A 56,533-nucleotide genomic window follows, 5' to 3' on the forward strand; every position below is an offset into this window, starting at 1 on the left:
TCCGGTTCAAGTACCTCGTGCTCGGCTTCATCCTGGGAGCCTCGATGTTCCCCGGCGTCGCCCTCATCACGCCGCTGTTCCAGCTCTTCACGAACATCGGCTGGATGGGCACCTACCAGGCCCTGATCATCCCGAACATCTCGTTCGTGCTGCCGCTGACCGTCTACACCATGACCTCCTTCTTCCGCGAAATGCCGTGGGAGCTGGAAGAATCGGCCCGGGTGGACGGCTGCACCCAGGGGCAGGCGTTCCGGCGGGTCATCATGCCGCTGGCCGCGCCGGCCATCTTCACCACGGCCATCCTGGCGTTCATCTCCTCCTGGAATGAATTCCTCATCGCCAGCCAGCTCTCCTCCGACGCCACCCAGCCGGTCACCGTGGCCATCGCCAGCTTCGCCGGCGCCCAGCCCAACCAGATCCCCTACACCGCGATCATGGCCGCGGGCACCATCGTGACCATCCCGCTGGTCATCCTGGTCCTGGTGTTCCAGCGCAAGATCGTCGCGGGCCTCACCGCCGGCGCCGTCAAATGACGGCCCCGGCCAGGGAAGACGGCGCCATGACCGGGCAGGTCAACAACAACGACAACGACAACCAGGGCCACGTGCCGGCTTCGCGCCGGAAGGTGCGTTCGGGCGAGGACTTCGACATCATCATCGGGTTCATCGGCTTCTGGGCTATGGTGCTGTTGATCATCACCGTGTGGATGGAAGTCACCGCCCAGGACGCCCTCGGCTGGGCCCTCGGGCTCCTGGCAGCACTGCTGGCCCTCTACGGCATGATCAGGCTGCGCCGCAGACTGCCTGGCCGCACCGCCACCCGGCGCCGCTAAGCAGCCGCGGGCCCCGGCCCTTCCACCCGCAAAAACCGAAGTGCCCCGGACAGAATCATCCGTACAGAATCACCTGTACAGAATTAGCTGCCCGGGGCACTTCTTGTTGAGGCAGTGCAGCGCCGCTGCGGCCGCCGGCGGAAATTACGAGGCGTCGGCCTCCTCGAACTCGACGGCGGCGAGGATCTCCTTGGTCCGGGGGTTCAGCATGAATGCCTCGTCGTCGTCCTCCAGCATGAGGAACTCGCCCTGGTCCGTGACGAAATGCCAGGCCAGGGTGGTCTCCCCGTTGTGCTCGTAGTTCGGGTCGCCCATGGTGATCCGCTGCAGGCTGTGCCCGGCGATGTCGCACAGTTCCCGGATGATCTGCTCGAACTCCGGCGCGTCCAGGAGGGCTTCCTCTGCGGCGGCCGCCTGGCGCTCGGCGAGGTCGGGGATCCGGGCCACGCGTCCGGCGATGTGGGCGTCGAGGTCGTCCTCGGCAAGGACCTGTAGGTCCTCCTGGCCGCGCAGCCAGGCGGCGTTCAGCGCCACGACGTCCTCGGCGGCGAGGACGGATTCGAACTCCCCGTCCATTTCTTCGATGCGGCGCACGGCTTCGGAGACGCTGTCCTCCGCGTCGGCGCCCTCTGCGTTGTCCCCGGTGGCCCACCCGCTCCCGCCGTCGAGGTACATGTCGACGTCGGTGTCGGTCAGGCCGCCGAAGGCTGCCACAGTGCGGTTGAAGAGGTCCAGGTGTGCGGCGGCGCCCATGCCGGCCAGGCCGTCCCGCACGTAGGGATCGATTTCCTCGCGTTCGGGCGCGGTGAAGACATACTGGGCGAAGCCTCCGGCCTGCGCCTGGGTCAGGTAGAAGTCCACGTAGTAGCTGCGCAACGCGGTCGGCGAGATCTCGTCCTCGTCCAGCAGCTCTTCGAACATGGCGTTGACTACGGCGACGTTCGTGTCGACAACGTCCTGGTCGCCGCCCCGGAGGCATTCTGTGGTCAGCACCGTCGGGTAATTGTGGGCGGCCTGGCTGGTGGTCTCACCGTTGGTCATGCGAAATCCTTACTGCTGGGACTGCTGATACTCCGGACCTCTCCACGGTAGGGCCGTCTTCGCGGCCGGCAGCCGAGCCCGAGTTGAACGTCAGGCGAAGTTTGAGGGGACGTTCGCCGGCGGCCGGCAAATTCCGGGGACCTGCGCGGGCTCGCTAAGATGGATCAGATGACCTCCTGCCGAAAGTAGCGCGCACATGCCATCCCATCCGGACGAGAGTGCGGCACTGGCAATCCAAACCCCCGCGATCAACGACCGCTCCCTCGCGGCCGGACTTGCCTACGCCATGGGGAGCCGCGTTTCCGCAATGTCCTTCGATCCCGCCACGGGGCTGCTGCTGGGCAAAGTGCGCGGCGGTTCCGAGGTGCCCTACTCCACGACGGCGAAGCTCGTCCGGAAGTCCGGCGGCTGGAGCTGCACCGTGGGCGTCTGCAGCTGTCCGGTGCGCAAGGACTGCAAGCACGTCGCGGCCCTGCTCTTCTCGGCCGAGGACAACCCGGCCATCCGGCTCCAGCTGCTGGCCCCGGCTGAATCGACCCGGCTCTCCCGGCAGAGCGCCGCGCCGGAGCTGGCCGACTGGGAACAGGCGCTCAGCCCGCTGATCGCCAGCCCCGGCATCCCACCGTCCGCCAACGGCACCCCGCTCGCGCTGCAGTTCGAGGTCGAGGAACCCGCCCCGCACTTCTCCTACACCGGCCGCCGGGACCCGCTCCGCAGTGTCCGCCAGCTCAAGGCGCGGCCCGTAATCATGGGAGCGAAGGGCAAGTGGATCCGCGGCGACGTCTCCTGGAGCACGCTGAGCTACCTGAACTACCGGCGCGAATGCAACGAGGCGCATGTGGAGTGGATGCAGGAGTTCCTCGCCGCACATGCCGGTGCCGCGAACCGCCAGTACGCCGGCACCGGGCTGTGGCTGGGCCTGAACACCTACGCCGGCAAGAACCTGTGGAGCCTGCTGTCCCAGGCGCAGAAAATCGGTCTGGCCCTGGTGCCCAGCCGCGGTACGGAGCCCGTGCGGCTCGTTCAGGAGCCGGCCGCCGTCGGGCTGAACCTGGCGCGGTTCGGTTCCGGGGACGACGGCGGACTCGAGCTCGCGCCGACCATTACGGTGGAAGGCAAGACGGTGGATCCGGCGTCGGTGGGGACCATCGGCCGCCCGGCGCACGGGATCTTCCTGGCGTCCGACGGCGATGCCCTTCCCGGAATCGCCCCTGCAGACCCGGCCATCACCCTGGCCCCGCTGGAAAGCGGCCTCAGCGAGGAACTGCTGGCCTTCGTCACGGGCGGGACCACGCTGCGGATCCCGGCCCGGGACGAAAGCCGCTTCCTGACCGGGTTCTATCCCAAGCTGAAGCAGACCGCACGGGTCACGGCCTCGGACGAGTCAGTGGAGCTGCCGGCGCTGGCCGTGCCCACCCTGTCCCTGCTGGCCAACTACGGCGCCGACCACCGGGTCCGGCTGCACTGGGAATGGCATTACACGTCCGGGACCCTTGTCACGGCGCAGCCATTGTGGCGGCATCCGGGCGATCACGGCTACCGGGACGACCCCGCCGAGGCCCGCATCCTGGAGGCGGTCGGGCAGCCCTGGGACGTGGTGCCGGCCCTGGGCGAATCCGCCACCGGGGGCTGGGGGACGCCGCGGCTGGCGGCCACGGCCGAACTGTCGGGGCTGGACACGCTCGCCTTCACCGAGGACGTGCTGCCGCGGCTCCGCGAACTCCCCGACGTCTCGGTGGACACCTCCGGCGAGATCGCGGACTACCGCGAAGCCGAGGAGGCCCCCGTGGTGGCGATCTCCACGACGGCAACGGACAGCCGGGACTGGTTCGACCTCGGCATTGTCATCACCTTGGAGGGCCAGCCGGTGTCCTTCGCGGCGCTGTTTTCCGCCCTTGCGTCCGGACAGACCCGCATGCTGCTGCCCAGCGGGGCGTACTTCTCCCTGGACCTGCCGGAACTGCACGAGCTGCGGGCCCTGATTGACGAGGCCCGGTCCCTGCAGGACAACCCGGGCGACAAGGACGCGCCGCTGCAGATCAGCCGGTTCCAGGCCGGGCTGTGGGACGAGCTCGCGCACCTAGGCATCGTCGACGAACAGGCCGCCGCGTGGCGCGAGTCCGTCGGCGGGCTGCTGGAAGGCGGTGTCCAGGGGCTCCCGCTGCCCGCGTCGCTCAACGCCGAGCTGCGCCCGTACCAGCTGGAGGGCTTCAACTGGCTGAGTTTCCTGTACCGGCACGGGCTCGGCGGCGTGCTGGCCGACGACATGGGCCTGGGCAAGACAGTCCAGGCGCTCGCCCTGATCTGCGCCGCCAAGGACGCTGCCGCGGGCGCTGCATCCGAGGCGGCCGGCACGGCATCCGACGCCGCTTCCGGCGGCGGCGCCGCCCCGTTCCTCGTCGTCGCGCCCACCAGTGTGGTGGGCAACTGGGAGGCCGAAACCGCCCGGTTCGCGCCGGGCCTGAGCGTGCGCGCCGTCGGCGAAACTTTCGCCAAGAGCGGATTGGACCCGGCCGGCGCGCTGGCCGGTGCGGACATCGTCATCACCTCCTATGCCCTGTTCCGGATCGACTACGAGGCCTACGCGTCCCGGACCTGGGCCGGCCTGGTGCTCGATGAGGCCCAGTTCGTCAAGAACCACCAGTCCAAGGCGTACCAGTGCGCCCGCAAACTTCCGGCCGCCTTCAAGCTCGCCATCACGGGCACCCCGCTGGAGAACAACCTCATGGAGTTCTGGGCTCTGACGTCGATTGTGGCCCCCGGGCTCTTCTCCAGCCCCAAACGGTTCGCCGAGTACTACCAGAAACCGGTGGAGAAGAACGGCGACAAAGCCCAGCTGGACAAGCTCCGGCGCCGGGTCCGGCCGCTGATGATGCGGCGCACCAAGGAACAGGTCATCCGGGACCTGCCGCCCAAGCAGGAACAGATCCTGGACGTGGTGCTGAATCCGCGGCACCAGAAGGTCTACCAGACGCACCTGCAGCGGGAGCGCCAGAAGATCCTGGGCCTCATCGACGATGTCAACAAGAACCGCTTCACCATCTTCCAGTCGCTGACCCTGCTCCGGCAGCTCAGCCTGGACCCCTCACTGATCGACCCTTCGCTCTCCGGCGTGCGCTCCAGCAAGCTCGATGTCCTGTTCGAGCAGCTCGCCGACCTCGTGGCCGAGGGCCACCGGGCCTTGATCTTCAGCCAGTTCACCGGCTTCCTGGGCAAGGTCCGCGAGCGGCTGGTCGAGGAGAACATCGAGTTCTGCTACCTCGACGGCAGCACCCGCAACCGGTCCGACGTCGTGAATGAATTCAAGAACGGCGCCGCGCCGGTGTTCCTCATCAGCCTCAAGGCCGGCGGCTTCGGCCTGAACCTGACGGAGGCCGACTACGTGTTCCTGCTGGACCCGTGGTGGAACCCGGCCTCCGAGGCCCAGGCCGTGGACCGGACCCACCGGATCGGCCAGGCCCGGAACGTCATGGTGTACCGACTGGTCGCCAAGGACACGATCGAGGAGAAGGTCATGGCGCTCAAGGCGAAGAAATCCCAGCTGTTCGCCGACGTCATGGAGGGCGACGCGCTCGCCGGCGGCGCCCTCACGGCGGAGGACCTCGCCGGGCTGTTCAACGACTAAGGGTGTCCCGGTTCAGCCGGCCGGGGTCCGGAGCCGGGCCAGGAGCGTGGCGGCGAGCAGCGCCGTCGTCATTTCCAGCGCGATGACCGCCAGCAGCGCCGCGGATCCCGACGGCGCCGCACCGGCCGCCGCGGTGCCGGCAGTGGCTGCACCGTGCGAGTGGCCCCCGGCGCCGGACCCGGTCCCGATCCCGAGGAGCAGGACGGCGTGCACCGCGGTCATGGCGAGCGCCGAGGCCATGACCTGGCGGAGCGAGCGGGCCCGGCCGCGGCGCCAGATGTGCACGGCGCACGGCAGGCACACGGCCACCATCGCCAGCATCAGCAGGTTCAGCCAGGTCCCGTGATGGTTCCCGGCGACGAGCCACAGGTGCGCGAGGCACGAGGCCGCCGTCACGGCCGCGCAGATCCGCGAATGCAGGACGGCGCCGACGGGACCGGCGGTGCGGTCCCGTCCCGCCAGGACGGTCACGGCGCCGGCTAGCTGTGGCAGTGGCCGCCGGCCGGCTGTGCACTCGCGGGCACATCCAGCACGGGGCTGCGGTCAAAGAAGCCCTCCGGCCGGAGCTTGAAGCCGGCCGTGTCCACGGGCATGATGGGCCAGTCCTCGGGCCGCGGGAAGTGCGTCAGGCCGAAGGTGTGCCAGAGAACGATGTCCTGGCCGTCCAGGTCACGGTCCTGGGCCACATACTCCGGCAGCCCCGCTCCCCCGGCGTGCTGGTTCACGAAATCGCCCGTGGGGTAGCGCTCGTCCTCGGCGAAGCGTGTCACCCAGAGGTCCTTGGTCGCAAACGCCGCGCGCCGGGCGATCGAGGACTCCGGGTCGGCCAGCAGGGTGGGCTGGCCCTCGGCGTGCAGCTTGTAGGCCACGGGCTCGCCAAGGCGGTTGCGTGACTCCGGGTTGGAGATGACCCAGGTCCGGCCGCTGCGGGCGTCGGCCTGCCGCGCGCCCTCGGATTCGCGGGCGATCAGCGTGCGTTTCCGGGAGAAGGCGTTGCCGCGCTCGTTGCCTTTGCCCATTGCCTGCCGGACCACGTCTTCTTCCTCGACCCGGTTGGTGAGGCCGTCGATCGCCATGTCCAGCCGGGCGCTGAACAGGTGCTGGTGGTAGGGGGCGCCCAGGCCCGGGGCGAGCTGGGAGATGTTGGCCGATCCGCCTTCCGGGTAGGCGGAGGTGAAGACGACGCCGGTGGCCTTGGCCTCGAACTCGATGGTGCCGTCGAGGTAGAGGTACCAGTAGAAGCCGTAGTCGTAGTTGCCGATCGTGGTGAAGAAGGAGATCACCAGGCGGCGGTTCCGGCGCGTGTAGTTGATGCCCGTCCAGAGGTCGCTGTGCTTGGCCAGGATGCCCCAGTCTTCCTCGTGCATGCAGATGCCGTTGCGGATTTCCCGGGGGTTGCCGAAGGCGTCGCTGATGACGGGGCTGAGGTAGGTGATCTCGCCGAGGCAGTCGCAGCCCAGTTCCAGGGAGTTGGCGTACTGGCCGACGAGGTATTCGCCGGTGTCGAAGTAGTTCTGCCAGGACCGGATCGGCGACGGATCCCCGTACGGGACCACCATTTCGGCGATCGACGCCCGGTTGATGACGGGCCGCTTGCGGTCGCCGTCCTGGAAGGCCAGGTTGTGCAGCACCACGCCTTCGCGGACGTCGAAGCCGACGTCGACGCTCCATTTTTCCCACTCGACGTGGTTGTTGCCGGTGACCGTGAAGCTGGGGCCCTCGGGCTGGGTGATGTGCAGGGGCTTCTGGCTGGTGCGCAGCGGGCCCGTGAGTTCGGGGTCCGTGTAGTTGCCGTGCTCCGCCGGGACGGGCACGGCGCCGAGGTCCAGGACCTGGGTGACTTCCTGGCTGACGACGTCGACATAAGCGACCAGGCCGTCCACCGGGTGCGCCCAGGCGCTGTCCTCGGGAAAGTCCTGCGCGAAGGCCAGCCCGCGGAGGATGCGGCGGCCCTTCTCCTCGGGGTACTCGAAGACGCCGGCGGACAGCGGCGCGACGCGCACCTTGCTGACGTCCAGGCCGCGGTCGGCCAGCGCTTTGAGCCACCGTTCGTCCGTGGCCAGGAGCTGCTCGACCACTTCGAACTCTTCCTCCAGGACGGGAAGCTCGCCGGTCACCGCGGTGTCGAGCTCGACGGCGGAAATCACCTCGCCGCTGGTCACCGAGACGGTCACGTCCGCGGGGCAGCCGCCCGAGACGTCGTGGACGAAAGTCCGGAACCGGCGGTCCCTGCTGCCTGCCGGAGCGTTCCTGGCCGGGTCCACGAGGCCCAGGTACGCGATGCGCTTGGTCTCGCCCAGCAGGCCCGCGGTGCGCAGGATGCCCTGGACCGCTGTAATTTCGGCGCCCGTGGCCAGGCTGTAGGGGCTGTTTGTGGTGAGGGTGTCAGATTGTGCAGGCATTGTTGCGGCCTTCGTTCGGGGACCTTGGCGGGTCGGAACTTTATTTTCTATAGTTGTAGAGAATACGGAAATGTAAGCTGTGCCACAAGAGTCCGACGCTAAGAGATTTTGGGGAGCTGCCCGGTGCCAAAGATTGTCGACCACGACCAGCGGCGGCTTGAACTCGTCGACGCCACGTGGCGGACCATCGCCCGGCTCGGCATCGAAAGTGCCACCATGCGGGAGATCGCCCTCGAGGCCGGCTTCGCGAACGGAGCCCTCAAGCCGTACTTCCCGACGAAGGATGACCTGCTGACATTCGCGTTCAGTCACGTCTTCAACCGCACCAACGAGCGCATCGCGGAAGTCACCGCCGGGCAGGCCGGGCTGGAGGCCCTGCGGGCGTTCTGCGTCGAGGTGCTGCCCCTGGATGAAGAGCGCATCAACGAGGCCCGGATCGTCATTCCGTTCTGGCAGAAGGCCATCAACGACCCAAACAAGGCCCGGATCCACCGGGAATCGATGGAGCAGTGGCTGGCCGCGATACGGCGGTACCTCACGGAGGCGCGGCAGGCGGGCACGGTGGCCACCGCCGTCGGCGACGCCGCCCTGGCCGGACAGCTGCTCAACCTGCTGCTGGGGGCGCAGATAGCGGCGGCACTCGCCCCCGAAGGACAGGTGGAACTCGGGCTGAACGAGCAGCTCGAGGGTTTCCTGACCCTGCTGGGCTGTTAGGCCCGCGGGCTGCCCTCGCGCGCAGCGGCGGCCTGTCTGGCGGGACTTGTGGCCGGCATCCCGATGACCGCGACGGCGGTCAGTGCGGCGCAGACCGTGACGGCGAGGAACACGGCGGCGGAGGCCGCCACGACGGTGTGGGGATCCGTCTCGCCGTGCGGGGTGCCGGCATAGATCGAGTTCGCGATCGCCCCGAAAACGGCGACCCCAAGAGCGCTGCCGATCGACCGCGCGAACAGGTTGGTGCCGGTGACCACGCCGCGCTCGTTCCACTCAACGCTCGTCTGCGCGGCAATGAGGGTCGGGGTTGCGACGAGGCCGAGGCCGAGCCCCACGATGAAGCAGCTGCCCGCGGCCAGCAGGACGCTGGGCGAGGACGCGGTCAGGGCAAGCAGCGCCGAACCGATGATGGTGACCGTGACGCCGATCATGGCAGTGTTCCGGAACCCGATCCGAAGGTACAGGCGGCCCGATTGGGAAGCGCTGATCGGCCAGCCGATGGTCAGCGCCGCCAGGGCGAGCCCGGCCAGGATCGGTGAGGTCGAGAGGGCACCCTCGAGGAACGTCGGGACGTAGGAGGTAAGGCCCAGCATGACCGCACCGACGCCGAAGGCGACCAGCGCCGTCGTCGCGAGCAGCCGGCGGGAGACCACCCACGGCGGCAGAACCGGCTCCGCCGCCCGCCGCTCGGCCAGGACGAAGGCCCCGAACAGCACCGCGCCGCCTGTGAACACGGCGACGCTGATGGTGGAGTTCCAGGCCCAGGCCTGGCCGCCTTCGAGGGCCCCGAGGATGAGCAGGGTAAGCGAGACCGTGAGCAGCCCGGCTCCCAGATAGTCGATCCTGTGCTTCGCGCGCTCGATCTTCTCGTGGAATGACCGGATGAGCATCCACCCTGCCACCAGGCACAGCGGGATGTTCACGAGGAAGATGCCGCGCCAAATGCCGAGCGAGGCAAAGACGCCACCGAGCGTGGGACCGACCACCGAGGAGACCGCCCACACGCTCGCAAGGTAGCCCTGCACTTTGGCGCGCTCCGCCAGCGTGTAGATATCACCCGCGATGGTGATCGCCATCGGTTGCACGGCACCGGCACCCAGGCCCTGCACCACACGGAATGCAATCAGGACGGGCATGCTCCAGGCGACCCCGCAGAGGACCGAACCGAGCAGGAAAAGGCCGATTCCAAGGAGCATGATCGGCTTGCGGCCGATCATGTCGGAGAGCTTCGCGTAGACGGGCACGGAAACGGCCTGCGCCAGCAGGTAGGCGGAGAACAGCCACGGGAATGAGGCGAATCCGCCGATGTCGTGGACGATCGAGGGCACAGCCGTCGCCACAATCGTCGCATCGATCGCCACAAGGCCGGTCGAGAGCATCAGGGCGATAAGGACGGGGCCGCGTTCGGAGCGGAAGCCAACTCCCTCGACAGGCGGTGTCGTCACGTGTTCTCCTACCGTCGGCGCCCGCGGCGCGCTGCACACGGAACCAGTTCCGGCCCCTATGGCATAACTGCACCGGCCGCCGAATTAGTCCCGCCCCGGGCTTTCCGGCCGGGCATCTTTTTTCGCCGCCTGTCGAAAAAAGATGACAGCGGCGGGCTGCGGCGTTACCCTGAATGGACTGTGTTCCATGACACAGTCCATGAATTACGACGGCGTCAGGATCTTCGATGACCGCAGTTGCAGCCCGCCCGGCCGCCGGCCCCGCCGGAGCGCAGGTCCACACCAGCACGGCAGCCTCCTTCGAGCACTGGAGGCACCTCGTAGCGGAGTCCTTCGTTCCCTTGGAAGCCTCAAGCAATGATGCCGACAATTTCCAGGGCCGCCTGCGCGCCCGCCGGCTGGACCGCGTGGCGGTCGTCGAAGTCTCCTCCACCAGCCATGAAGTCCACCGCACGCCGGCACTGATTGCGCAGTCCGGCCAGCGGTATTTCAAGCTCAATCTCCAGCTGGAGGGCACCGGGCTCCTCATCCAGGACAACCGCGAAGCCGTCCTGCAACCGGGCGATCTCTCCATCTACGACACGAGCCGGCCCTACACCCTGGCCTTCGAAGAAAACGCCCGGCTCATGGTGGTGATGTTTCCGTGGGACGCGCTCTCCCTGCCGCCGGAGTGCATCGCACAGCTGTCGGCAGTCCGGATGGCGGCGAACGGGGGCCTCGCCGCCATCGTCGGCCCGTTCATCTCCCACCTCGCGGAAAACCTGGACGTCCTGAGCGGCCCCAGCGGGTCCCGCCTGGCGGCGAACGCCCTCGACCTGGTGTCCACGATGCTGCATTCGGAACTGGACATGTCCGCGGACCGCATGAAACCCCAGGCACTCCTGGCAGCTTCCATCCGCGAATACATCGACGCCAACCTGGCCGATCCGCTGCTCTCACCGGCCACCATTGCGGCGGCGCATTTCATCTCCACCCGTCACCTGCACAATGTCTTCCACGAGTCCGGGACCACCGTGGCGAGCTGGATCCGGACGCAGCGGCTGGAAGGGGCACGCCGCGAGCTGCGGGATCCGCTCCTGGCGGGCCTGCCGGTGGGGGCGGTGGCCGGCCGCTGGGGTTTCCTGGACGCGGCCCACTTCAGCCGCACGTTCCGCGATGCCTTCGGCGAGTCCCCCAGCGACTGGCGCCGCGGCGCCTGAGCGGAACGGTGGGGGTGAACTCCGGGAGTGTTTTCCGGGGCTAAAGCGGGCGCGTGCCGCTCCCGGCACGGTGATGTACCCGGCGACCCCGGCGACCCGTGAGCGCACGGCTCAGGCCGCCGTGCAAAAGCAGGAGCCGGGGAACGGCGAAGTAGACGGCCGTGGGCACCACCACGAGCGTCAGCACGAAGGCGCGCAGTACCGGCGGCCACGCCGGCGCAAGGCCGGCCAGCACGCTCATCCCGACAGCGGCCAGGGGGAAGATGGCGAGCCACGTGATGACGGCGCGGACGTGGACCGACGCCACCCCCTGCGGCCGGTGGTGATGGGTGTCCGTTTCGTCGGCGGCAAGTGCCTTGCCCTCGCGCTCCACGCAATCTCCAAACTTTAGGTTGGATTTGATGGTAGACCCGCACTGCCCATAGTTCCAAACGAACGTTTGGAGTTAGGCTTGGACTATGGCGTGGGATACGGATGCGACGAAAGAGAAACTGCTCGAGGCGGCCATCGCGGAGTTTTCCGACCGCGGTTATTCCGGCGCCCGCATCCACGAAATTTCCCGCAGGGCCGGCTGCAACCGCGAGCGGATCTACTTCTATTTCGGCGGCAAGGAGCAACTGTTCGAGGCCGCACTCACACGCCAGCTCGTCACGGCTCTGGCGGACCTTCCCGTGGTCGGCACCGGGTCGTCGGCCGTCGCCGACTTCGCCGGAAGATACTTTGACTTCGCCACGGGACGCCCCGGCCTGGCACGCCTCACGTCCTGGGAGGGACTGGAACGGGGACACCCGGTGGGCGCAGAGGAACGGGCACTGCATTCAGCGAACAAAGTCGCCCAGGTCAGGAGCGCACTTCCGGGAATGAGCCAGGCAGCGGCAGAGGACTTGCTGCTGACCATCGTCACCCTCTGCCACGCCTGGGTGTCGAGCCCCACCGTCCACGCCGTCATGACCGGCACCCCGGATGCGGACCGCAGGCGACGGGCGATCATGCGGACCACCGAGCTGCTTGCCGCCGACGCCGCGGCCGGGTCGCCGGGCGCCTCCTAGGACAATAAGCGTCTGGCAATCAGCGTCCGGTCAGTCGTCGCTGCCATGGCCGCCGTGGCCGCCCCGGAGCCCGCCCTTGTCATCACCGGGCGGCGTGGCGGCTGGACCGCTGCCCGGCTGGGCTTTCGCCGTGACGGTCCCCGGCGCGGCCGAAGGCGACGGTTGACGGGGCACGGTCGGTGTTGATGTGGGGCTGGGAGCGGTGACGGTCGGGCTGGGGGCCGGGGTTGCGGTCCCCGAGGCCGGACCGCCCGGCAGCAGGATGTTGCCGGCATTGCCGAGGGTTGAGGTCCGTGCGCTGTTCAGCGTGAAGGTGTTGGCGGCGAGGGCGGCGGCACCGGCAACAAGGATTCCGGCAACGGAAAGCACGACGGCGGTCCTGGTCTTCATGGCTCAACTGTCTTCATGGCTCAACTGTAGGACGCGGACGGAAGAGACAGCGGCAGCGGCAGCGAAACCGACGGCGCAACTCAGTCGTCACTGCCGTGGCCCCCATGGCGGCCGTGACCGCCTTTGTCATCGCCGGGCTCCGCCGCCCGCGTCACCTCGGGTGACCGCAGCCCGCCCTTGTCGTCACCGGGTTCAGCAGCAGTGGTTGCGGGTACGGGCGAGGCCGTGGGCGTGTTGCCCGCGGCATCATTCTTCAGGAAGACCGTGTCGGCGTTGCTGGCCACGTCCGTGGAGGAACCGTTCAAGGTCTGGGTATTCGCGGCCAGGGCGGCGGATCCCGTGAGCAGAATTCCGGTGAGTGAAAGTGCGAAGGCTGTTTTTGTTTTCATGTTTCAACCGTAGAAAGCCGACGGAAAGGACAGGTGCAGGGAAAATCCAAGAATTGTCCAAATTTGGTCGCGCAATCATCTGCCGTCCCGTGTGTAGTGCTTCCCGCCGGATCCTGCAGGAACATAATCAGGTATGCGGATATTGGTTGTTGAAGACGATGAATCGGTGGCCGCCGGCGTCCTTGAAGGGCTGACGCGGGCGGGCTTCGAGCCAAGCCATGTCGCCAGCGGGGCGGCGGCGCTGGCGCAGGTCCGTAACGCCAACCCCGATTTCATCCTCCTGGACCTCGGGCTGCCGGACATGGAGGGAACCGACGTCTGCCGTGCCGTCCGGGGGCTGACCGCGACTCCGATCATCGTCGTCAGTGCGCGCGATGAGGAGATCGACCGGGTGCTGGCGCTGGAGCTCGGGGCGGATGACTACCTGGTCAAACCGTTCGGGATGCGGGAGCTCATTGCACGGATCCGCGCCGTGGCACGCCGTACCGACGACCGTGCGGGCGAGGGCCAGCCGTCGGCGGTGAACGCCAGAAGCATCGGTCCGCTAAGCATCGACCACCGTTCGCGGCGGGTGCTCATGGACGGTGCGGAAATCCACCTGACCGTCAAGGAGTTCGATCTGCTGTATTACCTCGCGGAAGATCCGGGCGCGGTCTGCCAGCGCAGCGATATTCTGCGCGCCGTCTGGGACGGCACCTGGTACGGCACAACCAAGACGCTGGACGCCCATGTGGCGGCCATCCGGAAGAAGCTGGGCGATCCGCGCTGGATTGAGGCGGTTCGCGGCGTGGGGTTCCGGCTGGAGCTGCCCGGATGAAGTGGCGGCTGATTTCCGCCTTCATGTTCATCACGCTGCTGGTGGTCCTGGTGCAGGACATCCCGCTGGGGAACTACCTGGTCCGCGCTGAACGGGACAGTCTGGCCACCTCCCTGGAAAGGGACGCCTTCCTGCTGAGCGGGCGAGTCCGGGAAGTCCTGGAAAGCGGCACTGCCTTGCCCGACGACGTGGCGGACGCCGTCCGTAAGTACAGCCAGGCGAGCGGAGCCCGGGTGGTGATCGTCAACCGCGCCGGGACCGCCGTCGCGACCTCCGATGACGACCAGTCCGCCACCGGCTCCCCCTACATCTCCCGCCCGGAAATCGCCGCGGCGCTGACCGGCCAGATCACCACCGGCCAGCGGTTCTCCGAGACGTTGGGATTTGATCTGCTGTACGTCACCGTTCCGGTCCTCAGCGGCGAGAGCATCACCGGGGCCGTCCGCCTCACCTACCCTGCCTCCGTGGTCACCGACCGGGTCTCCGGCCAGCTGACAGTCCTTTGGACCGTGGCCGGCACAACGGTGCTGCTCGCCGGCCTGTTGGCATTTCTGATGGCGGCCACCGTCACACGGACCATCAAGAGACTGCAGAAAGCAACTGAACTGCTCGCCGCGGGGGATCTCGCCACCCGCACCGAGGAGGGCGAGGGCGCCCCGGAACTGCGCGCCCTCGCCGGGTCCTTCAACGGCATGGCGGACAGGCTGGAGCACGCCCTCCAGCAGCAGAAGGGTTTTGCCAGTGACGCATCCCATCAACTCCGCACGCCGCTGACCGGGCTCAGGCTCAGGCTCGAAAACGCCGCCGATACCATGGACAGCAATCCGGAGGGAGCCCGCGTCATGGTGGCCGATTCCCTGGCGGAAACCTACCGGCTCCAGCGGATCATCGACGGGCTTCTCCTCCTGAGCCGGGCGGACAACCGGGAAGTGGCCCTGGCCCGGGTGGACTTGAGTGCCGTCGCCGGCAGCCGGGTGGAGCAGTGGGAGGCCCTCGCCGACGAAACGGGCATCAGTATCACCCTCGATGCCGCCGCGGACGGCCATGTGATGGCCATGCCCGGCGCTGCCGAACAGATCATCGACAACCTGATCGACAATGCCTTGGCCGTGGCGCCCCCCGGGTCGCGGATCCGGGTGGTGGTTTCGCCGCCCGGGAATGGAGGCTGGGTGGAACTCCACGTTATCGACCAAGGGCCCGGGCTCTCCGCCGAGGACTGCCGGCGGGCGTTCAACCGTTTTTGGCGCGGCCCGGGGACCTCGGAAGGCAGCGGTCTCGGGCTGGCAATCGTCCAGCAGCTGGCGGAGGCCAGCGGAGCAATTGCCGCACTGGCACCACGGGCCCACGCAGCTTCCCCGGGCCAGGATCAGGCGGGCGGAGCCACGGGCCTGGATGCGTGCGTCAGGTTCAGGGCCGCCCCCGGCTCGTGAGCAGGCCTGAGCCCTTCCGCAGACCCGCTGCGTCCCCGCGCACGTCCTAGACCTTTTCCTCCTGGCGCAGTTGGCCCCGCTGGGGCAGTTGGGCCGGGCTGACCCCGCGCCTGGTGTGGCGTCCGGATGCCAGGATCTCGTCGCCAGCGCCGGGCAGTCGGAGGACCGCTTCGGTGCCTTCGGGCACCTCGACGGTGACGGTGAGGGTGTCGCCGTCGATCTCCCACCGGACGGAGGCAGGTCCGTGCGGGGTCTCGAGGCTGGTCTCGGCCCATTCGAGGCCGCCGCCGGGCCGCGGGGCAACCAGGATGCGCCGGTAGCCGGGCTCGAGCGGCGCGAGCCCGCCAACCGTGCGGTGAAGCCAGTCCACGACGGCGCCGAGGGCGTAGTGGTTGAAGCTGGTCATCTCGCCCGGGTTGATGGTCCCGTCCGGGAGCATGGAGTCCCACCGCTCCCAGATCGTGGTCGCCCCCATCGTCACCGGGTACAGCCACGACGGGTTCTCCGTCTGCAGCAGCAGCCGGTACGCGGCGTCGAGGTGCCCTGTCGCCGTGAGCGCGTCCGTGACAAACGGGGTCCCCGCGAAGCCTGTGGAAATCCGGTAACCGGAGGCCTCGACGAGCTCCGCCAGCCGCCGGCCGGCGAACTCCCGGCCAGGCCCGTCCAGGATCCCGAAGACGAGCGCGAGCGCGTACACGGTGGTGCAGTCGCTCTTGATGACACCGTCTTTGAGGTAATGCCCGGTGAAGGCCGTACGCAGCGACTCAGCCATTGCGCGGAATTCGGCGGTGGCCACCGCGTCGCCGAGCACCCCGGCCGTCCGGGCCACGAGGTCGGCGGTGCGGTACGCGCACAGGGTCGCGACCACGTGGGCGTCCGCCTTGGCCGCCCACGGCTGGTCGGGCGCGGCATCGGGGTCGAGCCAGTCGCCGAACTGGAACCCGGTGTCCCACAGCCCGTTCCCGGAGAGTTTGCCCCGCAGGCGCCGGGCGTGGGAGACCATGGAGGGGAAGGCATCCTCGAGCACCCGCCGGTCCCCGTACGCGGTCCACACCGCCCAGGGAACCCATACCGAGGCGTCACTCCACACGGCGGAGGTGTCGGCAACCGGGAACTCGGGCGGGCTCTCGACATACTTCAGGACATCCGGGACCACGTACGGGACGAAGCCGTCGTGGTGCTCCTGCTCGAGGGCGAGGTCGCGCAGCCAGTCCCGCAGGAAGTCCCGGGAGTCGAACAGGAAACACGCGCTCGGGGCGAACGCCGCGATATCCCCGGTCCAGCCCAGGCGCTCGTCGCGCTGGGGGCAGTCCGTGGGCACGTCGAGGAAGTTCCCCCGCATGCCCCACACCGCGTTCTCGTGCAGCCTGTTCACCAGCGGGTTCGAGGTGGCGAAGCGGCCGATGCGGCGCAGCTCCGAGGACACGACGACGGCGGTCAGGCCGCCCCCGGCCGCCGTCGCCGCCCGGAGGGCCTCGACTCCCCCGGGCCATCCGTCGACCTCGACATAGCGGAAGCCGTGGAACGTCAGTGTCGGTTCGAACACGTCGTCCCCGCCGGAGAGGGTCAGCCGGTCCGTGGCCTTCGCGCTGCGCAGCGGCCGGGTGCCGAGCTCGTCGTGTTCGAGCACCTCGGCGTGCCGCAGCGTCACCACCGACCCCGCCGGGCCGGTGACCTCGGTCCTGACCCAGCCGACCAGGTTCTGTCCGAAGTCCACCAGCGCCCGTCCCGACGGCGACTCCCACACCTTCACCGGTGCGAGCTCCGCGACGCGCCGCACGGGCGGTCCGACATATGGCTCGAGGCGGCCGAGGTCGTCGTCGAGTACGTGCACGCCCGTCCACGACGGCGACACGAACCCGGGTGCCAGCCACCCGTCGTCGAACCTGCGGGCGTCGATGTCCTGCCCGTCGTAGAGGTCGTTCGACGTCGTCGCCGACGGACCCGCGGTCCACGACGCGTCCGTCCCGAACACCTGCTCGTGCCCGTCGGCGAACCGCACCCGCAACTCGGCGAACCCGGCGAGCTCGTTGCCGTAGAACGCTGACCCTCCGGACCACGTCAGCCGGCCCCGGTACCAGCCGTTCCCCAGGGCCAGGCCCAGGACCGTCACGGGCCCGACCAGCGCGGTCACGTCCAGCTCCGCGTACCGGACCCGCCATTCGTAGCTCGACCAGCCCGGGGTGAGCAGGTCTTCGGAGGCCGGGGCGCCGTTCACCCACGCCTCCGCCACCCCGAGGGCGGACAGGAACAAGGTTGCCGATTCCACCGCCCCGTGGTTTTTCTCGAGGCGGAACTCCCCGCGGAGCAGCGGGGCGCCGTCGAACTCGGCATCAGGGGCGATCAGGCGGGCGTGCCAGGAAGTCATTGACGTACTCCAGTCATGAAGGGGTTGAACAGTTTCACCGGGGTCGGGATCACGCGGGCTGGCCCTCAAGTGCCGGCAAGGCTCCGTTGGTGCGGGCGACCCCGCCGAGCCAGTGGGCGCTGGGCTTCGGCGTGCGGGCCTGGGTCTCGCGGTTGACGGCGATCAGGCCGAACTTGGGCCGGAAGCCGAAAATCCACTCGAAGTTGTCGAACGCCGTCCATGCGATGTAGCCGCGCACATCAATGCCGTCGGCGAGGCACGACGCCACCCCGGAGACTGCCGTCTCGAGGTAGGCGAGGCGCTCGGCGTCGTCCTCCGTCGCGAGCCCGTTCTCGGTGACGAGCACCGGCACGCCGGCCACCCGGGACGCCTCGCGGATGGTCGCCTCAAGCCCCTGCGGGTAGATGTCCTCGCCCATCTGGTTTGTCACCGCGCCCTCGGGGAGCGGGGCGAGTCCGTCCGGGCCGAACACGTGCCGGCCGTAGGTCTGGATGCCCACGAAGTCGTCCTCGCGGGATGCCTCGAGGAACCGTTCGTTGACCTCGCGCCGTACCCGGTCGGCGCGGTCCGTGCCGCCCTCGCCCGCCTGGATGTCGGAGTTGGCGAGGGTCCAGCCCACGGGCAGCTCGGGGCGCCGGGCCTTGATCGCGGCGCGCCCGGCGCGGTGGGAGGCGAGCTTGACCTCGAAGGCCGGCTCGGAGGACGTGAACTGGAACGGCGCGATGCGGTCCGCGGCGATGCCCAGCCGTCCGGCGGCTGCGGCCAGGAACGGGACCCCGGCGCGCCCCTCCGGGGGCTCGCCGCCGATCCCGATCTCCCGCAGGAGCCAGGCCAGGTTCGGTTCGTTGAGCGTGCAGGCGACGTCGATCAGGTCGCCCAGGTGCGCGGTGGCCTTGTCACAATAGCGGGCGAACCGCTCCGGCGTCCGGGGGTCCTCCCACCCGCCCGCCGCGAGCAGCCACCGCGGCGAGGTGAAGTGGTGGTAGGTCACGACCGTGGCGAGGCCGTGCTCGCGGCATGCCTCCAGCACGCGGCGGTAGTGGTCCAGCGCCGCGGCGGAGAACCGGCCTTCCTCCGGTTCGATGCGGGCCCACTCGAGCGAGAAGCGGTAGGTGGTGAAGCCGAGGGAAGCGATCAGGGCGATGTCCTCGCGGTACCGGTGGTAGTGGTCGATCGCGTCGCCGGACGGTTCGGCGAAGATCGTTCCGGGGACGTGCTCCAGGAGCCAGCCGTCGCTGTTGACGTTGCCGCCTTCGACCTGGTGCGCCGCCGTGGCGACGCCCCAGAGAAAGCCGTCGGGGAAGGATGTGTGGGAGCCGGTCATGGGGTCCTCTCAGGTGATGGGGTGGCGGCGCCGCCTTAGCGGACGCCCTTGATGAACGTGACGGTGATGCTTCCCAGGGCGCACAGCGCCGCGGCGCCGAACCAGAGCGCGCCGTAGTTGTGGCCGCCTCCGGTGGCCAGGAGGGCCGGGGCAATGCTGGGGACAATGATGTTCGGGATGCTCAGGGCAAGGCCGAAGACGGCCATGTCCTTGCCGGTGTCGCGGACGTCCGGGAGGACGGCCGCGCAGAGAGCCATGTCGACCGTCAGATACATGGCCTGTCCCATTGAGAAGACGAGCCAGGCGATCGTGAACTGACCGAACGACGTGGACGTGCCGCCGATCACGAGCCCTGCTGACATGAGCAGGGCGGCAGTGACGACGAAGGGCTTGCGGCGGCCGATCTTGTCCGAGAGCCAGCCCGAGGCCGTGAAGAACAGGATGCTCACCGGGGCCGAGATGAGGGTGAGTGTCCCGGCGCTGGCGCCGGCTTCCGGAATCGGCATCTTGAGGCCGTCCATCATGAAGAAGATGAAGTAGGAGAACAGCGCGGTCATCGCGACGCCGGCGAGGAGGCGGGAGAGCCATGCCCAGCCGAAGTTCGGGTGTTTGCGGGGGTTGACGATGAACGTCCGCGCGATCCCCTTCAGGTCGAGGGCGGGAAGCTCGGCGCGGGATTTGACGGGGTCGTTGTAGAACAGCAGGAGCGGGATGCTGGACAGGATGGCGAGCAGGACCGGAACCGTCATGAGGAACAGCGGCGTGCCCACGAGTGCGGCCGCCAGGTAGGATCCGGCCGACATTGCGAGGGCGCCGAACATGCCCATGATGCCCATGACCCGGCCGCGCTTTTCGTCGGGCAGCGCCTCGACAGGGATCACGCCGTAGGCGTTGAATGCGGCCTGCGCGGCGATGACGGCGACGACGTAGGCCGCGACGATCACGGGGATCGACGTGGCCGTGCCGATGACGGCGGCGGCCGCCAGCGCGGGGATCAGGCCCCCGATGATCCAGGGCCGGCGCCGGCCGAACCGGCTTGCCGTGCGGTCGGACAGGGCGCCGGAAAGCGGCACCGCGAGCAGGAGCGCCAGCGCGCTGATCGAGGCGGCCAGGCCGAAGCTCGCCTCTTTCGTGGCGGGATCGACGATCGCCAACCGCAGCGAGAGGGCCGTGCTCAGCGTGAGCATCATGATGTACATGCCCGCCGCGGCGATGAGGACGAGGGCCCTGGTCCTGCGGGGCGACGTTCCGCCCGACGATGCCGCGGGCGCCTGGGCGGGGCTCGGGCGTTCAGCGACCCGGACGATCCCTAATTCCGTTTCGGGGGCGGGCCTGACGGCCGGCGCCAGTATGGGGTCACCCATGCGGATCCTCCTTTGGATGCGAGCCAGCACTGGCTCCTGTGACCGACGAGGCGACTGTGCCTCGGGTCACAACCGTAGCCTAAGTTTTTCCAATCTGGAACATATTTAGTTCTATTTCTCGTCCATAATGGAAAAGAAAGTGCGAGGCGGCCTCGTGCAGGCGCGAGCGGGATCGAGAAGAGGACGAAATGGCAGATACGGCACACGCCCCGGCCCGCACGGGCAAACGGGCTCCGTACACGAACGGAGAGCGGCGGCGCGCCGAACTTGTCGACGTCGCGTTCAAGGTGTTCGCCGAGAACGGCTTCCAGCAGCTCTCCGTCCGCCAGATAGCCGAGGCCATGGGCACCAGCCACACGGCCCTGCGCCACCACTTCGGATCGAAGGAGGCGCTCCTGGAAGCCGTGCTGGTGCGCCGCGAGGAGATCGACGGGCCCTGGCGGCAGAAGCTCCTTCAGACCCAGGGGTTCCTTGAGACCGTGCCGGAAGTCATGCGGCACAATGCCCGGATCCGCGGCGTCATCCAGCTGGACGCGACGCTCCGGGCCGAGGCAATCCGGCCCGACCACCCGGCCCACGCATTCATCCGCCGGCGGGACCTGGACTTCGTCGGCTCCGTGCGCGCCGAGGTCGAGCGCGAGCTCGGCGCGGGCCGGATTACGGCGGGCCTTGATCCGGACGTCCTGGCCCGCCAGATCACGTCCCTCGTCATCGGCGTCGAGCTGGCGTGGCTTTACGACGATTCGATCGACATGGGCGCGCAGCTTGGGGCCTTCATGGACCTGATCAGGAGCACACCCTAGGCGCCTCCGCCACTGTTTGTCCGACAGTGGGCCAAGAAACCAGGACACCGGATTCCTCATCGGGAATCCGGTGTCCTGGGTACAGTTTCGTGCCGTGTCCCTGCAGGGGCCACGGCCGCCCGCTAGGCGCGCAGTTCCGCCGCCGCGGCCTTGCGCTCGATGGCGATTTCCACCAGCACGCCGGCAATAAAGACCACTGGGACGGCCATCAGCAGGCCCACAGCCGTTTCGGCGTTGCCTCCGATCAGCGCTGTGAAGTTGCTGATCACGAGGAACAGGACCCAGCCAAGCAGCACGGTGGCGAGCACCGGTGCCACGGCGGTCTGCCAAAGCTGGCCGCCTTCCCTCTCGCGCCGGAAGTACGCGACGACGGCCAGGGAGCAGAGCATGTACAGGACCAGGAGCGCCGCCACAGCCAGCCCGCTGAACCAGGAGAAGAGGGTCAGGACCGGATCCAGGGAGAGCACGGCGAACGGAGCCACGAGGAGGAACGCGACCACGGTCTGGATCCGTGCGGCGACGGCGGGGGCCTTGTGCCGGTTGGTCCGTGCCACGACGCGGGGCATCGACCCGCGCAGCGCCAGCGAATGAAGGTAGCGGTTGATGCCGTTGTGGAAGGCAATGATGCCGGCCAGGAGGGATGTCACCAGCAGAATGCCGGTGACGGTTCCGGCCCATGGCCCGAACAGCTCCACCATCGGCGTCAGCACGAAAGCGGTGGAATCCCCGGATTCGAGGGCCGCCCCGGCGGCATCAATGACGTGCGAGGGGCCGTAGTAGCTGACCAGCATCCAGGAAATGAAGGAGAAGAAGATTGCGATGACACCCACTGAAAGATACGTGGCGCGGGCCACGGTGCGGTGGGCGTCCTTGGCCTCGGCCGAGTAGATGGCCGTGGATTCGAAGCCGAACATCGAGGCGACGGCAAACATGATGGCCACGCCCGGGGCACCGGCGCCGATCGCCGCAGGAGAGAACGACGCCGCGAGGCTGAGGCCTTCCGGGCCGCCGCCGCGCAACAGCACGGTGAAGCCGAACATGAGCAGGATGGCGACCTCCAGGCCAACGAGGAACGCCAGGACGCGCGCCCCCAGCTCGATGTTGAGGGATCCCAGCACCTGCACGCCCGCCATGGTGACCACGGCCAGCAGCCACCACGGCACCGTGATCCCGACAGACCCGAGGACCCCCGAGAACGCCGCGCCGTACAGCCCGTACATTGCGGCCTGAACCGTGCTGTAGGCCAGGAGCGCGAGCCACGCTGCTCCCGCTCCGATTCTCCGGCCGAAGGCCGCGGTGACATAGGCGTAGAACGCGCCGTTGGCCTGGATCTTGCGGCTCATCGCGACAAACCCGACGGCGAAGATCACGATCACGATGCCCACCACCAGGTAGGCTCCCGGCGCGCCGGGTCCGTTGCCCAGCGCGGCCGCCAGCGGGGACGCGCCGACGATTCCGGTCAACGGCGCCTGGGCGGACAGGACAAAGAAGAGAATGCCCATGACGCCGACGCTTCCGGCGCGCAGCGCGGTGGAGTGCTCCGTGCGGGGACTGGTTTCCGCGGTCCGGGACTCGGAATTTGAAATACTCATCGGATCCTTCTTATCGGTCATGAGTCTGGGAAATAGGGGTCTGGGGACTGGGGGTGCCCCGCACCGTGAAAACCAGCATGGCAGGTGGCGTCCGTCACTTTCTTGTCGATCAGCGATCGCTTGTTGTCCCAGAGCGCTGTCTGTCTGGGCACCGCGGGGACGTTCAGGAACCGTGCGGCGACAGGAGGGCGGCGGCGTCCCGGGCGGCGCCCATCCCGCTCTCAATGGCGCCGTCAATGAACCCGCACCAGCCGTTGGCGATATCGGATCCGGCAAAAAGGACCAGGCCGTGGGCCGCCTGCATGGCGGCAAGGTGTGTCGACAGGAACCCGGTGCGGTGCATCGGCCAGGTCTCACCGGAGAGCGGATCGTCCACCCAGTTGTGGCTGGCCACGGCAACCACCTCGGCACCGGGAACGAGGCGCGCAAGCTGCGCCTGGACGGCGGCAAGGTCCTCCGCGTCGATCCTGGCGGCGTCCGGACCGAATCCGACGGCGATCGTGTCGCCGTCGAGCGCGTATTCCACTTGGAAGAAATTCAAGGGCCAGTCAGCACCCCCGAGGGCTACGAACGGCGCATGTACTCCGCGGAGCCGGAGCCAGACCTTGGCGCCTTTGGAGACCTGGCCGAGGCTGGCGCCTGCCGCCTTGGCCGCCGGCAGGGGCGGCTGGAACTCAACGGCCGCGAGGGAGTGGAGCGGGAGCGTGACGATGGCCGTCCGGGCACGGACCGTCCGGCCGTCCGTGCTGCGGACGTCCACGACTTCTGCGTTGTCCGAGACGGATTCAACCGTGAAGCCGTACTCGATGCCGGCTCCGGATTCCGCGAGGATCGCTGCCGCCAGGGCTGCTGTGCCGCCGACGATCTTGTAGGTGGCGCAGGCTTCGAAGTTCACGGCCCAGTCGCCGTTGGTCAGGGCCACCCAGCGCAACGCCTGGGTCAGGGCGGCGTCGTCCAGGGGACCGTTGAAGTTCAGGGCCCAGAAGGATTCGAGGAGGTCCCGCGCCCCGCCGGCAGGGAATTGCTCACGGATTCTCTCCTGGACCGAGACGTCGTCGATCGCTTTGAAGTCGTCGCGGGCCAGCGGCCTGAAAGGTTCCGGGAAATACTTGCGGGAGTCCCGGACGAACTGCTGGTTGGTCCCGCCGATGAGCCCCAGCAGCTGGTCCGCCCCGCCTTCATGGCGGCGGCCGTCAGCCCACCAGAAAGCACGTTCCGGCTCGGGGCTGGGCGTGGTTTCCAGGCCGTAACGCGTCAGCTCGGCCCAGACATGCGGCTGGGTCCAGTGCACCCAGGTACCGCCCATTTCAAGGTCCCGTCCCAGGCGGTGATCCAGCCAGGTGCGGCCGCCGATCCTGTCGCGGGCCTCGACGATGAGCACACTTGCGCCCTGCCTGGTGAGCTCGCGGGCCGCGGTGAGGCCGGCAAATCCGGCGCCGATCACAACGGCGTCATAAGTCGTTTCGATGGTCATCGGGTCCTTCCTAGGAGTAGACGAAGAATTCGACGGTCGGCTCCAGCACCGTCCACCGGGTGCGGGCGCCCTTGTTGAACGACGCCGCTCCGCCGGGCAGGAGGTCATAGAGAGCCCCGTCGTCCACCTCGATGGTGAGGTGGCCCTGGACGATGGTGATCGTCTCGTCGGCCTCCATCACCAGGTCGAAGGGCTCGGGCGCCTCGGCCGGTGTGACGTGCCAGTAGCCGCAGGCAAGGGCGGGCCGGTCTCCGTCGCCAAAGCGGCGGATCCACTGGACGGAGCCCAGTTCGAACGGCTCGTTCCGGCCGGCGTCGAGGGCAGAGGAAGTCGTAAAGGAAAAAGTGAGTGGCATGTTGACTCCATGGAGTTGCAGGTATCCGGCGCCGAGGCCGGGCCGAAGGGGAGGCCAAGGGTGGCGGTCCGATGTGATGTGCTTCACCCGGATTTCAATCTCAGCATTTGCTTAGTTTTAAGTCAATAGCAGTGGAAGTGCCGTGCGGCGGAGTCGCTAGACTCGGTCCATGACTGCCGCCGCCTCAAAGTACGGAACCGGAAAGGAAGCCCTATTGCGCGCTGCTGTGTCAGTGGTTGCCGCCAAGGGACTGCGAGGGCTCACCTACCGCTCAGTAGCGGAAGCGGCCGGCGTCAACAACACCTTGGTTGCCCACCACTTCGGGTCCCGCGACGCGCTTATTGCCGCGGCCCTGGACTGGGCTGCCGAGCAGTCCATCAGTGCGTCCAGGCTGCGTGAGGCGGCAACGCCGGGCCGTTCGTTCACGGAATCGCTGCTCGAGCTGCTGCTGGAGGAACCGGAACTGCAGGTGTTCCAGTACGAGATGGTCCTCGAGGCCCGCCGGCGCCCCGAGCTCTCGGCAGCGGTCACGGCCTTGTACGAGAACTACGTCAGCGCCCTGGCGGACGGACTCACCGCCTCGGGCCTGACCGGGGACGTGCGGGTGGTGGCCCGTACCCTGTTCGCGGCCCTCGACGGCCTCGTCCTGCAGTACCTGGCCGGCGTCGAGCGGTCGGCCATTGCCGCATCGCTGGAAGAAGTCCACGCCGTCCTGATGCTGCGGACAGGCTCCGGGACGCAATCGTAGGAAAGCCCGCGGGCGTTCCGTTCGCTCCCGCACAACAGCCCTTCGCGGATAGACAAGACCTGCGGCCCCTCGCCGGAGGACGCTAGTAGCAACGTTCCCAGGCCGTACCGGCCGCGTTCTCTGACCTACTCGATGTGGAGTACACCTTGGAAACCTACGACGCCCTTCTCGCCGCGATCGCCCCGACCACCGGCCCGTCCCGGACCATTCTCGACCCCGCCACCGGCACCGCCGTCGGCGAAGCGCCGGTGCACACCGTCGACGACCTCGAGCGCGCCATCGCCGCCGCGACGGCCGCGCAGCCCGCCTGGGCAGCGGCCGGCCACGACGCCCGGAGCGCCGCGCTGCTCAAGGCCGCCGACGCCGTCGAACGCTCCGCCGAGGAACTGGCCCGCCTGCTCTCGCGCGAACAGGGCAAGCCCCTGAACGGGCCGAACGCCCGCTTCGAGGTCGGCGCCTGCGCCGCCTGGCTGCGCGTCGCCGCCACGACGCCGCTGGAGCCGGAAACGGTCGTGGACGACGGCGAAACCCGCGCCGAACTGCACTACCGGCCCATCGGCGTCGTCGGCGCGATCGGACCCTGGAACTGGCCCATGATGATCACCGTCTGGCAGCTCGCCCCGGCCCTGCGGATGGGCAACGCCGTGGTCATCAAGCCCTCCGAATTCACCCCGCTCTCGGTCCTGGCGCTGGTCGAAATCCTCAACCAGGAACTCCCCGGAGGCCTCCTCACCGTCGTCTCCGGCGGCCGCGACGTCGGTGAGGCCCTCGCCGGACACTCAGGCGTAGGCAAGATCATGTTCACCGGCTCCACCGCCACCGGCAAGGCGATCATCAAATCCTCCGCGGGCACCGTCAAGCGCCTCACCCTCGAACTCGGCGGCAACGACGCCGGAATCGTCCTGCCCGACGCCGACCCGGCGGCAATCGCCGAAGGCCTGTTCTGGGGCGCGTTCATCAACACCGGCCAGACCTGCGCCGCGCTCAAGCGCCTCTACGTCCACACCGACATCTACGACGCCGTCTGCGATGCCCTCACCGCGGTCGCCGCCGCCATGCCCATGGGTGTGGGCCTGGACGAGAACAATGTCCTGGGCCCGCTGCAGAACCGCCAGCAGTTCGACATCGTCGCCCGGCTCGTGGACGCCGCCCGCGAATCCGGCGCCCGGGTCCTGCTCGGCGGCAACCCCGACGCCGGCCAGCCGGGCAATTTCTACCCCACCACCTTGGTCGCCGATATCGACAACGACAACCCGCTGGTCGCGGAGGAGCAGTTCGGGCCGGCCCTGCCGATCATCCGCTACACCACGGTGGAAGAGGCTGTGGCGATGGCGAACGCGCTCGACGTCGGGCTCGGCGCCTCCGTCTGGTCCGCGGACCCCGCCGCGGCCCGCAGCGTCGCGGCACGGCTCGAGGCCGGCACGGTCTGGATCAACAAGCACGGTGCCGTGGATCCGCGCATCCCGTTCGGCGGAGCCAAGCAGTCAGGCTACGGCCTCGAGTTCGGCACCGAAGGCCTCAAGGCCCTCGGCGTGCCGCAGGTTATCAACGGCTGACGCTGTTCTTGTTGGGGGCTACCGGACCGGCGGTGGCGGGCACCGGTTCGTGCCGCAGGTAACTGCGCCGGAACCGGCCGCTGCCGGCGGTCAGGGCCCGTAGCTCCACTGCGTACCTGAGCAACTCCTGGTCCGGGACCTCGGCGCTGATCTCAGTGCCGCCGGTCCCGGACGTGGTGCCGGTCAGCCGGGCGCGGCGGGAGGAGAGGTCGCTCATCACGGCGCCCACATGCTCCTCGGAGACGCTGATGGTCACGGCCGAGACGGGCTCGAGGAACTGGATGCGGGTTGCCGCCGCGGCCTCCCGGAGGGCCAGGGCGCCGGCCGCCTGGAACGCCGCGTCGGAGGAATCCACGCTGTGGGTCTTGCCGCCGACCAGCGTCACCCGGATATCCACCACCGGGAACCCCGCAGAGACGCCCTTTTGCATCTGCGCGCGCACGCCTTTCTCGACCGAGGTGATGAACGGGCCGGGAATCACCCCGCCCACGGTTTTGTCGACAAATTCGAAACCGCTCCCGCGCTCGAGGGGTTCCACCTCGATGTCGCAGACCGCGTACTGCCCGTGGCCGCCGGATTGCTTGACGTGCCTGCCGTGCCCGGCCGCCGGCGCGGCGAACGTCTCCCGCAGCGGGGTGATCACCGGGACGGTCTGCAGGTTCACGCCCTGGTCCCGCAGCCTGCCCAGGACGACGTCGGCGTGGGCCTCCCCCATGCACCACAGGATCAGCTGATGGGTTTCGGCGTTCCGTTCCACCCGCAGGGCCGGATCTCCGGCGGTCACCTTGCCCAGGTTCCTGGCGAGGGCATCCTCATCGCCGTGGGTGGCCGCCTCGATGGCCACGGGCATGAGCGGGTCCGGCATGTCCCAGGGGGCCACCAGCAGCGGCAGTTCCTTGGCCGAAATCGTGTCCCCGGTTTCGGCGGTGCCGAGCTTCGTCAGCGCGCAGATGTCCCCGGCAACGCAGAACGGCACGGGCCGCAGGCCCGATCCCAGCGGCGAGTACAGGTGAGTGATCCGCTCGTCGGCGTCGTGGTCCTCATGGCCCCGGTCCGCCATGCCGCGGCCACCCACATGGATGGCGACATCCTCCCGCACGGTGCCCGAGAAGACGCGCACCAGGCAGACCCGGCCGAGGAACGGGTCAATCGTCGTGCGGACCACTTCGCCGAGCAGCGGGCCGTCGGGGTCGCAGGCCAGCGGGCCGGCGGCCGCGCCGTCGAGATCCGTCGCGGCCGGGACCGCGTGCTCGGCGGGCGTGGGGAACGCCCGCAGCAGGACGTCCAGCAGTTCCGCCAGGCCAAGCCCGGTCTCCGCGGAGGCGGGCAACACCGGGTGGAAGGACCCACGGGCCACAGCCGTCTCAAGGTCGGCGATCAGGACCTCGGGAGCGATGTCGTCGCCCTCGAGGTAGCGGTCCATGAGCGATTCGTCCTCGCTCTCGGCGATGATCCCCTCGATCAGTGCGCCCCGCGCCTCCTCGGCGGCGCCGAGTTCGGCGGCGGTGGCGCCGCGGCGCAAGGGCGACGGATCGTCCGCGCCGTAGTCCGACACCGTTCCGGACAGGAGCCCCAGCAGGCCGTTCACCGCACCATCTGTCGCCCCGCCCGTCCGGACCGGCAGGTAGAGCGGAAGGATGGCGTCGCCGAACACTTGCCGGCACCGGGCGAGGGCGGCGTCAAAGTCCGCGCGCGGATGGTCGAGACGGCTGATGACCACGGCCCGCGGCATTCCCAGCCGTGCGCACTCACCCCAGAGGGCGGTGGTGGCGGCGTCGATCTCATCCGTGGCCGACACGACGAACAGGGCCGCATCCGCTGCACGCAGGCCGGCCCGCAACTCCCCGATGAAGTCGGTGTACCCCGGGGTGTCCAGGAGGTTGACCTTGACGTCCCCGGCCATCACAGGCACCACCGAGAGCGCCACCGAGCGCTGCTGGGCGATGGCGGAGGGGTCCGAGTCGCTCACCGTCGTGCCGTCGGCGATGGAGCCCTTGCGGGTGATGGCGCCGGTGAAGGCCAGCAGGGCTTCGGCGAGCATCGTCTTTCCGGCACCGGAGTGCCCCACGAGGGCCACGTTGCGGATCTGGGCCGGCCGCTCCGGCGGGGCCGCGCCGTTGGCGTCTGCCCGCCGGAGGTCGGATGCGCCCCGGGCCGGACCTCTCGACGGCGTCTTGGCGCCTTTCGTCGGCATGGAAACCTCCTGGCGTCGCATCCGCTCGTGCCCTGCAGGGCCTTGTCTTAAGGATTGGACACCCTGGGACGGCCGGACAGCAAGGGCTTTTTGGCGCCCTGGTTCACGCCGCGGCCGGCGCAACCAGGGATCCGGAGACCGCCCGGTTCCGGAGCCAGCGGCCCAGGGCCTTGCCTTTGCCCTTCCACCAGCTGTCTTCATCGGTATCGTGGTGCCACCGGAAGATCACGGCAACCAGGACGAAGACCCCTGCGGCGACGTCGGTCCAGGAGCCGGCGGCGGCGTCCAGGAGCACGCTGAACGACATGACCAGCATCGATGGCAGGGCCAGGGTGCGGAACACCGTATTGGCCACGTACCGACGGTGGGAGCGCGGCACGGACACGGCACGGACAAAGTCGAAGCACAGGCACACCACCACGAGGGTCTGTCCCAGAGACAGCAGAATGTGCCCCGGCAGGGAGCCTGCGAACAGGACAGCCGCCTGGAGCCCCGGGCTCACGGCATGCTCCGGAACGCTTCCGGCCGCAGCCGGCACCAGGACGGCTGCGGGGAAGCAGCTGTGGACGGATCAAACCCGACTGAATCATGCATGCGATGCCCCCCGGCGTCTACGCTGCTCCGCTGGCTCCGCCACCCGGACTTCCCGCAGGAGCCGTGAGTGCGTCCTTCCAGCTTTATCTGACACACCAATTCAACGCGCGCCCCGGGCCTGAAGTCACCCCCATGAGGTACCCGACTATTGGATAGACGGGCACCTAACGTCACCGGAGAGTACTCAGTTTGGCGCCTCCGGCTACTTGCGGGCGGCTGCGGCGGGCCGCCGCGTCGGGCGGCCAGGGGCGCAGCCCGGGCCGCTACTCGTTCCCTTCGTCGACGCGTTTTGCCAGACCGGCGAACGGGCATCACACCGCCGGCAGCCAAGTAGTTTCTCGCCGTCCGGAATCGACAGGCCAGTGTCATGGGCCCGGACCGGGGGCTTTCCGCGCAGCGGCGCGAGTACTTTACCCGGAGGCAAGTAGTGCCTGGCCAAAACACAGGTACAACTACGCATTGTCCCGCCTGTTCGTCACCGTGAGGATTGGCCCATCGATTCAGCGCGGCAACCGCAGGATTGGGGGAATGCGGCTCAGGCCTGATGACTCCTGCCCGGGTGCCACCGACACAAGGAGTCTCACTTATGCGCCAGCTCACCAAGAAGAGCAAAGTCATCGCCGTCGCGGCCTCGGCCGCCCTCGTCGCCGTCGGCGGCGGAACTGCGTACGCCTACTGGACCACCACCGGCACCGGCGCCGGCACCGCCACCAACTCGGCGGGCGGCGGCACGGTGGTCCTGCACGCCAACTTCGATGCCGGCCTGGCTCCGGGCAACTCGGAGACCGTGACCTACACGGCGGATAACAGCTCCAACACCGGCACGGTGGTCGGTACCCTCACCCCGAGCGTGATCACGAGTGTCGCCGAATGCCTGCCGGCATGGTTCACCGTCACCGCCAAGACATCGAACGCGGCCGTCGCGGCGAACAGCAATGGCACCGAGGTCGGGACAGGAACCCTGACGTTCCTCAACAGCGACGCCAACCAGGACTCCTGCAAGTCGGCCGTCGTGACGGTCACCGTCGCCAGCGAGTAGCTCGCGCCACCGGCGGGCCGGCCAACCGGCCCGCCGGTGCGGCCTTCGGGCCGGCACTGGTCCACACAACTGCCACCGCCGACATCCACGATCCGCGCACTGCCGCCGGGTCCAAGGAGGACACGACATGCAGCAACCACTGCGGTTCTTCCGGCTCGCCAGAGAGCACACGGGCCTCGCCGGCCGCGCCCTCGTCATTGGCCTGCTGGCCATCTTCCTGCCCGCGGGAACGCTCTACGCCGCCGGACAGCCGTCGGCCCCGGCCAAGGCCGGAATCCTGGTGCAGGTCACGCCGTCCAGCAGGAACGTGGACCAGGGCCAGGCCACGAGCTACTCAGCCACGGTCAGTTCAACGGGCGGTTTTGCCGGCACGGTGTCGCTGGCAGTGGCGGGCCTGCCGGCGGGGGCGGCACCGGCATTCTCCCCGGCATCGGTAAAACTGGCTTCCGGGGGCACCGCGCAGTTCAGCGTGAACGTAACCACATCGCCCGCGACTGCTGCGGGAGATTACGACCTGGCCCTGACGGGCCAGAGCGGTGCCGTCCAGTCGGCTGCCGCCAAAACCCAGCTGCGGGTCAAAGCGCCGCTGCGGGTATTCGGGCTCTCCGGCAACGTCTCGGGGCTGCTCGCACCCGGCACGAGCCGGACCCTGGATATTGGATTCGGCAATCCGGACAAGAGCATCGACGTCGGCAATCTGACGGTCACAATCACGGGGGTGGTCCGCACCCCGAAGGCCATCGCCGCCAATCTGCCTTGCACGGCGGAGGACTACGCGGTGGCGCAGTACAGCGGACGATACCCGGTGACCGTGCCCTCCGGCAGCAGCTCGCTCTCACAGCTTGGTGTACCGTCCGCCCAGTGGCCGAGGATCACCATGCTGGACACTCCACGCCTCCAGGACGGCTGCAAGGGCGCAGTCCTCCAGCTGGCGTACTCGGGATCAGGGCAGGGAAACTGACATGAAATCCACACGATCCGTCCTGCACGGCGCCGGACTCGCCGGAACGGCCTCCGCGGCCGCCGCCGCGCTCTGCCTGCTCGCCGGAGCGGGCACGGCCTACGCCTACTGGGTCACCAACGGTTCGGGCTCCGGCGCCGCAGCAGCCGCCACCATGCAGCCCGTCACCGTCGACGCGCTGGTGGCAGGCGACTCGAACCGCACCGGGCTGGTCCCTGGCGGCACCGCCGACGTCGTCCTCCGCACCAGCAACCCCAATGCATATGCGGTCCGGCTGTATTCGGTGTCCGGCAACGGCATGGTCACCGCGGACCCGGGCCATCCGGGCTGCACCACCACCGGAGTCTCCTTCAGGGCGCCGGCCGCCCCGCTGGCACCTGCCGTCATCATTCCCGCGAAGTCGTCCCTCCTGGTCACCCTTCCGGGCGCCGCAACCATGTCCACCCTGTCACAGTCAGCCTGCCAGGGCGCGACCTTCTCCATCCCCGTCACCGTGGAGGCCCGGCGATGAGCCGTCGCCATTCCCGCGGAGCACGCTCCCGCCTACTGAGCCGCGCCGCCGTGATCGTTGCCGGCGTTTTCCTGCTCTCGTGGGCCGGCCCGGGGGCCTCGGCCTTTTGGACGGCCGTTTCAAACAGCAGTTCGGCGACGGCGGCCGCAGACTCGGTGGCCGCCGGCGCCACGCCGTCGACCTCCGTCTCGGCAGGAAGCGTCACGTTGGCCTGGAACGCCAGTGCCACCCTCGCCGGCCGGCCCCTGAGCGGATACGCGGTAGCGCGCTATGCCTCCGCCACCGGGGGCGAGAAAGTGCCCGTCGGGGGAAGCTGTGCGGGCACGGTCACCGCGGGACTGGGCTGCACAGACCAAAGCGTCCCGACCGGCACCTGGTACTACACGATCACCCCGGTGCTGGAGCAGTGGCGTGGTACTGAGAGCGTCCGGAGCGCCGGCGCCGTCGTGGACACCACGCCGCCGAAAGCTCCGTTCGTGACGGCGCCCGCCTTCGTCAACTCCGGCAACGTCAGCGCCGTCCCCGTCAGCGGCACCACCGAGCCGGGGGCAACGATCGCCCTGGCCGTCAAGGACGGCGGATCTGCGCACACCGTCACCGCGACCGTCACCGCGAACGCGGCCGGAGAATGGAACGCCGCCGTGAACCTCTCCGCCTTGGGCGAAGGGGCCGTCACCTTCAGCGCCGTCGCGACCGACACCGCGGGCAACCAGGGCGACCCGGGAACGGCGAGCTCGTTCAAAGACGTCGCCGTCCCACGAGTGACCGACGTCTTGCTTGCCAACGGAGGCAGCAAAACGGGCAAGGTTGAGCCCGGCGACAAGGTCACGATCACGTTCTCAGAAGCCCTGGACGCGTCCACGATCTGTAGCAGTTGGGCCGCCGGTTCCGACGGGACGCTGAACGGCAGCAACCAGATCATGGTCAACATCAGTTCCACCAACGTCCTTAGCCTGACCGTCGCAGCAACAGCCTGCCCGACGTCGGGAACCGGCACGGTGACGCTGGGAGCCACCTACTTCGGCTCGGGAAATCTCAGCTACGGGGGCAGTGGTTCGAGCGCCTCAACGCTGGCCTGGAACGCGGCCGCCAAGACACTGACCATCACGCTCGGCGCCCTGGCGACCGGCAGTCCCGCCACCGCCAACGCCGGGGCCGCCGCCGCGTCCTACCTGCCGGTCGGCGGGATGAAGGACGTGGCCGGCAACGGCGTGGCCACGAACACGTTCACCGGCCCCAGCGCGTCGCGCTTCTAGCCCCGCCTTCGCTCGCCGTGGGCGATCCGTACCATCCAGGGTCGGGCCTTCGGCGGGGCCGACGGCCGCACCCGCCATGACGCACTGTGCCCGGGACCATTCGGTCCCGGGCACAGCTGTCTGTCCTAGTCGATCCCCCGCGGCCGCCACACCACCAGCGCCTGCGACCTCGCCTGCGGGCGCTTGCCGCGGGCCAGGCTCACAACATCACCGGCTGCTCCGGCGGCAAAGATCCGGGCATCGGCCGGCTGGCGGCGCCTGCCCAGTTCTTCGGTCAGTTCACTGACGCGGTGCTGCAGGGCCGCCACCTGGTTTTCCAACTGCAGGATGCGCTTGATGCCCTCCAGCGAGACGCCCTCCTGGGAGAGCCGCTGGACTTCGCGGAGCATGTTCACATCCCGCTGCGAGTAGCGGCGCGACTTGCCCGGCGCACGGCTCGGCGAGACTATGCCCAAGCGGTCATACTGGCGTAGCGTCTGCGGGTGCATATCCGCCAGCTCGGCGGCAACGGAGATGACGAAGATCGGCTGATCGAAGTCGATGGCCATGGCTGGGCTCCGTTCCTAGAGCCGGGCCTTGGCTGCCAGCCCCGCGCGGACGTCCTCGTCGGCAGTTGCCGCGGCGAAGGCCTTCACGGCTTCCTCCGCTTCCTTGCTCAACCGCCGCGGAACGGCGACGTCAATTGTCACCAGCAGGTCACCGGTGCCGCTGGCGTGCTTGACACCGCGGCCCTTGACCCGCAGCGTCCGGCCGGACGGCGTCCCGGCGGGGACCCTGACTTTGACCTTGTCGCCGTCGACTGTGGGAACCTCGACGTCGGCGCCCAGGGCCGCCTCCGGGAAGGACACGGGGACGTGGATGCGGAGGTTTTCGCCGTCACGGACGTAGAAATCGTGCGGCTTCACGGAGACGGTCACCATGAGGTCGCCGTAGCCGGCGGGACCGTTCTGGCCCTTGCCCCGGACGCGGACCTTCTGCCCGTCCTTGATGCCGGCGGGAATGCGGACGTCGATCACCTCTCCGTCGGGTTCGCGCAGGCCGATCGTGGTGCCGCGGATTGACCCGGCAAAGGAGATGGAGGTGGACGCCGTGCGGTCCGCGCCCTTCTGCGGGGTGCGCTGGAACGACTGGCCCCCGCCGCCGAAACCGCCGCCGCCGAACAGGTCGGCGAACTCGGGCGGAATGCCGCCCGCCGTGCTGAAGCCGCCGGAATGACGTCCCCCGCCGCCGGTGAAGAGGCCGCCGAAGAGGTCTTCGAACCCGGCGCCGCCGGCAGCCCCGCCGCCGCCGGGGGCAAAGCGTGCGCCGCTGCCCATGGCACGGATGGCATCGTACTGCTGGCGCTCATCGGCATCGGAGAGCACGGAATAGGCCTCGGAGATGTCCTTGAACTTCTTCTCCGCAGCGGCATTGCCCGCATTCGTATCGGGGTGGTGCTGCCGGGCAAGCTTCCGGTAAGCCTTCTTGATATCGGCGTCGGAAGCGTCCTTGGCGACACCAAGGATCTTGTAAAAGTCCTTGTCCACCCAATCCTGGCTAGCCAATGGCGTTTCCTTTCAAGTCTGTTCTTACGTGCTCTCCGCGATACATGGGCCCCCGCCCCTTCGCCGGGTGGCTTGGGATCTGCGATCCCAAGCCACCCGACTCCGACAGGCCCGATGCCACTCCCGGGGCCCATGTACCGCTCCGAGCTTGTGTTCATCTCACCTTAGGCGAGCAACACGCTGGCGCGGAGGCCGGATAGGGGGCGGCGGTGTGGAGGGCACCGCGAAGCGGGCACCGCCCCCTATCCGGCGGAGCGCCAGAAGGTGACGCTACGCCGGTACCGCCACGATCACCTGCGCCGCCCGGAGGACGCGGTCACCGGACTTGTAGCCCGCGCGCAGGACCTGGCTGACGGTGTCGAAGTCGATATCCGTGCCGGGCTGCTGAATGAGGGCCTCATGGACGGTGGGATCGAACTCGACACCGGTTTCGTCGATGCGGACCAGCCCGTACGTCTTCAGCGCGGCCTCCAGTTTGGCGGCGATCGCGGCGAACGGGCCGTCCGCGAGGTCGCCGTGCTGGCGGGCGGCGTCGACGTCGTCCAGCACCGGGAGCAGGGAGTTCAGGACGCCGATGACGGCCATCTCCCCTGCCACGGCACGGTCGCGTTCGACCCGCTTGCGGTAGTTGACGTATTCCGCCTGCAGACGGCGGAGGTCATCCCTGAGCTCCTCCGCCTCGGCGGAGCCGCCGGCGCCCTGGGCCACCGATTCCGCGGCGGGCACCTCAACGCTGTTGAGGATGTCCTCCGCCTGGGACAGTGCATCCCCGGAACGGGAGTCCGCGGCCTCGGCGTGCGGCTGGTCAGGGTGGCGTGCCCGGCCGGTCTTCGGATCAACCTTGCGGTTGTCGTGGATCACCGGCTTCTGCGCCTCGTTCTCCTGGTTGGACTCGTTGCCGCTCCCGGAGGAGCGGTGCTCGTCGTCGTTACCGTGGTGGGGCATGATTACTTCTTCTCGTCTTCGTCAACGATTTCGGCGTCGACGATGTCCTCGTCGGAGCCCGCTGCCTGCCCGCCTGCCGGGGTACCGTGGGCGCCGTCGCCACCGTCAGGGGATCCGGCGTGGGCGTAGATGGCCTCGCCGAGCTTCGACTGCGAGTGCTGCAGCTTCTCGAAGGCGGTCTTCACAGCGGCGTCATCGGTGCCCTCGAGGGCTGCCTTGAGGGCGTCGACGTCGGCCTTGACCTCGGTCTTGACCTCTTCCGGCAGCTTGTCGGCGTTGTCGGCGATGAGCTTGTCCACCGAGTAGGCGAGCTGCTCGGCCGTGTTGCGGGTGTCGGTTGCCTCGCGGCGGGCCTTGTCCTCGGCTGCGTGCTCTTCGGCGTCGCGGACCATGCGGTCGATGTCTTCCTTGGACAGTGCGGTGCCGCCGGTGATGGTCATGGACTGTTCCTTGCCGGTGCCCTTGTCCTTCGCCGAAACGTGCACGATGCCGTTGGCGTCGATGTCGAAGGTGACCTCGATCTGCGGGATGCCGCGCGGGGCCGGGGCAATGCCGGTCAGTTCGAACGTGCCCAGCGGCTTGTTGTCGCGGGTGAACTCGCGTTCGCCCTGGAAGACCTGGATGGCCACGGACGGCTGGTTGTCATCAGCGGTGGTGAAGGTCTCGCTGCGCTTGGTGGGGATGGCCGTGTTGCGCTCGATCAGGTGCGTCATGATGCCGCCCTTGGTTTCGATGCCCAGGGACAGCGGGGTGACGTCGATCAGGAGCACGTCCTTGCGCTCACCCTTGAGGACACCGGCCTGCAGGGCGGCGCCGACGGCGACGACCTCATCCGGGTTGACGCCCTTGTTGGGTTCCTTGCCGCCGGCCAGTTCCTTGACGAGCTCGTAGACGGCCGGCATGCGGGTGGAACCGCCGACGAGGACGATGTGGTCGATCTCGGAGAGCTTGATGCCGGCTTCCTTGATGACGTCCTGGAACGGCTTCTTGGTGCGGTCCAGCAGGTCCTTGGTGAGGTCCTGGAACTTGGCGCGGGTCAGCTGCTCGTCCAGGTGGACCGGGCCGTCGGGGGTGACGGACAGGTACTGGAGGGAGACGTTGGTGCTGGAAGAGGAGGACAGTTCCTTCTTGGCCTGCTCGGCTGCTTCGCGGAGGCGCTGCAGGGCGATCTTGTCCTTGGAGAGGTCGATGCCCTTGACCTTGAGCTGGTTCAGCAGGTAGTCGACGACGCGCTGGTCCCAGTCGTCGCCGCCGAGGTGGTTGTCACCGGCGGTGGCGCGGACCTGGATGGTGGAGAAGTTGTCTTCGTCCTTGCCAACCTCGAGGAGGGAGACGTCGAAGGTTCCGCCGCCGAGGTCGAAGACCAGGATGAGTTCGTCTTCCTTGCCCTTGTCCAGGCCGTAGGCCAGGGCCGCGGCGGTGGGCTCGTTGACGATGCGCAGGACGTTCAGGCCGGCGATTTCGCCGGCTTCCTTCGTGGCCTGACGCTGGGCGTCGTTGAAGTAGGCCGGGACGGTGACGACGGCGTCGGTCACCTTTTCGCCGAGGTAGGACTCGGCGTCGTTCTTGAGCTTCATGAGGATGCGGGCGGAGATTTCCTGCGCCGTGTACTTCTTGTCGTCAATGGCGACCGTCCAGTCGGTGCCCATGTGGCGCTTGACCGACGCGATGGTGCGGTCGATGTTGTTGACGGCCTGGCGCTTGGCGATCTCGCCGACCAGGACCTCGCCGGCCTTGGAGAAGGCGACAACCGACGGCGTGGTGCGGCCACCCTCGGCGTTGGCAATGACGGTGGGCTCGCCACCTTCGAGAACGGAGACGACGGAGTTGGTGGTTCCGAGGTCGATACCTACTGCACGTGACATGGGTTGCTTCCTTACTTTCCTGGGAATCTCTGGAGAAGACCGCGGACCGCAGCGGTACTACGCACTGGGTCCGACAGTTATTGAGTGATCTGCACTCAACTTTACCCACGACCGGATTTAAGTCAATCCAAAGTTGAGCGACATTGACTCAACTTTCCCGCAGGCCCAGTCCGCAGCCCTTTCTCAGTGCCGAAAATTCCCGGATTTCGGGGCTTCCCGCCCGCCCCCGGCGCCGTTTCGCCCTGCGCGAACCCGCGGCGGACGGGCACGTCCGCGCTAGCCGTCGCCCCGCCCGGGGCCGGCCGACCCCGCGGTGCCGTAGTCACCTTCGGGATACTCCCCCTCCTCGGCGGTGGTTTCCGCCCGGCCGGCCGCCCCGGCTTCCGCGCCGCCTTCGGCCACGCCGGCCTCGCCGTAGTCACCTTCCGGATATTCGCCTTCGACTTCGCCGACCAGGGCTGCTCCTGCCACGCCGGCATCGCCGTAGTCTCCGGTGGCGTATTCCCCTTCGGGCGCCGCGGGCGGGAGTTCGCCCTCCGTGCCCGCGGAGCCGTAGTCGCCTTCGACGTACTGCCCCTCGGCCTCGGCTTTCTCGGGGACGGCCCGCTCCTGCGCATTCTCTCCGGCCACACTCTCTACAGGCACGTTCTCTGCAGGCACATTCTCTTCAGACATGGATGAATCCTTCCTGAAAGCATCGGGTGCGCCCGCACGGGCGCAGGGGCAGTCTATCGAGCGCCACCGCGCGGCAACAGGGGGCGGCTCAGGCGGCGGGGTCGGCCGCCGGGAGCCCGGCGAGGCCGGCCAGCACCGCAAGGTGGTGGTCGAAAAGCTCCCCCGGCGTCGTGAATGTTGCTTCGCCGTACTGACCAAAGATCTCGAAGCTCACGGCGCCGAAGAGCGAGGTCCACGCCAGGATGCCGCGGGCCATGAGGTCGTCCGGCACGGCCAGGCCGAACTCGTCGCGGATCCGCACCAGATCCCCGGCAAGCCCGGCGGCCGCTCCGGGGCCCGGCCGGCCGGTCGCCGAAAGCTGCCCGGCGCGGAAGGCGCCGTCCAGGATTGCCATGAGGGCGACAACCACCCTGGTTCCGGGGCCCGTGGTCCGCTCGGCCGGGGCCCGGTATCCGGGCACCGGGCTGCCGAACAGCAGGGCATAGCGGGAAGGCTCGCGCAGCGCCCAGCCCCGGACCGCGCGGCCCAGCGCCGCAAACCGGCCGCCGAAATCTCCTTCCGGCACGGCCCCGACGGCGGCATCCACCTCGTCGCCAAGTTCGTTGTAGGCGTCGATGAGGAGAAGGGTCAGCAGTTCCTCCCGGCTCTCCACGTAGCGGTACACGGCGGAGGAGACGACGCCGAGGTCCCGGGCTACGGCGCGCAGGGACAGTGCGGCGGCACCGTGCAGGGCGAGGTGCTGCCGGCCCAGCCGGAGGATGTCGGCGACGGTCCGGGCGCGGGCCCGCTCGCGCGGCGTGCGCGGCCGGTCCGCTGAAGCGGCGGTCGCGTCGTCCCCGGCGGCATCAACGGCGGCATTGTCTCGGTGCTCTGGCATAGGTCCAGCATTGCACAGGCAAGAGCACTGTCAACAAATGTGAGCACTGCTCTTGACTTGCTGCGACGGAAGGCGCATCCTGATTTTGCAAGAGCACTGCTCTTGAAAATTCTAAGGAGAGTCGGAATGTCCCCATCTGATGCCTCAGGGCGCGAATCCTCGAGGTTCTATGCGGTCACGGGCGCCGGCCCGGTTGGTTGGACCGTGGCGGAGCAGCTGGCGGCGGCGGGCCACCGCGTGCGGGTCCTGACGAGGTCGGGCAGCGGCCCGGACCACCCGCTGGTCGAGAAAGTATCCGCCGATGTTTCGGATCCCGCCGGGCTGGGCGGGGCGTTCCGCGGCGCAGCGGCCGTTTTCCACTGCATCCACGGGTCCAAGTACAGCGCGAAGACTTGGGCGGAGGAACTGCCGGCGGCCGAGCAAAACGTGCTGGCCGCGGCGGGTGAGGCGGCCGCCGTCGTCGTCTTCCCGGAAAGCCTGTATTCCTACAGCGCGCCGGAACAGGTCATGGCCGAGGACAGCCCCCGCCTGGCGCAGGGCGGCAAGCGGGGCATCCGCACCGCGCTCCTTGCTGCCCGCGCGGCATCCGCCACGGATACGGTCAGCGTGGCGGCCGGCGACTTCTTCGGGCCCCGCGTGCGCAATGCCCACACCGGCGAGCGTCTGGTCCGTCCGGTCATGGCGGGCAGGCCGGTGCAGGTGATCGGGCGGACTGACCAGCCGCATTCCTTTACCTATGTCCCGGACCTGGCGGCGGCGATGATTGCTGCCGCGGACAAGCCTGAGCTGTGGAACCGGGTGTGGCATGCCCCCACCGGCGCCGCGCTCACCCAGCGCGAGATCGCGGGAGCCTTCGCCGCGGCCGCCGGGGCCCGGGCTCCGCGCATCTCCGCCATCCCCGGATGGGCGTTGAAGGCGATGGCCGCGTTTTCCCCTGATATGCGCGAACTCGCGGAGACCCTGTACCAGTTCGAGCACCCGTTCGTGATGGACTCCACCGCGAGCCAGGCGGCCCTGGGTGTGGCGCCGACCCCGCTGGACAAAGCAGCCGCCGCCACGGTCGCCTGGTGGGGGTCCCAGGGACAGTGACGGCGGCTGCAGTGCAGGGGTCCGGCTAGCGGACGGCGGCCTCCTCGGTGTCGGCCTCACGTCCGGCCGGCCGGGCCGCCGGGACCCCGCCGCGCACGGCGGCATCGTTCCCGGGCCGGCCCAGTTTGCTGGGCCACCAGAGGCGCGGGCCGATGTCGTAGGCCAGGGCCGGGACCAGCAGCGAGCGCACCAGGACGGTATCCAGCAACACGCCGAAGGCCACGATGAAGGCGAGCTGGACCAGGAACATGATCGGGATGACGCCCAGGGCGGCGAACGTGGCAGCGAGGACCACACCGGCCGAGGTAATGACCCCGCCCGTCACGCTGAGCCCGCGCAGGATGCCGGCCCGGGTGCCGTGCTTGATGGATTCCTCCCGGACCCGGCTCATGAGGAAGATGTTGTAGTCGACGCCCAGCGCCACCAGGAAGACGAAGCCGAACAGGGGCACGGTGGCGTCGGCTCCGGGGAACCCGAGGATGTTGTTGAAGACGAAGGCTGAAACGCCCATCGCCGCCGCGTAGGACAACACCACGGACGCGACCAGCAGGACCGGCGCGAGCACCGAGCGCAGCAGCAGCATGAGGATGACCAGGATGACGCCGAGGACTACGGGGATGATGGTGACGAGGTCGCGCTGGGCGGTGGTGTTCGTGTCCAGGGCCGTGGCCGTCACGCCGCCGACCAGCACGCCGGAGTCAACCGTCTTCAGGTCCCGGCGCAGCGACACCACCGTGTTTTCGGCGTCGGTCGAGTCCGCGGCGTTGTTGAGGGTCGCGTTGATCAGGACCTTGCCGTCCCGGACCGCCGGGACGGCGGGAGCGCCCGGGGCGCCGGTCATGACCGGGACACCGCCTTCGCCCAGCAGGTAGGCGTTCCCGACGCCGTCGCTCGCCTTCACCGCGTCCAGCACCTGCGCCGCTTTGGCTTCGTCGGCCACGATCACCGCGGGGCTGCCGGATCCGGCGTCGAAGTGGCGGCCCAGGGCGGCCTGCCCGTCCACCGCGTTGGAGGCGGTGAGGATGACATCGGTCTGCGCCACGCCATTGGCTTTGAGCTGCAGCACGCCGGCCCCCGCCACGAGGAGCAGCAGGACCGAGGCGACCCAGACGGTCCGCGGGCGGCGTGAAACGAGCGAACCGGTGGCCCGCCACAGTCCCTTCTGGCCCTCCAGCCCGGTCACAAGCTCCGGTTCCCGCTCCGTCTCCGGCAGCAGCTTGGGCCGGAACGGCCAGAACGCGGCCCGGCCCAGCAGTGCCATGAGGGCCGGCAGCAGGGTCAGGGCCGCGAAGAGCGCACAGAGAATGCCCGCCGCCGCCACCGGCCCGAGCGCCTTATTGGAGTTGAGGTCGGAGAAGAGCAGGCAGAGCAGGGCGATCATGACGGTGGCGCCCGAGGCCAGGATCGGCTCCCACGCCGCTTTCCACGCCGTGAGCGCGGCGGCCGTGCGGTTGGTGGTGTGAGTCAGGGCCTCCCGGAACCGGGCGACGTAGAGCAGTGCGTAGTCGGTGGCCGCGCCGATGACCAGGATGGACAGGATGCCCTGGCTCTGGCCGTTCAGCTGGATCCAGCCGGCTTTGGCCATGCCGAACACCAGCAGGATGGCGGCACAGAGAGCGAAGACCGAGGTGAACAGGACCATGATAGGGAGCAGCAGCGAGCGGTAGACGATCAGCAGGATCAGGAAGACCGCGCCGAGGGCCACGAGCAGGAGGATGCCGTCAATGCCGGCGAAGGCGCTGACGAGATCCGCAGTGAGTCCGGCCGGGCCGGTGACGAAGGTCTGCATTCCCGCCGGTGCGGACGCCCGGACTTCATCGCGCAGTTCCTTGACCACAGTCTTCACTTCGCCCGATGCCGCGATGGGCACGACGAACTGCACCGCTTTGGCGTCCTCGGAGGGGATCGGACCGATCACCGCGCTGCCGGCCCGCAGGGCTTCCAGCCTGCCTTTCAGGGCCGCGGCCTCACCGAGTTGTGCCGGGGTGAAGGCGGAGTCATTCTCGATCACAATCACGGCCGGGATCTCCTTGGAGTCCCGGAACTTGGCCTGCCAGTCCTGGGCCTCGGTGGCCTCCGCCCCGGCCGGCAGGAAGGATGCCTGGTCATTGGAGGAAACTTCACTTAGCCGGCCGAAGGTGGGGCCGCCAACGCCGGCTATCGCCAGCCAGGCCACGACCAGGACCGCGGGAACCAGCCAGCGAAGCCAGAACGGGACGCGCATCGAAGTGTTCGGGGTCATCTTCAGGGGTCCTTCCAGACGTGCGCTTGTGAGGGGTAAACCAAAATCAACTCCATAGTAGACTATCTCCATGATAGAGATAAACGCTCGGCGCGCAACGCCGTAGGAGAATGGGGGCACAGCCATTTGAAGGAAGAAAGGAGGTCCGCCGTGTCAGCCGAAGCCCCGGGGCCCCCGGACGCCGGCGGTCCGCCGCCCCTTGTCCGGCTCCTGCAGGAATTCACCATGGAAGCGAACCGCTACGTGGACTCCGCGGGCGGCCGCAACGACATGCACCGCACGGACCTCAACGCCCTCGCCGTCATCATGCGGCATACCTCACGGGACCAGATCGTCACCCCGGGGGTGCTGAGGAAGGAACTGAACCTCAGTTCGCCGGCCACCACCGCGCTGATCGACCGGCTCCACAGTTCCGGCCACGTGATCCGTGAGCGCGAGGGCGCGGACCGCCGGCAGGTGCAGCTGCGCATGACCCCCAAGGCCTACCGGGAGGGCGGAGCCATGTTCCTGCCGCTGGCCCGCCACATGGGCACTGCGATGCAGGATTTCACGCCGGAGGAACTGGAGATTGTCACCCGGTTCATGAACTCGATGATCGACGCCACCGTCCGGGCCGGCGTCGAGGCGGCCCGCGGTCCCGTCCCGGACAGCGAACCGTATCAGGGACCGGACCGGAGCCCCGGCTAAGTCCGGCCGCCGTCCCTCACGGATGGACGGCAGCCGGCGGCTGGACCGCCGGTACGGCGTGTGCCGCTTCAGGTGCCGGTTCCGTCTGTTCTCCGCCCCGGCCAAAGCGGCGGCCGACGGCGACGGCGGCGGCCGCCAGGAGCAGCGGGGCCGCGAGGGCCCACCCGCTGAAGAGCAGGACCGCCACCATGACCGCCGCCGCCACGATCACTCCGTGCCAGGCGGCCGAGTGCGGCCGCAGCAGCCGGATCCCCGCCGCCAGGCCGAACGCGGTGACGGCTGTGAAGCACGCCGAGGCGGCGCCGATCTGGAACTGCATATCGGTGAGGCCGGTGATGGCCGCGGCGAAGGACAGCAGGGTCAGTACGGCCAGCACCGCCAGGCTTCCGGCCGGCACCTGACCCCTGCCGGCTCCCCGGGCAAGCGGCGGCGGCAGCACGCCGTCGGACGCCAGCGCCGCCCCGAGCCGGCTGGCTCCGGCCACGAACGTGTTGATCGGCCCGAACGTCAGTACGGCGGCGGCGACAGCGGTCAGCGGGGCCGCCAGTGAACCCAGCCCCCTCTCGAGCAGTTCCGCGACCGGGACCGCGGTGCCGGGAAGCTGCGGGCCGAGTACGGCCACGGACACGGCGACGACGCCGATATAGACCGTGCCCACCACCATCAGGGTGAGCCACGTGGCCCGCCGGAGGTCGCGCCCGGGGTTCCTGAACTCCCCGGCCAGGTGCAACACCGCCTCCCAGCCGGCAAAGCAAAAGAACAGCAGGCTCGCGGCCCCGCCGACTGCCCAGTAGCCGTGCGGGGCAAACGGCTGGAAGTTTTCCGCCTTCGCGTGCGGCACTGCGAGCGCGACGGCGAGCGCCAGCAGCCCTACCAGCAGCACCATGAGTGCCAGCTGGATGCGGCTGGACATCCGGATGCCGACGGCGTTGCTGGCGAAGGCTGCCAGCAGAATCACCGCCGCCGCGAGGACCGCCGTTTCCCGCCCGCCGCCGACGGCGTGGGCGATGTAATTGCCGCCGATCACCGCCGTGGCCGGGGCGCCGAAGGGGATCGAAAAGTAAAAAAGGTAGCCGGCCACGACGGAGGCGCGGCGCCCGAAGGCGCGCTTGACGAAGTGGGCGATTCCGCCGGCGTCGGGCTGCTGGCGGCTCATCTCGGCAAAGCTGAAGGCCACCGGGATGCAGAACACGAGCAGGAGGGCCCAGGCCAGGAGCGACGCCGGGCCGGCCTCCCGGGCCGCGATGGCGGGGAGCACCAGGACGCCCGAGCCGAGGATCGCCCCGACATAGATGCCGGTTGCCCGAAAGAGGCCCAGTCCCTTGTTGCTGTCGCTGTTACCGCTGCCGATACTGCCGTTGGTTTTCACTCCTCTATTCATCCGCAGAACCGTGGGCGCCGGAAGCGGCAAAACTGACGGCCAGGCACGAAAAACTGCCGGTCGGGGCCGCGGGAGGGTAGCGTTCCAGTATGAGTGCGCAGCAGCCTGACGATGTGTACACGCACGGCCACCACGAGTCGGTGGTCCGCGCCCATGCCTCCCGCACGGCGGAGAATTCGGCGGCGTTCGTGATCCCGCATCTCCGGCCGGGGGCGTCAGTGCTGGACGTCGGCTGCGGGCCGGGCAGCATCACGTGTGATTTCGCGGAGCTGGTGACGCCCGGCACCGTCACGGGCCTGGATCGCTCCCCCGATGTCATAGCCCAGGCGGCGGCACTGGCCGCCGAGCGCGGCGTGGACAACGTCACCTTCGCCACCGGCAACGTCTATGACCTCGATTTCCCGGACGAGTCGTTCGACGTCGTCCACGCCCATCAGGTCCTCCAGCACCTCACGGACCCCGTTGCGGCCCTGCGCGAGATGCGCCGGGTAGCCAAGGCCGGCGGCATCGTGGCGGTGCGCGACGCCGATTTCCACGGCATGAGCTGGTACCCGGCCGTGCCCGAACTCGACGACTGGATGGAGCTGTACCAGCGGATCGCCCGCCGCAACGGCGCCGAGCCCGACGCCGGACGCCGGCTCGTGTCATGGGCGCAGGCCGCCGGATTCACCGACGTCGCGCCGACGAGCAGCAACTGGCTCTACGCCACCGGGCAGCAGCGGCGGTGGCAGGCGCGGGTGTGGGGCGAGCGGGTGCTGCATTCATCGTTCGCGGACCAGGCGCTCGAATACGGTTTTGCCAGCGAGGCCGACCTCGCCCGGATTTCCGCAGGCTGGCACCGCTGGGGCTCCACGGACGACGGCTGGTTCCTGATTCCCAACGGCGAGGTGATCGCCCGGGCGTGAACGGGCCTGGCCGCTCAGTGGCCGGGTCCGATGATGATCTTGTTTCGTTCGGATTCGTGCGCGCCGCCCTTCTTCGCCAGGGTGGAGCACGCCTCTTCGATGTCCCGGGCGAGCGTGTCGACATGCTCGCGGCTCAACGTCTCCTTGACCAGGGCCCGCATGATCGTCACGTTCTGCGCGTTGGGCGGCAAGGTATAGGCCGGCACCATCCAGCCGCGCTCGGCCGAGAGCTGCCAGGCGATGTCGAACTCGTCGTACCCCGGGTCGGTGGCGAGGTGGAACGCTACCAGCGGGAGCTGCTCCTCGTCGCGGCCGATGATTTCGAACCGGCCCATGGCGTCGAGCTTCTCGGCGAGGACGCGGGCGTTGGTCTGCATGTTCTGCATGATGTAGGTGTAACCGGCGCGGCCATAGCGCACGAAGTTGTAGTACTGGGCGAGGACCATGGACGAGCCGGTGGAGAAGTTCAGGGTGAAGGTCGAGTCGGTCTTACCGAGGTAGTTCTCCTCGAAGACGAGGTCCCTGGCCAGGTCGGCAGTCTCCCGGAAGATGAGCCAGCCGATGCCGGGGTAGACCAATCCGAACTTGTGTCCGGAGACATTGATCGAATGGACCTGCTCGAGCCGGAAGTCCCACGGGGAATCCGGGTAGAGGAAGGGCCAGACGAACCCGCCGCTGGCCCCGTCCACGTGCAACGGCACGTCGAGGCCCCGCTCCTGCTTGATCTGTACCAGGAGGTCGTTGATGCCGACGATGTCGTCCTTGTGCCCGGTGAACGTCGTGCCCAGCACGGCGGCGACACCAATGGTGTTTTCATCGATATGGGCCTGCACGTCCTCCGGGCCGATCGTGTACTTGCCCGGCTGCAGCGGCACGATCCGCGGCTCGACGTCGAAGTAGCGGCAGAATTTCTCCCACACCACGTGCACGTCGCCGCCGAACACCAGGTTCGGGTTCGACGTCGACCCTCCGGCGGCCTCGCGGCGCTTGCGCCAGTTCCACTTCAGGGACAGGCCGCCAAGCATGATCGCCTCTGACGATCCCTGGGTCCGGGCCCCCGTCGTCTCGCCGGGTGCGTGGAAGAGGTCGGCGAGCATCCGGATGCAGCGCTGCTCGATCTCGGCCGTGCGGGGATATTCGGCGTGGTCGATGAAATTGCGGTGCAGGTTCGCCGCGATGATCTGCTGGGCCTGCGGCTCCATCCAGGTCGTCACGAACGTGGCCAGATTCCGGGCCGGGTCGCCCTCCAGTGCCAGGTCCTCCGACACCAACCGCAAGGCGTCCTGGGCAGGAATGCCGGTCTCCGGGAACTCCCGGCTCGGAACTTCCTGGGTGATGAACCGGTTGCCGAACAGTGCCACATCGGCATCCTTGGGCTGGGGATCTGCTGACATCGCTTCTCCTTCAGAGACTGTTGAAAGGGGTTATGGATGGGTTCCCGCGGGCCGCAGGAACCGGGGCGTCGGTGGATTGTTGGCTCAGCATCAGAATCGCGCCGGTCAGGAAGCACAGGGCTCCGACGAGTGTGCCGAGATTGGACAGTTCGGCGTTCCAGACATCGCCGCTCGACGGTATGACAAAGGCCGCGGCCGCCGAGATGCCGAACGCGACGGACCCGGCCATGTTGATCACGCCGATCTTCCACGGCCCGGGCCTCGGCCGGCCGGCGACGGCGCCGCGGCTTGCATCCCGCAACGCCGCCCAACTGGCAACGAGGAAGGCGATGGAGCCCAGGGCGTCAGGCCGCCACACCAACTGGTCGGTCGACGCCGCACTGAGGTTGACCCGCAGTGCGTTTGCCGTGCTCCAGTTGAACCACAGGGTGCCGGCAAGCTGGACGGCGCCAGCGAGCCAGACGAGATTCCGCGGCGCCCAGACCCAAAATGAGCGGCGCCGCGTGGCATTCCTGGCCGGGAGCGCGTCAACGGCTTCGCGGTACTGCAGGAACGCCGCGGACGTGAAGAACAGCGATCCGACGAAGAACGTGGCGGCACACAAGCGCAGTCCCACGGCCTCGGAGTATGCCGGCACAGCCCCCAGGGCAAACAGGCTCGAGCCAACAATGAACAGCCAGGCAATCCACCGGTCCCGTGTGGCCGGCGCGCCGGACCGCTCGAGCCCGGTTGCCCGGTCGGCCCCCGCGACCGCCCCGGGTTGGGCGTTGCCGGCTTCGCGTGGTGCCTCGGACGCCGCCGGGCCCGGGGGCGGGAGAATATTGGTGATCACGAAGGCGACCGCCACCGCCACCACCACCTGGGGTGTGACGGCCACCCCGTCCGTTCCCAGCAGCAGTGTGGCCAGCAGCGTCGACGTCAACGGCAGCCGCAGCATGGCCGCGCACATGGCCCCCATGCCCATGCCGATCCCGGCGGCGAGATTCATTCCGGGCAGCCCGCTCGCGGCAATCCCCAGCGCCGCGCCGATGAACATCGACGGGAACACCGGCCCGCCGCGAAATGCGCTGAGCGACAGCCCGTAGACCAAGGTCTTGCAGCCGATCAGCAGGATCAGCACCGTGAGCGAGTAGTGTGCGGCGTGTTCGACCAGTTCCGGAAGGGCATCCTGGCCCGAGAACAGCACCTGTGTGAAGCTGTTACCGGAGATCAGCTGGTACGCCATCGCGGTGAGGCCGATCAGCAAGCCGAGCGCAGAGGTCACCAATACCCGGTTCAGGTGAACCACCGGACGAAGCGACAACGCGACCCAGCGGATCAACCACCCCAACAGTGCGCCCGCCACGCCCATGACCACGGCCCACGCCAGCGTCGCCACGGTCGGCGGCACCGCAGGCGGCACTACCGGCAGCGCCAGCGAGAAGCTGCCCAGCCCGGTCCAGCCGTCCAGGCCGACGAACACCAGCGCCCCGACGCCGGAAGCGAGGAGTCCGGGCAGGGCCACGAGGCTCAGCGTCATTCCCCCGATTCCGGCGGCTTCCATGATCAGGAAAGCACCGAGTACGGGAGACCCGAGCAAGGTGCTGATCGCGGCGAAGCTGCCAGCCGATGCCATGATGGTCAGTGCCATCGGCGGGGCATCCTTCTTCACCAAATGCACTGCCAGCGCCCCGAGGCCGCCACCGATGGCGATCAGCGGCGCTTCGGGCCCGAGCACCGCCCCCAGGCTGAGTGTTGTCAGCGCCGCGAGAGCGATGCCCACGAGCTCCCGGCCGCTGGGCGGACCGCCGCCGGTCTTGAATCCGAAGGCAGGTGAGTGGCCCCCGTTGCCCGGCAGATACCGGATGGTCAGCGCCGTCAGCAGACCGCACAGCACCAACCATGGAACGGGCCACCAGGCCGGGGCGGGCCCACCGAGGACTTGGTTCGGCAGCCCGTCGAAGAGGAAGCGCTGGACCGTGGCGACGAAAGCGAGGAAACCGTAAGCAATGGCCGAGATGGGAACGCCCAGGACGGCCGCCAGCACGAGCGCGGCGATGTACGGCCTGGAACGGATCACGGCGACCGGGTCGATACTTGGCGACGACGCGGCAGGCCCGCTCATCCCCGGCAACCCCGACAGTTGAGCATCCCTTCTCCTTCCGCCGGCCGTCCGCCGGACGGCGCGAGCCTTGGTGAGGTCCCACAAGCGAGAGAGGCGGTCAATCAGATGTTCTTCAAGCTAGCCCTGCCAGGCGGGGCAGTCGTCACCCGATGCGGGTGAAAGGACAGTTTCCTCACCTGCCATTCCCTGGCTCCGAATCTGCCGATAGGGTGCACTGAAAGACACCCCCGTAAGGAGAACCCATGCGCAAAGTGACGGCCGGCCTTTTCTGCTCCGTGGACGGGGTGGTGGAAGACCCGTTCCTGTGGCAGTTCGACAGTTTCGACGCCGAACTGGGCGCCGGGATGGGCGAGATGATGGGCCGGATCGATACCGGGCTCCTGGGCCGCGTCGGGTACCAGCAGTGGGCTGACTACTGGCCGAACGCCGAGAGCGACGCCGACTTCGGGGCCTTCATCAACGCGCTGCCGAAGTTTGTCGCCTCCCGGACCCTGACCGGGGAGCTGGACTGGCGGAATTCCCGCCTGATCGAGGGGCCGCTGGAGGACTTCGTGGCAGCCCTGAAGAACAGCGACGGCGGCGAAATCGGCGTCTTCAGCAGCATTTCCCTGGTCCGCCAGCTCCTGTTCGCCGGCCTGCTGGACACCCTGATGCTGATCGTCCATCCGGTGGTCGCCGGCAGCGGCCGGCGCCTCTTCAACGACGGCGACCCGCTGACCCGGCTGGTGCTGCAGGAGTCCCAGGAGACCAGCAAGGGCAACATGATCCTCAGTTACGGCGTCCGCCCGGACTGACCCCCGAGGGACGCCGGGCTGGCCCCGGACGCCTGGTCCCGCAGGGTCCGGCCGGAACCGTAAACTTGACGGGTGCAACCCTCCCTTTGGCTGGCCTTGGCCGGCGCCGGCGTCCTGATCAGCTTCACTCCCGGTGCGGGCGCCATCAACACCATGAGCAACTCGCTGAACTCCGGGTTCCGGCGTTCCATCTGGGGCATCCTCGGCCAGCAGGCCGCCCTCGTGGTGCACATTCTGATCGTGGCCCTCGGCGTCGGCGTGCTCGTGGCGAGCTCGCCGGTCGCGTTCAACGTGATCCGCTACGCCGGCGCGGCGTACCTCGTCTATCTGGGTGTCCGGCAGTTCCTGCACAAACCGGACCTCGACCAGGAGAAGGCCGCCGCCCTGCGCAACGAACCGGCCTTTTCCATGTTCCGCCGCGGCCTCTGGGTCAACCTGCTCAACCCCAAGGCCGTGGTGTTCTTCCTGGCCTTCATGCCGCAATTCATCCGGCCCGAACAGCCGCTGCTGCCGCAGTACGCAGTCCTGTCCGCCACCGTGATCGTGATCGACATCCTGGTCATGTGGTTCTTCTTCGCGGCGGCGGCCAGGTCCTTCCAGCGCTTCACCCATCATGCCCGCGGACAACGGATCCTGAACCGGACGTTCGGCGTGCTCTTCGTCGGCGTCGGCGTCCTGCTGGCTTCGATCCACTAGGCGTCGCTAACGCGCAGACTCAGCCGCTTACCGCTACCGCAGACTCAGCCGCTTACCGAAACCTCAGAGGCCAGGGCTACCTAAGCGACGTCGTCAGGGTGAGAGTCAGTGTCGGGGGAAGTAGGGCTTCAGTTCCATCATTATTGTCAGACCCCCTTGCGAGACTGGGGGTATGGAAAGCAGAGCGGCTTTTAGTCGGGCAGCCTGGAGTGCGGAGTGCGGGGAGGCGTTGGCGGCTGTCGCCGCGTCTGTTGCCGCGCTGGCTGCCCTTGCCGGCGGGGCCGCTTCGTCCGGTGCGGATGTCGATTCGGCCGGTGCTGCTGAGCCCGGGGTGGATCCGTTGCGGGATTTCGCGGATGGCTGCCTGGACGGGTTGGCGTTGGTGGCGCGGGTGGAGGCAGGGGTGGCGGCGTTGAAGGTGCGCCTGGCCGCCGATTACGTGCAGGCCGCCGGGTACCTGGCCGGCCCGGCGGCATCGGCGCGGGAGGCGACGGCGCGGGAGATGGCCGTGGTCGCGGAGGTCGCGGGCGTCCTGACCGTGAGCGAACGGACCGCCGGAGCGTTGCTGTCGGACGCCCTCGCGCTGACGGGGTCGTTGCCGTTGACGTTGGCGGCGTTGCAGGCCGGGTCGGTGTCCTGGCAGCATGCCCGGATCATGGTTGATGAGGCGGCGAATCTGGACCTGGCGGGGGCGGCCGGGCTGGAGGCGCATTTCCTGGACCCTGCCGCTCCGGATCCGGCGCGGGGCTGCCCGGCCGGGGACCTGGTCCCGGGCCGGTTCCGGGCCAAGGCGCGCACCTGGCGCGAACGCCACCACCCGGAGAGCATCGAGGCCCGCCACGCCACGGGGGTGGCGGAGCGGCGGGTGGAGTTCGTCCCGGACCGGGACGGCATGGCCTGGCTCTCGGCCCGGCTCCCGGCCGATGTTGCGGCCGGGATCTGGGAACGGACCACGGCCGCGGCCCGGGCGCTGCAGGGCCCGGGCGAGTCCCGGACCCTGGCCCAGCTCCGCGCCGACGTCACCGCCACCTGGCTCCTCACCACCAACCCCGGCACGGGCGGCGGGACGGGCGCGGGAAGCGATGCCGCCGTCCCCGCCGGCAACACTGGCGGCGATGGAATGACCCGGGCCGCCGGCGTAGGCGGCGCCGGCACCGGAAACGCGGGAGTCGCCGGCGACGGGACCGGCGGCACTGGCGGGGGTGTTCCGTCGCCGCGGGCGCAGGTCCTGGTCACGGTCCCGGTGATGGCGCTGCTGGGCGCCACGGAGGAACCGGCCATGCTGGACGGGTACGGGCCGGTCCCGCCCTCGATGGCCCGCCGGCTGGTCGCCGACGGCGCCAATTCGTTCCACCGGGTCCTGGTCGACCCCCGCGACGGGGCGCCGCTGGAAATCGGGCGTACCAGTTACCGGGTCACGAAGGCGATGCGGCAGTGGCTGCGGCTGCGCGACGGCAGATGTTCGTTCCCGGGCTGTAATAACCCGTCGCTGGATAACGAGGCCGATCACCTGCTGGCCTGGGCCGACGGCGGGACCACCGGGGTGGCGAATCTGGCCCAGCCCTGCCCGAAACACCACCGGCTCAAACACAACTCCACCTGGACACCCGCCGCCGCCAGCGCGGAGCACCCGCCGGGCTGGACCTCACCGGCCGGACGCCACTACGCCAGCGAACACCCCGACTGGGAACCACCCCGCTGGCCCGAAAATCTCCTGTGCGCAGATCCATTCCCGGACCCCGGCCCGGACCCTGACGCCGCCCTGCCCCCGGACCCCTTCCCCGAATGGGACCAGTTCCCCGACTGGGAACACTTCACCGCCGCGCATCCATGGCCTCCGGCGGACACAGACAATCCGGACTGGCCAACGGCCCCCGACACCCCCCATTCCGGAAGCCATCGGGCTTCGCTACGTGTAATCGGGGCGTGTCTGACCAACCATTGATCCGTTGTTGAGCGTCCCTACACAGCATCCGGAAGCAATTACTCCGCCCCCTGGGGTCCTCCTGCGTGAACCCTAGACGTGGCCGGGTTCCAGCTTCCGCAGGTCGGCCTTGCGGATCTTCCCGCTCGCGGTCCGGGGCATCTCCGCAACAAAGACCACAGATTTAGGGATCTTGTACCGTGCGAGCCGGCCCTCCAGGTGGGAGCGCAGCTGCTCCTCCGTGAGCCGGGCCCCTTCCCGCAGCAACACTACGGCCCGCGGCACCTCGCCCCATTTCTCGTCCGGCACACCGATCACCGCAACACTGCCGACGGCCTCGAGCTCGGCGATGGCCTGCTCCACCTCGGCCGGGTAGATGTTTTCCCCGCCGGAAATGATCATGTCCTTAAGCCGGTCGGAGATGAACACGAAACCCTCAGGGTCCTTGTAGCCCATGTCACCGGACTTGAACCAGCCGTCCGGCGTGTAGGACTCCGCCGAGGCCTCGGGCCGGTTCCAGTACTGGTGGATGACGTTGGGTCCTTTGATCTGGATCTCCCCCACCGTTCCGGCTGCGGCCGGCCCGGCATCCGGCTCAACAGGATCGGCCACCCGGACATCGGTGAAGAAATGGGGCAGCCCCGAGGATCCGGCCTTGTCCCGGGACCGGGCCGCCGGCAGGGTGGTGGCGCCCGGGGCGGTCTCGGTCATTCCGTAGCCGTTGGAGAAGCGCAGCCCGCGCCGTTCGTAGGCTTCCAGGACCCGCATGGGCACCGCGGAACCGCCGCAGGTCAGTTTGTTCAGCGAACTGAGGTCCGTGGCGTCCCAGGCGGCGTGCTCGCACAGCATTTGGTAGGTGGTGGGCACTCCGCTGATGGTCGTGGCCCGGTGCCGTTCGATCAGCTCCAATGTCCGGCGGGGATCGAACTTGGCCTCCAGGACCACGGTGCCGCCTTTAAGGAGCGTGGGCAGGACGCCCATGTCCAGGGAGGCCACGTGGAACATTGGCGAGATCATGAGGGCCACGTCGGTGGCGGCGAAGTCGAAGTCGACCAGCACGTTGACGCAGTTCCACGTGATGTTGCCGTGCGTCAGCAGCGCCCCCTTGGGATTGCCCGTGGTACCGGAGGTGTAAAGGATCATGGCGGGATCGTCCAGGCCCACGGGCTCATCCGGCGGCTGGACCGCACCGGAGGCAATCACGGCCTCAAACGTTTCCGCGGACCCGGCGCCGCCGGAATCCCCGGCGCCGGCAGCGCCGCCGGCGTCGACGACGACGATCCGCACCGCCGCCGTGCCCTCCGCACCGCGCTCTGCGAGCTCCGCGAGCGCCGCCGCGTGGATCAGCACGACGGCGCCGCTGTCCCGAAGCTGGAACTGGATTTCGGGCGGCGCGAGCCGGGTGTTGAGCGGGACGAAGATCGCCCCGGCGAGCCCGGCGGCGAAAAGGGTCTCCAGAAAGGAGGGATCGTTCTCCCCGAGATAGGCCACGCGATCACCCTTGGCCACGCCCCGGTCGCGGAGGGCGTTCGCGAGCCGGGTGGACCGGTCCGCGAGTTCGGCGTAGCTCAGTTCCCTGTCCCCTGTGATAACGGCGGTCTTGGTCCCCGACTTCGGGCGGCGCCGTTGCAGCCACGAGCCGATGCCAAAATTCTCCACGGCAAATCCTTTCTAGTTAGACGGTAGCGCCTGCGGGACCGGTTAGGACCCGACCGTGCGAAGATCGTTGTTCTTGGGCTCGCGCGTCAGCAGGATGAATACGATCGACACCACTGACATGCCGGCCAGGTACCAGACCACGGCGGCGGTGTCCTGTCCGGAATCCTTGAAGATCTGCGCGACGATGCCCGGGGTGAAGCCCGCCCCGAGAAGGGTGGCGAGCTGGTAGCCCAGGGAGGCGCCGGTGTACCGGGACGTCGTGCCGAACTGTTCGGACACGAACGCGGCGAGCGGGCCGAACAGGGTGGAGTGGATCATCAGGCCTACCGCGAAGGCCACGAAGATCAGGCCGATGTTGTTCGAGGACAGGAGCTGGAACATCGGGGTGAGGTACACGATGAAGAGCACCAGGCCGCCGATCATCACGGGCCTCCGGCCGAGCTTGTCCGAGAGCCGACCGCCCATGACCACGAACGCGATGGACACGAACGAGGCTGCCGCGAAGGCGTAGAGGACGCCCTGCCGGTCGGCGCCCTTGGACACGGCGTAAGTCACGGAGAACGTCGCCAGCACCACCTGCAGCGCAAAGCCTGCCGCGCCGGCCAGCATGGTGAAAATCAATGTCTTGGGCCGGCGCAGGACCTGCAGGAGGGGAAACTCACGACGGCGGGCGGCGCCGTGCGTGGTCTGTTCGGTCTTTTCCTGTTCGGCTTGCTCCTGTTCCAGCGCCGCCTTGAAGATGGGGCTTTCGGCAACCTTGAGCCGGACGAACATGCCCACGCCCAGCAGGACGAAGGACAGCAGGAACGGCACGCGCCAGCCCCAGGCCAGGAACTGGTCATTGGGCAGAGCGGCGAAAGCCCCCATCACCAGGGTGCCCAGCACCGCGCCTGTGGGCGCACCGGCGTTGACGAACGAGGCCGCGAAGCCGCGTTTGCCTGATTCCGAGTGTTCCAGCGCCATGAGGGCGGCGCCGCCCCATTCCCCGCCGACGGCAATGCCCTGGCAGACGCGCAGGATCACGAGCATCACGGCGCCCCACGCCCCGGCCACCGCGGCGCCGGGGACCAGGCCGATCAGGGTGGACGCGATGCCCATGACCAGCATCGAGATGATCAGCATGTTCTTGCGGCCCAGCCTGTCACCGAAGTGGCCGAAGATGATGCCGCCCAAGGGCCGCGCCACGTAGCCGGCGGCAAACGTCCCGTAGGCGGCCACAACCCCCACCCACTCGTCCATGCCGGAGAAGAACACCTTGGGAAAGACCACAGCGGCGGCCGTGGCGTAGAGCAGGAAGTCGTAATACTCGATGGTGCTGCCCAGATAGCTGGAGGCAATCACGGTCCGTGCTTCACGGCGACGCGTGCCCGCGTCCATGGCCTGCAACTGCGAAATTTGGGACATCGTTGTTCCTTTTATGCAGAGGGATGGGGGTGGCCGAAGCGGCCTGTTTGTAAAAAGGACTTACTTGTAGAAGCGGGCTACTTGTAGAAGCGGGCGAGGAACTCGGCCACGACGGCGGGACGCTCCTGGCCCTCGATTTCGATCGTGTTGGAGACCTTGATCTGGGCGCCGCCCTTGACCTCGGTCACCTCGGCGATGGTGGCCCGCATCCGGATCCGCGAACCCACTGTGACCGGGGAGGTGAAGCGGACCTTGTCGAGGCCGTAGTTGACCTTGGTGGTGACGCCGTCGACGTCGAACAGCTCGCCCCAGAACGGGATGATGAGCGAGAGGGTGAGGAAGCCGTGGGCGATCGGGGCGCCGAACGGGCCGTCCTTGGCCCGTTCCGGGTCCACGTGGATCCACTGGTCATCGCCGGTGGCGTCGGCGAATTTGTTGATCTGTTCCTGGGTGATTTCCCGGTAGTCGGTGACGCCGAGGTCGGTGCCGGCGAGGGTGAGCAGTTTGTCGAAGTCGACAACAAGGTTGGGCATTTGTGGCTCCTGTGGTGGGTGATGGATGAGGTACGACGGCGGGACGCGCCGGGGCGCGCGCCTGCGCCGTTAGCGGGTGAAGGCGCTGTGGCCGGTGAGGGCGCGGCCGACGATGAGGGCATTGATTTCGTGGGTGCCCTCGTAGGAGTAGACGGCCTCGGCGTCGGCATGGAACCGCGCGACGTCTGATTCAAGGGTGATGCCGTTGCCGCCCGCCACTTCGCGGGCCAGCGCCACGGTCTCTCGCATGAGGAGGGAAGTCTGCATCTTCGCCAGGGCGGAGTCCTGGTCCCGGTAGATGCCCTTGGCCTGCTGCTCGGTCAGCCGGACGACGAGGGACAGG

At 68.5% G+C, this 56,533-nt stretch carries 50 protein-coding genes (1 of these 50 only partly in view); 21 read left to right on the top strand and 29 right to left on the bottom strand.

From position 1 onward, the window contains the following. Both CFN17_RS03765 and CFN17_RS03770 read left to right on the top strand, forming a co-directional pair. The coding region (locus CFN17_RS03765; protein WP_208750032.1) for a carbohydrate ABC transporter permease at positions 1–533 on the top strand (533 nt) is incomplete at its 5' end. Positions 534–559: 26 nt separating this feature from the next. Beyond that, positions 560–832, top strand: coding sequence for a hypothetical protein (locus tag CFN17_RS03770; protein ID WP_208750033.1), 273 nt, complete (start codon positions 560–562; stop codon positions 830–832). Between the two features lie 144 nt (positions 833–976). Here CFN17_RS03770 and CFN17_RS03775 read toward each other — a convergent pair whose 3' ends face one another. Further along, positions 977–1,873 carry a hypothetical protein gene (locus CFN17_RS03775; protein ID WP_208750034.1) on the bottom strand — a complete coding sequence of 299 codons (897 nt, stop codon included), beginning with the start codon at positions 1,871–1,873 and terminating at the stop codon, positions 977–979. A gap of 196 nt (positions 1,874–2,069) precedes the next feature. Between CFN17_RS03775 and CFN17_RS03780 the strand changes: the two genes are divergently transcribed. Continuing rightward, on the top strand, positions 2,070–5,498 hold the full coding sequence (locus tag CFN17_RS03780; RefSeq protein ID WP_208750035.1) for a DEAD/DEAH box helicase: 3,429 nt from the start codon (positions 2,070–2,072) through the stop codon (positions 5,496–5,498). Positions 5,499–5,510: 12 nt separating this feature from the next. On the opposite strand, the gene CFN17_RS03785 is transcribed toward CFN17_RS03780, so the two are convergent. Both CFN17_RS03785 and CFN17_RS03790 read right to left on the bottom strand, forming a co-directional pair. Continuing rightward, on the bottom strand, positions 5,511–5,969 hold the full coding sequence (locus CFN17_RS03785) for a hypothetical protein (RefSeq protein WP_208750036.1): 459 nt from the start codon (positions 5,967–5,969) through the stop codon (positions 5,511–5,513). Positions 5,970–5,977: 8 nt separating this feature from the next. Continuing rightward, positions 5,978–7,900, bottom strand: coding sequence for a primary-amine oxidase (locus tag CFN17_RS03790; RefSeq protein ID WP_208750037.1), 1,923 nt, complete (start codon positions 7,898–7,900; stop codon positions 5,978–5,980). Between the two features lie 123 nt (positions 7,901–8,023). Between CFN17_RS03790 and CFN17_RS03795 the strand changes: the two genes are divergently transcribed. Continuing rightward, positions 8,024–8,614 (top strand): TetR/AcrR family transcriptional regulator, encoded by a 591-nt coding sequence (locus CFN17_RS03795; RefSeq protein ID WP_208750038.1) that lies wholly within the window; start codon positions 8,024–8,026, stop codon positions 8,612–8,614. Here CFN17_RS03795 and CFN17_RS03800 read toward each other — a convergent pair. Then, positions 8,611–9,993 carry an MFS transporter gene (locus CFN17_RS03800; RefSeq protein ID WP_395926843.1) on the bottom strand — a complete coding sequence of 461 codons (1,383 nt, stop codon included), beginning with the start codon at positions 9,991–9,993 and terminating at the stop codon, positions 8,611–8,613. The genes CFN17_RS03795 and CFN17_RS03800 overlap by 4 nt on opposite strands. 293 nt (positions 9,994–10,286) lie before the next feature. Between CFN17_RS03800 and CFN17_RS03805 the strand changes: the two genes are divergently transcribed. After that, positions 10,287–11,258, top strand: coding sequence for a helix-turn-helix domain-containing protein (locus CFN17_RS03805; protein ID WP_208750040.1), 972 nt, complete (start codon positions 10,287–10,289; stop codon positions 11,256–11,258). Between the two features lie 40 nt (positions 11,259–11,298). Here the strand turns inward: CFN17_RS03805 and CFN17_RS03810 are convergent, their stop codons facing one another. Beyond that, entirely contained in the window at positions 11,299–11,631 is a 333-nt protein-coding gene (locus CFN17_RS03810; protein WP_208750041.1) for a hypothetical protein, read from the bottom strand. Between the two features lie 85 nt (positions 11,632–11,716). Here CFN17_RS03810 and CFN17_RS03815 point away from each other — a divergent pair, with 85 nt between their 5' ends. Beyond that, positions 11,717–12,307: a TetR/AcrR family transcriptional regulator gene (locus tag CFN17_RS03815; protein ID WP_208750042.1), complete on the top strand. Its 591-nt coding sequence runs from the start codon at positions 11,717–11,719 to the stop codon at positions 12,305–12,307. 30 nt (positions 12,308–12,337) lie between these two features. Here the strand turns inward: CFN17_RS03815 and CFN17_RS03820 are convergent, their stop codons facing one another. Further along, positions 12,338–12,697 carry a hypothetical protein gene (locus CFN17_RS03820; protein ID WP_208750043.1) on the bottom strand — a complete coding sequence of 120 codons (360 nt, stop codon included), beginning with the start codon at positions 12,695–12,697 and terminating at the stop codon, positions 12,338–12,340. Between the two features lie 80 nt (positions 12,698–12,777). Continuing rightward, complete coding sequence (locus tag CFN17_RS03825; protein ID WP_208750044.1) at positions 12,778–13,086, bottom strand: hypothetical protein; 309 nt, start codon at positions 13,084–13,086, stop codon at positions 12,778–12,780. Between the two features lie 133 nt (positions 13,087–13,219). Between CFN17_RS03825 and CFN17_RS03830 the strand changes: the two genes are divergently transcribed. Next, on the top strand, positions 13,220–13,903 hold the full coding sequence (locus CFN17_RS03830) for a response regulator transcription factor (protein WP_208750045.1): 684 nt from the start codon (positions 13,220–13,222) through the stop codon (positions 13,901–13,903). Next, positions 13,900–15,333 (top strand): ATP-binding protein, encoded by a 1,434-nt coding sequence (locus CFN17_RS03835; protein WP_261792350.1) that lies wholly within the window; start codon positions 13,900–13,902, stop codon positions 15,331–15,333. Before CFN17_RS03830 ends, CFN17_RS03835 begins: the two co-directional genes overlap by 4 nt. A gap of 46 nt (positions 15,334–15,379) precedes the next feature. On the opposite strand, the gene CFN17_RS03840 is transcribed toward CFN17_RS03835, so the two are convergent. Genes CFN17_RS03840 through CFN17_RS03850 form a run of 3 tightly spaced genes read right to left on the bottom strand, consistent with a single transcriptional unit; the run spans position 15,380 to position 20,389 of the window. Continuing rightward, positions 15,380–17,701, bottom strand: coding sequence for a family 78 glycoside hydrolase catalytic domain (locus CFN17_RS03840; protein WP_208750046.1), 2,322 nt, complete (start codon positions 17,699–17,701; stop codon positions 15,380–15,382). Between the two features lie 49 nt (positions 17,702–17,750). Next, positions 17,751–19,025, bottom strand: coding sequence for a glycoside hydrolase family 1 protein (locus tag CFN17_RS03845; RefSeq protein ID WP_208750047.1), 1,275 nt, complete (start codon positions 19,023–19,025; stop codon positions 17,751–17,753). Between the two features lie 35 nt (positions 19,026–19,060). Beyond that, positions 19,061–20,389: an MFS transporter gene (locus CFN17_RS03850; protein WP_208750048.1), complete on the bottom strand. Its 1,329-nt coding sequence runs from the start codon at positions 20,387–20,389 to the stop codon at positions 19,061–19,063. A 188-nt stretch (positions 20,390–20,577) separates the two neighbouring features. On the opposite strand from CFN17_RS03850, the gene CFN17_RS03855 reads away from it, so the two are divergent. Further along, entirely contained in the window at positions 20,578–21,192 is a 615-nt protein-coding gene (locus CFN17_RS03855) for a TetR/AcrR family transcriptional regulator (RefSeq protein ID WP_208750049.1), read from the top strand. Positions 21,193–21,314: 122 nt separating this feature from the next. Here CFN17_RS03855 and CFN17_RS03860 read toward each other — a convergent pair whose 3' ends face one another. From CFN17_RS03860 to CFN17_RS03870, 3 genes are all read right to left on the bottom strand, one after another. Beyond that, complete coding sequence (locus tag CFN17_RS03860) at positions 21,315–22,784, bottom strand: APC family permease (RefSeq protein WP_208750050.1); 1,470 nt, start codon at positions 22,782–22,784, stop codon at positions 21,315–21,317. Positions 22,785–22,947: 163 nt separating this feature from the next. After that, positions 22,948–24,258, bottom strand: coding sequence for an NAD(P)/FAD-dependent oxidoreductase (locus CFN17_RS03865; RefSeq protein ID WP_208750051.1), 1,311 nt, complete (start codon positions 24,256–24,258; stop codon positions 22,948–22,950). Positions 24,259–24,268: 10 nt separating this feature from the next. Next, complete coding sequence (locus tag CFN17_RS03870; RefSeq protein ID WP_208750052.1) at positions 24,269–24,613, bottom strand: cupin domain-containing protein; 345 nt, start codon at positions 24,611–24,613, stop codon at positions 24,269–24,271. Positions 24,614–24,782: 169 nt separating this feature from the next. Here CFN17_RS03870 and CFN17_RS03875 point away from each other — a divergent pair, with 169 nt between their 5' ends. Beyond that, the gene (locus CFN17_RS03875; protein WP_208750053.1) at positions 24,783–25,361 is read left to right on the top strand and encodes a TetR/AcrR family transcriptional regulator; all 579 of its coding nucleotides are present in this window, start codon (positions 24,783–24,785) and stop codon (positions 25,359–25,361) included. A gap of 146 nt (positions 25,362–25,507) precedes the next feature. Further along, positions 25,508–26,917 (top strand): aldehyde dehydrogenase family protein, encoded by a 1,410-nt coding sequence (locus CFN17_RS03880; RefSeq protein ID WP_208750054.1) that lies wholly within the window; start codon positions 25,508–25,510, stop codon positions 26,915–26,917. Here CFN17_RS03880 and CFN17_RS03885 read toward each other — a convergent pair. Further along, entirely contained in the window at positions 26,907–29,111 is a 2,205-nt protein-coding gene (locus CFN17_RS03885; RefSeq protein WP_208750055.1) for an elongation factor G-like protein EF-G2, read from the bottom strand. The genes CFN17_RS03880 and CFN17_RS03885 overlap by 11 nt on opposite strands. Before the next feature lie 103 nt (positions 29,112–29,214). After that, positions 29,215–29,613, bottom strand: coding sequence for a hypothetical protein (locus CFN17_RS03890; protein WP_208750056.1), 399 nt, complete (start codon positions 29,611–29,613; stop codon positions 29,215–29,217). Between the two features lie 678 nt (positions 29,614–30,291). Between CFN17_RS03890 and CFN17_RS03895 the strand changes: the two genes are divergently transcribed. The 4 genes from CFN17_RS03895 to CFN17_RS03910 all read left to right on the top strand — a co-directional run bounded on the left by CFN17_RS03895 (position 30,292) and on the right by CFN17_RS03910 (position 33,472). Then, positions 30,292–30,744: a hypothetical protein gene (locus CFN17_RS03895; RefSeq protein WP_208750057.1), complete on the top strand. Its 453-nt coding sequence runs from the start codon at positions 30,292–30,294 to the stop codon at positions 30,742–30,744. Between the two features lie 127 nt (positions 30,745–30,871). Next, positions 30,872–31,705 (top strand): hypothetical protein, encoded by an 834-nt coding sequence (locus CFN17_RS03900; protein ID WP_208750058.1) that lies wholly within the window; start codon positions 30,872–30,874, stop codon positions 31,703–31,705. Position 31,706: 1 nt separating this feature from the next. After that, positions 31,707–32,216 carry a hypothetical protein gene (locus CFN17_RS03905; protein ID WP_208750059.1) on the top strand — a complete coding sequence of 170 codons (510 nt, stop codon included), beginning with the start codon at positions 31,707–31,709 and terminating at the stop codon, positions 32,214–32,216. Next, on the top strand, positions 32,213–33,472 hold the full coding sequence (locus CFN17_RS03910; RefSeq protein WP_208750060.1) for an Ig-like domain-containing protein: 1,260 nt from the start codon (positions 32,213–32,215) through the stop codon (positions 33,470–33,472). The genes CFN17_RS03905 and CFN17_RS03910 overlap by 4 nt, the downstream gene beginning before the upstream one ends. A 125-nt stretch (positions 33,473–33,597) precedes the next feature. On the opposite strand, the gene CFN17_RS03915 is transcribed toward CFN17_RS03910, so the two are convergent. From CFN17_RS03915 to CFN17_RS03940, 6 genes are all read right to left on the bottom strand, one after another. Further along, on the bottom strand, positions 33,598–34,020 hold the full coding sequence (locus CFN17_RS03915; RefSeq protein ID WP_208750061.1) for a heat shock protein transcriptional repressor HspR: 423 nt from the start codon (positions 34,018–34,020) through the stop codon (positions 33,598–33,600). Between the two features lie 15 nt (positions 34,021–34,035). Next, complete coding sequence (locus CFN17_RS03920) at positions 34,036–35,016, bottom strand: DnaJ C-terminal domain-containing protein (RefSeq protein WP_208750062.1); 981 nt, start codon at positions 35,014–35,016, stop codon at positions 34,036–34,038. A gap of 270 nt (positions 35,017–35,286) precedes the next feature. Next, entirely contained in the window at positions 35,287–35,961 is a 675-nt protein-coding gene (locus CFN17_RS03925; protein WP_208750063.1) for a nucleotide exchange factor GrpE, read from the bottom strand. A 2-nt stretch (positions 35,962–35,963) separates the two neighbouring features. Continuing rightward, on the bottom strand, positions 35,964–37,826 hold the full coding sequence (dnaK, locus tag CFN17_RS03930) for a molecular chaperone DnaK (protein WP_208750064.1): 1,863 nt from the start codon (positions 37,824–37,826) through the stop codon (positions 35,964–35,966). A 276-nt stretch (positions 37,827–38,102) separates the two neighbouring features. Beyond that, a complete protein-coding gene (locus CFN17_RS03935; RefSeq protein ID WP_208750065.1) occupies positions 38,103–38,501 on the bottom strand; it encodes a hypothetical protein in 399 nt (132 codons plus the stop codon). Between the two features lie 88 nt (positions 38,502–38,589). Next, complete coding sequence (locus CFN17_RS03940; RefSeq protein ID WP_208750066.1) at positions 38,590–39,378, bottom strand: TetR/AcrR family transcriptional regulator; 789 nt, start codon at positions 39,376–39,378, stop codon at positions 38,590–38,592. A 126-nt stretch (positions 39,379–39,504) separates the two neighbouring features. Here CFN17_RS03940 and CFN17_RS03945 point away from each other — a divergent pair, with 126 nt between their 5' ends. Continuing rightward, a complete protein-coding gene (locus CFN17_RS03945) occupies positions 39,505–40,467 on the top strand; it encodes an NAD-dependent epimerase/dehydratase family protein (protein ID WP_208750067.1) in 963 nt (320 codons plus the stop codon). Positions 40,468–40,492: 25 nt separating this feature from the next. Here CFN17_RS03945 and CFN17_RS03950 read toward each other — a convergent pair whose 3' ends face one another. Beyond that, on the bottom strand, positions 40,493–42,709 hold the full coding sequence (locus tag CFN17_RS03950; protein ID WP_208750068.1) for an MMPL family transporter: 2,217 nt from the start codon (positions 42,707–42,709) through the stop codon (positions 40,493–40,495). Between the two features lie 150 nt (positions 42,710–42,859). Here CFN17_RS03950 and CFN17_RS03955 point away from each other — a divergent pair, with 150 nt between their 5' ends. Next, the gene (locus tag CFN17_RS03955; RefSeq protein WP_208750069.1) at positions 42,860–43,396 is read left to right on the top strand and encodes a MarR family winged helix-turn-helix transcriptional regulator; all 537 of its coding nucleotides are present in this window, start codon (positions 42,860–42,862) and stop codon (positions 43,394–43,396) included. Positions 43,397–43,412: 16 nt separating this feature from the next. On the opposite strand, the gene CFN17_RS03960 is transcribed toward CFN17_RS03955, so the two are convergent. Continuing rightward, complete coding sequence (locus CFN17_RS03960; protein WP_261792351.1) at positions 43,413–44,765, bottom strand: APC family permease; 1,353 nt, start codon at positions 44,763–44,765, stop codon at positions 43,413–43,415. 101 nt (positions 44,766–44,866) lie between these two features. On the opposite strand from CFN17_RS03960, the gene CFN17_RS03965 reads away from it, so the two are divergent. Continuing rightward, positions 44,867–45,682 (top strand): methyltransferase domain-containing protein, encoded by an 816-nt coding sequence (locus CFN17_RS03965; RefSeq protein WP_208750070.1) that lies wholly within the window; start codon positions 44,867–44,869, stop codon positions 45,680–45,682. A 14-nt stretch (positions 45,683–45,696) separates the two neighbouring features. On the opposite strand, the gene CFN17_RS03970 is transcribed toward CFN17_RS03965, so the two are convergent. Continuing rightward, positions 45,697–47,076 (bottom strand): glutamate decarboxylase, encoded by a 1,380-nt coding sequence (locus CFN17_RS03970; RefSeq protein WP_208750071.1) that lies wholly within the window; start codon positions 47,074–47,076, stop codon positions 45,697–45,699. Between the two features lie 10 nt (positions 47,077–47,086). Beyond that, positions 47,087–49,180 carry a chloride channel protein gene (locus CFN17_RS19795; RefSeq protein WP_222612658.1) on the bottom strand — a complete coding sequence of 698 codons (2,094 nt, stop codon included), beginning with the start codon at positions 49,178–49,180 and terminating at the stop codon, positions 47,087–47,089. Positions 49,181–49,422: 242 nt separating this feature from the next. Between CFN17_RS19795 and CFN17_RS03980 the strand changes: the two genes are divergently transcribed. From CFN17_RS03980 to CFN17_RS03990, 3 genes are all read left to right on the top strand, one after another. Continuing rightward, entirely contained in the window at positions 49,423–49,974 is a 552-nt protein-coding gene (locus tag CFN17_RS03980) for a dihydrofolate reductase family protein (protein ID WP_208750072.1), read from the top strand. A 72-nt stretch (positions 49,975–50,046) separates the two neighbouring features. Then, positions 50,047–50,670, top strand: a complete 624-nt coding sequence (locus tag CFN17_RS03985) for a LysE family transporter (RefSeq protein WP_208750073.1) — start codon at positions 50,047–50,049, stop codon at positions 50,668–50,670. Between the two features lie 172 nt (positions 50,671–50,842). Further along, a complete protein-coding gene (locus tag CFN17_RS03990) occupies positions 50,843–52,615 on the top strand; it encodes an HNH endonuclease signature motif containing protein (protein ID WP_208750074.1) in 1,773 nt (590 codons plus the stop codon). Positions 52,616–52,687: 72 nt separating this feature from the next. Here the strand turns inward: CFN17_RS03990 and CFN17_RS03995 are convergent, their stop codons facing one another. From CFN17_RS03995 to CFN17_RS04010, 4 genes are all read right to left on the bottom strand, one after another. Further along, entirely contained in the window at positions 52,688–54,253 is a 1,566-nt protein-coding gene (locus CFN17_RS03995) for a long-chain fatty acid--CoA ligase (RefSeq protein WP_208750075.1), read from the bottom strand. A 42-nt stretch (positions 54,254–54,295) separates the two neighbouring features. Beyond that, complete coding sequence (locus CFN17_RS04000) at positions 54,296–55,657, bottom strand: MFS transporter (protein WP_208750076.1); 1,362 nt, start codon at positions 55,655–55,657, stop codon at positions 54,296–54,298. A gap of 77 nt (positions 55,658–55,734) precedes the next feature. After that, complete coding sequence (locus CFN17_RS04005; RefSeq protein WP_208750077.1) at positions 55,735–56,190, bottom strand: MaoC family dehydratase; 456 nt, start codon at positions 56,188–56,190, stop codon at positions 55,735–55,737. A gap of 69 nt (positions 56,191–56,259) precedes the next feature. Further along, positions 56,260–56,533: the 3' end of an acyl-CoA dehydrogenase family protein gene (locus CFN17_RS04010; protein ID WP_208751329.1), read on the bottom strand. It continues 872 nt past the right edge of the window; the window shows 274 of its 1,146 coding nt (coding positions 873–1,146); its start codon lies beyond the right edge, outside the window — the gene reads right to left on this strand; the stop codon is at positions 56,260–56,262.

It is taken from the genome of Arthrobacter sp. PM3 (assembly GCF_003352915.1).
Lineage (GTDB): Bacteria > Actinomycetota > Actinomycetes > Actinomycetales > Micrococcaceae > Arthrobacter.

Coding starts and splice junctions, on each gene's coding strand:
- CFN17_RS03895 (WP_208750057.1), top strand. CDS start 30,292: ATGCGCCAGCTCACCAAGAAGAGCAAAGTCATCGCCGTCGCGGCCTCG.
- CFN17_RS03915 (WP_208750061.1), bottom strand. CDS start 34,020: ATGGCCATCGACTTCGATCAGCCGATCTTCGTCATCTCCGTTGCCGCC.
- CFN17_RS03935 (WP_208750065.1), bottom strand. CDS start 38,501: ATGTCTGAAGAGAATGTGCCTGCAGAGAACGTGCCTGTAGAGAGTGTG.
- CFN17_RS03850 (WP_208750048.1), bottom strand. CDS start 20,389: ATGGGTGACCCCATACTGGCGCCGGCCGTCAGGCCCGCCCCCGAAACG.
- CFN17_RS03905 (WP_208750059.1), top strand. CDS start 31,707: ATGAAATCCACACGATCCGTCCTGCACGGCGCCGGACTCGCCGGAACG.
- CFN17_RS03965 (WP_208750070.1), top strand. CDS start 44,867: ATGAGTGCGCAGCAGCCTGACGATGTGTACACGCACGGCCACCACGAG.
- CFN17_RS03875 (WP_208750053.1), top strand. CDS start 24,783: ATGACTGCCGCCGCCTCAAAGTACGGAACCGGAAAGGAAGCCCTATTG.
- CFN17_RS03945 (WP_208750067.1), top strand. CDS start 39,505: ATGTCCCCATCTGATGCCTCAGGGCGCGAATCCTCGAGGTTCTATGCG.
- dnaK (WP_208750064.1), bottom strand. CDS start 37,826: ATGTCACGTGCAGTAGGTATCGACCTCGGAACCACCAACTCCGTCGTC.
- CFN17_RS03865 (WP_208750051.1), bottom strand. CDS start 24,258: ATGACCATCGAAACGACTTATGACGCCGTTGTGATCGGCGCCGGATTT.
- CFN17_RS03980 (WP_208750072.1), top strand. CDS start 49,423: ATGCGCAAAGTGACGGCCGGCCTTTTCTGCTCCGTGGACGGGGTGGTG.
- CFN17_RS03855 (WP_208750049.1), top strand. CDS start 20,578: ATGGCAGATACGGCACACGCCCCGGCCCGCACGGGCAAACGGGCTCCG.
- CFN17_RS03845 (WP_208750047.1), bottom strand. CDS start 19,025: ATGACCGGCTCCCACACATCCTTCCCCGACGGCTTTCTCTGGGGCGTC.
- CFN17_RS03840 (WP_208750046.1), bottom strand. CDS start 17,701: ATGACTTCCTGGCACGCCCGCCTGATCGCCCCTGATGCCGAGTTCGAC.
- CFN17_RS03970 (WP_208750071.1), bottom strand. CDS start 47,076: ATGTCAGCAGATCCCCAGCCCAAGGATGCCGATGTGGCACTGTTCGGC.
- CFN17_RS03830 (WP_208750045.1), top strand. CDS start 13,220: ATGCGGATATTGGTTGTTGAAGACGATGAATCGGTGGCCGCCGGCGTC.
- CFN17_RS03770 (WP_208750033.1), top strand. CDS start 560: ATGACCGGGCAGGTCAACAACAACGACAACGACAACCAGGGCCACGTG.
- CFN17_RS03780 (WP_208750035.1), top strand. CDS start 2,070: ATGCCATCCCATCCGGACGAGAGTGCGGCACTGGCAATCCAAACCCCC.
- CFN17_RS03910 (WP_208750060.1), top strand. CDS start 32,213: ATGAGCCGTCGCCATTCCCGCGGAGCACGCTCCCGCCTACTGAGCCGC.
- CFN17_RS03885 (WP_208750055.1), bottom strand. CDS start 29,111: ATGCCGACGAAAGGCGCCAAGACGCCGTCGAGAGGTCCGGCCCGGGGC.
- CFN17_RS04005 (WP_208750077.1), bottom strand. CDS start 56,190: ATGCCCAACCTTGTTGTCGACTTCGACAAACTGCTCACCCTCGCCGGC.
- CFN17_RS19795 (WP_222612658.1), bottom strand. CDS start 49,180: ATGAGCGGGCCTGCCGCGTCGTCGCCAAGTATCGACCCGGTCGCCGTG.
- CFN17_RS03950 (WP_208750068.1), bottom strand. CDS start 42,709: ATGACCCCGAACACTTCGATGCGCGTCCCGTTCTGGCTTCGCTGGCTG.
- CFN17_RS03800 (WP_395926843.1), bottom strand. CDS start 9,993: ATGCTCTCGACCGGCCTTGTGGCGATCGATGCGACGATTGTGGCGACG.
- CFN17_RS03990 (WP_208750074.1), top strand. CDS start 50,843: ATGGAAAGCAGAGCGGCTTTTAGTCGGGCAGCCTGGAGTGCGGAGTGC.
- CFN17_RS03860 (WP_208750050.1), bottom strand. CDS start 22,784: ATGAGTATTTCAAATTCCGAGTCCCGGACCGCGGAAACCAGTCCCCGC.
- CFN17_RS03805 (WP_208750040.1), top strand. CDS start 10,287: ATGACCGCAGTTGCAGCCCGCCCGGCCGCCGGCCCCGCCGGAGCGCAG.
- CFN17_RS03900 (WP_208750058.1), top strand. CDS start 30,872: ATGCAGCAACCACTGCGGTTCTTCCGGCTCGCCAGAGAGCACACGGGC.
- CFN17_RS03815 (WP_208750042.1), top strand. CDS start 11,717: ATGGCGTGGGATACGGATGCGACGAAAGAGAAACTGCTCGAGGCGGCC.
- CFN17_RS03925 (WP_208750063.1), bottom strand. CDS start 35,961: ATGCCCCACCACGGTAACGACGACGAGCACCGCTCCTCCGGGAGCGGC.
- CFN17_RS03820 (WP_208750043.1), bottom strand. CDS start 12,697: ATGAAGACCAGGACCGCCGTCGTGCTTTCCGTTGCCGGAATCCTTGTT.
- CFN17_RS03870 (WP_208750052.1), bottom strand. CDS start 24,613: ATGCCACTCACTTTTTCCTTTACGACTTCCTCTGCCCTCGACGCCGGC.
- CFN17_RS03825 (WP_208750044.1), bottom strand. CDS start 13,086: ATGAAAACAAAAACAGCCTTCGCACTTTCACTCACCGGAATTCTGCTC.
- CFN17_RS03775 (WP_208750034.1), bottom strand. CDS start 1,873: ATGACCAACGGTGAGACCACCAGCCAGGCCGCCCACAATTACCCGACG.
- CFN17_RS03835 (WP_261792350.1), top strand. CDS start 13,900: ATGAAGTGGCGGCTGATTTCCGCCTTCATGTTCATCACGCTGCTGGTG.
- CFN17_RS03940 (WP_208750066.1), bottom strand. CDS start 39,378: ATGCCAGAGCACCGAGACAATGCCGCCGTTGATGCCGCCGGGGACGAC.
- CFN17_RS04000 (WP_208750076.1), bottom strand. CDS start 55,657: ATGTCCCAAATTTCGCAGTTGCAGGCCATGGACGCGGGCACGCGTCGC.
- CFN17_RS03790 (WP_208750037.1), bottom strand. CDS start 7,900: ATGCCTGCACAATCTGACACCCTCACCACAAACAGCCCCTACAGCCTG.